General features: G+C 46.1%; 51 protein-coding genes and 1 other RNA gene. 13 read left to right on the top strand and 39 right to left on the bottom strand.

All coding sequences use genetic code 11. From position 1 onward, the window contains the following. Nucleotides 1-114: 114 nt before the first annotated feature. The 8 genes from DXC51_RS27170 to DXC51_RS27135 all read right to left on the bottom strand — a co-directional run bounded on the left by DXC51_RS27170 (nucleotide 115) and on the right by DXC51_RS27135 (nucleotide 7,631). Nucleotides 115-771 (bottom strand): GTP pyrophosphokinase, encoded by a 657-nt coding sequence (locus DXC51_RS27170; RefSeq protein ID WP_035321879.1) that lies wholly within the window; start codon nucleotides 769-771, stop codon nucleotides 115-117. A gap of 291 nt (nucleotides 772-1,062) precedes the next feature. After that, complete coding sequence (locus DXC51_RS27165; RefSeq protein ID WP_021636318.1) at nucleotides 1,063-2,634, bottom strand: sensor histidine kinase; 1,572 nt, start codon at nucleotides 2,632-2,634, stop codon at nucleotides 1,063-1,065. An 89-nt stretch (nucleotides 2,635-2,723) separates the two neighbouring features. Then, entirely contained in the window at nucleotides 2,724-3,401 is a 678-nt protein-coding gene (locus DXC51_RS27160; protein WP_035321894.1) for a response regulator transcription factor, read from the bottom strand. Between the two features lie 197 nt (nucleotides 3,402-3,598). After that, a complete protein-coding gene (locus DXC51_RS27155; RefSeq protein WP_021636316.1) occupies nucleotides 3,599-4,951 on the bottom strand; it encodes an MATE family efflux transporter in 1,353 nt (450 codons plus the stop codon). Between the two features lie 128 nt (nucleotides 4,952-5,079). Continuing rightward, nucleotides 5,080-5,604, bottom strand: coding sequence for a flavodoxin family protein BilS (gene bilS, locus DXC51_RS27150; RefSeq protein ID WP_021636315.1), 525 nt, complete (start codon nucleotides 5,602-5,604; stop codon nucleotides 5,080-5,082). Between the two features lie 43 nt (nucleotides 5,605-5,647). Further along, entirely contained in the window at nucleotides 5,648-6,391 is a 744-nt protein-coding gene (locus DXC51_RS27145) for a DnaJ domain-containing protein (protein WP_021636314.1), read from the bottom strand. Continuing rightward, a complete protein-coding gene (locus DXC51_RS27140; protein ID WP_021636313.1) occupies nucleotides 6,384-7,223 on the bottom strand; it encodes a DUF5685 family protein in 840 nt (279 codons plus the stop codon). Before DXC51_RS27140 ends, DXC51_RS27145 begins: the two co-directional genes overlap by 8 nt. 12 nt (nucleotides 7,224-7,235) lie before the next feature. Then, nucleotides 7,236-7,631 carry a hypothetical protein gene (locus tag DXC51_RS27135; protein ID WP_021636312.1) on the bottom strand — a complete coding sequence of 132 codons (396 nt, stop codon included), beginning with the start codon at nucleotides 7,629-7,631 and terminating at the stop codon, nucleotides 7,236-7,238. A 171-nt stretch (nucleotides 7,632-7,802) separates the two neighbouring features. Here DXC51_RS27135 and rbr point away from each other — a divergent pair, with 171 nt between their 5' ends. The 3 genes from rbr (at nucleotide 7,803) to DXC51_RS27120 (ending at nucleotide 9,962) form a co-directional block, all read left to right on the top strand. Then, a complete protein-coding gene (gene rbr, locus DXC51_RS27130; RefSeq protein WP_025490235.1) occupies nucleotides 7,803-8,399 on the top strand; it encodes a rubrerythrin in 597 nt (198 codons plus the stop codon). Nucleotides 8,400-8,553: 154 nt separating this feature from the next. Beyond that, on the top strand, nucleotides 8,554-9,714 hold the full coding sequence (locus DXC51_RS27125) for a ComEC/Rec2 family competence protein (RefSeq protein WP_117545809.1): 1,161 nt from the start codon (nucleotides 8,554-8,556) through the stop codon (nucleotides 9,712-9,714). 35 nt (nucleotides 9,715-9,749) lie between these two features. Then, complete coding sequence (locus DXC51_RS27120; protein ID WP_035321892.1) at nucleotides 9,750-9,962, top strand: DUF3006 domain-containing protein; 213 nt, start codon at nucleotides 9,750-9,752, stop codon at nucleotides 9,960-9,962. Nucleotides 9,963-10,091: 129 nt separating this feature from the next. Here DXC51_RS27120 and DXC51_RS27115 read toward each other — a convergent pair whose 3' ends face one another. The 9 genes from DXC51_RS27115 to DXC51_RS27080 form a co-directional block, all read right to left on the bottom strand. Next, nucleotides 10,092-10,910 carry an alpha/beta fold hydrolase gene (locus DXC51_RS27115; protein ID WP_021636307.1) on the bottom strand — a complete coding sequence of 273 codons (819 nt, stop codon included), beginning with the start codon at nucleotides 10,908-10,910 and terminating at the stop codon, nucleotides 10,092-10,094. A gap of 120 nt (nucleotides 10,911-11,030) precedes the next feature. Further along, a complete protein-coding gene (locus DXC51_RS27110; protein WP_021636306.1) occupies nucleotides 11,031-12,386 on the bottom strand; it encodes an MATE family efflux transporter in 1,356 nt (451 codons plus the stop codon). A gap of 32 nt (nucleotides 12,387-12,418) precedes the next feature. Continuing rightward, nucleotides 12,419-12,577: a hypothetical protein gene (locus DXC51_RS29750; protein ID WP_154466949.1), complete on the bottom strand. Its 159-nt coding sequence runs from the start codon at nucleotides 12,575-12,577 to the stop codon at nucleotides 12,419-12,421. A gap of 393 nt (nucleotides 12,578-12,970) precedes the next feature. Then, nucleotides 12,971-13,240, bottom strand: a complete 270-nt coding sequence (locus tag DXC51_RS27105; protein ID WP_117545807.1) for a hypothetical protein — start codon at nucleotides 13,238-13,240, stop codon at nucleotides 12,971-12,973. A 408-nt stretch (nucleotides 13,241-13,648) separates the two neighbouring features. After that, nucleotides 13,649-15,172, bottom strand: a complete 1,524-nt coding sequence (locus tag DXC51_RS27100) for a P-loop ATPase, Sll1717 family (protein ID WP_117545806.1) — start codon at nucleotides 15,170-15,172, stop codon at nucleotides 13,649-13,651. A gap of 136 nt (nucleotides 15,173-15,308) precedes the next feature. Continuing rightward, nucleotides 15,309-16,133, bottom strand: coding sequence for a GH25 family lysozyme (locus DXC51_RS27095; RefSeq protein ID WP_181970215.1), 825 nt, complete (start codon nucleotides 16,131-16,133; stop codon nucleotides 15,309-15,311). 49 nt (nucleotides 16,134-16,182) lie between these two features. Then, on the bottom strand, nucleotides 16,183-16,668 hold the full coding sequence (locus DXC51_RS27090) for a phage holin family protein (RefSeq protein ID WP_117545808.1): 486 nt from the start codon (nucleotides 16,666-16,668) through the stop codon (nucleotides 16,183-16,185). 33 nt (nucleotides 16,669-16,701) lie between these two features. Beyond that, nucleotides 16,702-17,121 carry a carbohydrate-binding protein gene (locus tag DXC51_RS27085; RefSeq protein WP_117545804.1) on the bottom strand — a complete coding sequence of 140 codons (420 nt, stop codon included), beginning with the start codon at nucleotides 17,119-17,121 and terminating at the stop codon, nucleotides 16,702-16,704. 1 nt (nucleotide 17,122) lies between these two features. After that, nucleotides 17,123-17,560, bottom strand: a complete 438-nt coding sequence (locus DXC51_RS27080; protein WP_117545803.1) for a hypothetical protein — start codon at nucleotides 17,558-17,560, stop codon at nucleotides 17,123-17,125. Between the two features lie 84 nt (nucleotides 17,561-17,644). On the opposite strand from DXC51_RS27080, the gene DXC51_RS29360 reads away from it, so the two are divergent. The 5 genes from DXC51_RS29360 to DXC51_RS27055 all read left to right on the top strand — a co-directional run bounded on the left by DXC51_RS29360 (nucleotide 17,645) and on the right by DXC51_RS27055 (nucleotide 21,780). Then, the gene (locus DXC51_RS29360; protein ID WP_147332415.1) at nucleotides 17,645-17,893 is read left to right on the top strand and encodes a hypothetical protein; all 249 of its coding nucleotides are present in this window, start codon (nucleotides 17,645-17,647) and stop codon (nucleotides 17,891-17,893) included. Nucleotides 17,894-18,125: 232 nt separating this feature from the next. Further along, entirely contained in the window at nucleotides 18,126-18,617 is a 492-nt protein-coding gene (locus DXC51_RS27075) for a helix-turn-helix transcriptional regulator (RefSeq protein ID WP_117545802.1), read from the top strand. 2 nt (nucleotides 18,618-18,619) lie between these two features. Then, complete coding sequence (locus DXC51_RS27070) at nucleotides 18,620-19,276, top strand: ImmA/IrrE family metallo-endopeptidase (RefSeq protein ID WP_117545801.1); 657 nt, start codon at nucleotides 18,620-18,622, stop codon at nucleotides 19,274-19,276. 127 nt (nucleotides 19,277-19,403) lie between these two features. Continuing rightward, a complete protein-coding gene (locus DXC51_RS27065; RefSeq protein WP_117545800.1) occupies nucleotides 19,404-19,886 on the top strand; it encodes a zinc-ribbon domain-containing protein in 483 nt (160 codons plus the stop codon). A 694-nt stretch (nucleotides 19,887-20,580) separates the two neighbouring features. Beyond that, nucleotides 20,581-21,780 (top strand): tyrosine-type recombinase/integrase, encoded by a 1,200-nt coding sequence (locus DXC51_RS27055; protein WP_117545798.1) that lies wholly within the window; start codon nucleotides 20,581-20,583, stop codon nucleotides 21,778-21,780. 65 nt (nucleotides 21,781-21,845) lie between these two features. On the opposite strand, the gene ssrA is transcribed toward DXC51_RS27055, so the two are convergent. The 14 genes from ssrA to gpmI all read right to left on the bottom strand — a co-directional run bounded on the left by ssrA (nucleotide 21,846) and on the right by gpmI (nucleotide 38,762). Continuing rightward, nucleotides 21,846-22,190, bottom strand: a transfer-messenger RNA (tmRNA) gene (gene ssrA / locus DXC51_RS27050). 74 nt (nucleotides 22,191-22,264) lie between these two features. Beyond that, on the bottom strand, nucleotides 22,265-22,732 hold the full coding sequence (smpB, locus tag DXC51_RS27045) for an SsrA-binding protein SmpB (RefSeq protein ID WP_021636304.1): 468 nt from the start codon (nucleotides 22,730-22,732) through the stop codon (nucleotides 22,265-22,267). Beyond that, on the bottom strand, nucleotides 22,698-24,875 hold the full coding sequence (gene rnr / locus DXC51_RS27040; protein ID WP_035321891.1) for a ribonuclease R: 2,178 nt from the start codon (nucleotides 24,873-24,875) through the stop codon (nucleotides 22,698-22,700). Before rnr ends, smpB begins: the two co-directional genes overlap by 35 nt. Nucleotides 24,876-24,977: 102 nt before the next feature. After that, nucleotides 24,978-25,217: a preprotein translocase subunit SecG gene (secG, locus tag DXC51_RS27035; RefSeq protein WP_021636302.1), complete on the bottom strand. Its 240-nt coding sequence runs from the start codon at nucleotides 25,215-25,217 to the stop codon at nucleotides 24,978-24,980. Nucleotides 25,218-25,461: 244 nt separating this feature from the next. Further along, a complete protein-coding gene (locus DXC51_RS27030) occupies nucleotides 25,462-27,267 on the bottom strand; it encodes a peptide ABC transporter substrate-binding protein (protein ID WP_025490241.1) in 1,806 nt (601 codons plus the stop codon). A gap of 212 nt (nucleotides 27,268-27,479) precedes the next feature. Continuing rightward, the gene (locus DXC51_RS27025) at nucleotides 27,480-28,466 is read right to left on the bottom strand and encodes an ABC transporter ATP-binding protein (protein ID WP_021636299.1); all 987 of its coding nucleotides are present in this window, start codon (nucleotides 28,464-28,466) and stop codon (nucleotides 27,480-27,482) included. Beyond that, on the bottom strand, nucleotides 28,459-29,466 hold the full coding sequence (locus DXC51_RS27020) for an ABC transporter ATP-binding protein (protein ID WP_021636298.1): 1,008 nt from the start codon (nucleotides 29,464-29,466) through the stop codon (nucleotides 28,459-28,461). The genes DXC51_RS27025 and DXC51_RS27020 overlap by 8 nt, the downstream gene beginning before the upstream one ends. 4 nt (nucleotides 29,467-29,470) lie before the next feature. Further along, on the bottom strand, nucleotides 29,471-30,550 hold the full coding sequence (locus DXC51_RS27015) for an ABC transporter permease (protein WP_021636297.1): 1,080 nt from the start codon (nucleotides 30,548-30,550) through the stop codon (nucleotides 29,471-29,473). 14 nt (nucleotides 30,551-30,564) lie between these two features. Further along, nucleotides 30,565-31,476, bottom strand: a complete 912-nt coding sequence (locus DXC51_RS27010) for an ABC transporter permease (RefSeq protein ID WP_025490243.1) — start codon at nucleotides 31,474-31,476, stop codon at nucleotides 30,565-30,567. A gap of 469 nt (nucleotides 31,477-31,945) precedes the next feature. Continuing rightward, entirely contained in the window at nucleotides 31,946-33,250 is a 1,305-nt protein-coding gene (gene eno, locus DXC51_RS27005) for a phosphopyruvate hydratase (protein WP_021636294.1), read from the bottom strand. 170 nt (nucleotides 33,251-33,420) lie between these two features. Beyond that, on the bottom strand, nucleotides 33,421-35,607 hold the full coding sequence (locus tag DXC51_RS27000; RefSeq protein WP_035321876.1) for a DUF6449 domain-containing protein: 2,187 nt from the start codon (nucleotides 35,605-35,607) through the stop codon (nucleotides 33,421-33,423). Next, nucleotides 35,579-36,484 (bottom strand): ABC transporter ATP-binding protein, encoded by a 906-nt coding sequence (locus tag DXC51_RS26995; protein ID WP_021636291.1) that lies wholly within the window; start codon nucleotides 36,482-36,484, stop codon nucleotides 35,579-35,581. The genes DXC51_RS27000 and DXC51_RS26995 overlap by 29 nt, the downstream gene beginning before the upstream one ends. Next, on the bottom strand, nucleotides 36,477-36,878 hold the full coding sequence (locus tag DXC51_RS26990) for a GntR family transcriptional regulator (protein WP_117545797.1): 402 nt from the start codon (nucleotides 36,876-36,878) through the stop codon (nucleotides 36,477-36,479). The genes DXC51_RS26995 and DXC51_RS26990 overlap by 8 nt, the downstream gene beginning before the upstream one ends. Before the next feature lie 342 nt (nucleotides 36,879-37,220). Beyond that, nucleotides 37,221-38,762 carry a 2,3-bisphosphoglycerate-independent phosphoglycerate mutase gene (gpmI, locus tag DXC51_RS26985; RefSeq protein ID WP_035321874.1) on the bottom strand — a complete coding sequence of 514 codons (1,542 nt, stop codon included), beginning with the start codon at nucleotides 38,760-38,762 and terminating at the stop codon, nucleotides 37,221-37,223. A 289-nt stretch (nucleotides 38,763-39,051) separates the two neighbouring features. Here gpmI and DXC51_RS26980 point away from each other — a divergent pair, with 289 nt between their 5' ends. The 4 genes from DXC51_RS26980 (at nucleotide 39,052) to DXC51_RS26960 (ending at nucleotide 45,633) form a co-directional block, all read left to right on the top strand. Continuing rightward, nucleotides 39,052-40,221: a cation diffusion facilitator family transporter gene (locus DXC51_RS26980; RefSeq protein WP_021636286.1), complete on the top strand. Its 1,170-nt coding sequence runs from the start codon at nucleotides 39,052-39,054 to the stop codon at nucleotides 40,219-40,221. Nucleotides 40,222-41,068: 847 nt separating this feature from the next. Then, entirely contained in the window at nucleotides 41,069-42,814 is a 1,746-nt protein-coding gene (locus DXC51_RS26970) for an ABC transporter ATP-binding protein (RefSeq protein ID WP_021636283.1), read from the top strand. Between the two features lie 3 nt (nucleotides 42,815-42,817). Next, entirely contained in the window at nucleotides 42,818-44,596 is a 1,779-nt protein-coding gene (locus tag DXC51_RS26965) for an ABC transporter ATP-binding protein (protein ID WP_021636282.1), read from the top strand. 236 nt (nucleotides 44,597-44,832) lie between these two features. Then, a complete protein-coding gene (locus DXC51_RS26960) occupies nucleotides 44,833-45,633 on the top strand; it encodes a helix-turn-helix domain-containing protein (protein ID WP_021636280.1) in 801 nt (266 codons plus the stop codon). 24 nt (nucleotides 45,634-45,657) lie between these two features. Here DXC51_RS26960 and DXC51_RS26955 read toward each other — a convergent pair whose 3' ends face one another. Further along, nucleotides 45,658-46,506, bottom strand: coding sequence for a MerR family transcriptional regulator (locus DXC51_RS26955; protein WP_021636279.1), 849 nt, complete (start codon nucleotides 46,504-46,506; stop codon nucleotides 45,658-45,660). A gap of 435 nt (nucleotides 46,507-46,941) precedes the next feature. Here DXC51_RS26955 and DXC51_RS26950 point away from each other — a divergent pair, with 435 nt between their 5' ends. Further along, a complete protein-coding gene (locus DXC51_RS26950; RefSeq protein ID WP_051358372.1) occupies nucleotides 46,942-47,640 on the top strand; it encodes a YitT family protein in 699 nt (232 codons plus the stop codon). A 206-nt stretch (nucleotides 47,641-47,846) separates the two neighbouring features. On the opposite strand, the gene DXC51_RS26945 is transcribed toward DXC51_RS26950, so the two are convergent. The 7 genes from DXC51_RS26945 to DXC51_RS26915 all read right to left on the bottom strand — a co-directional run bounded on the left by DXC51_RS26945 (nucleotide 47,847) and on the right by DXC51_RS26915 (nucleotide 54,398). After that, nucleotides 47,847-48,665: a hypothetical protein gene (locus DXC51_RS26945; protein WP_021636277.1), complete on the bottom strand. Its 819-nt coding sequence runs from the start codon at nucleotides 48,663-48,665 to the stop codon at nucleotides 47,847-47,849. Beyond that, a complete protein-coding gene (locus DXC51_RS26940) occupies nucleotides 48,662-49,774 on the bottom strand; it encodes a hypothetical protein (RefSeq protein ID WP_021636276.1) in 1,113 nt (370 codons plus the stop codon). The genes DXC51_RS26945 and DXC51_RS26940 overlap by 4 nt, the downstream gene beginning before the upstream one ends. Next, nucleotides 49,765-50,646 carry an ABC transporter ATP-binding protein gene (locus DXC51_RS26935; protein ID WP_021636275.1) on the bottom strand — a complete coding sequence of 294 codons (882 nt, stop codon included), beginning with the start codon at nucleotides 50,644-50,646 and terminating at the stop codon, nucleotides 49,765-49,767. Before DXC51_RS26935 ends, DXC51_RS26940 begins: the two co-directional genes overlap by 10 nt. Next, nucleotides 50,634-51,458 (bottom strand): hypothetical protein, encoded by an 825-nt coding sequence (locus DXC51_RS26930; protein WP_021636274.1) that lies wholly within the window; start codon nucleotides 51,456-51,458, stop codon nucleotides 50,634-50,636. Before DXC51_RS26930 ends, DXC51_RS26935 begins: the two co-directional genes overlap by 13 nt. Next, the gene (locus tag DXC51_RS26925; protein ID WP_035321872.1) at nucleotides 51,455-51,979 is read right to left on the bottom strand and encodes an RNA polymerase sigma factor; all 525 of its coding nucleotides are present in this window, start codon (nucleotides 51,977-51,979) and stop codon (nucleotides 51,455-51,457) included. The genes DXC51_RS26930 and DXC51_RS26925 overlap by 4 nt, the downstream gene beginning before the upstream one ends. Nucleotides 51,980-52,374: 395 nt before the next feature. After that, nucleotides 52,375-53,022, bottom strand: a complete 648-nt coding sequence (locus tag DXC51_RS26920; protein ID WP_021636272.1) for a thiamine diphosphokinase — start codon at nucleotides 53,020-53,022, stop codon at nucleotides 52,375-52,377. A gap of 17 nt (nucleotides 53,023-53,039) precedes the next feature. Further along, the gene (locus DXC51_RS26915; RefSeq protein ID WP_021636271.1) at nucleotides 53,040-54,398 is read right to left on the bottom strand and encodes an MATE family efflux transporter; all 1,359 of its coding nucleotides are present in this window, start codon (nucleotides 54,396-54,398) and stop codon (nucleotides 53,040-53,042) included. Between the last annotated feature and the right edge of the window lie 189 nt (nucleotides 54,399-54,587).

Genomic DNA, 54,587 nt, shown 5'->3' with positions numbered 1-54,587 from the left:
GACTGTCAAGCACTTTTTTCAACTTTTTTTGTTTCTTTCAAGTTGTTGTTGCAGCGGTTCAACCGGCAACGAAATTGATTCTATCATCCTGATTCGACTTTGTCAACTACAATTTTACATTTTTTTCAAATTCTTTTTACTTTCCCATGAGACCTGTGATTCTTCCAGTATTCCTGCGGTTTCATTATATATCTCAAACTGCTTCTCCAATTCCTCCAGGAGTCCGGCATATTCGGTAAAAGCCTTGCGGCGTCTCTGTTTTTCCGCTTCCTCCATTTCTTTTTTATAGCAGACACGGTGTTCCATGCTGGCCCACAAATCCATAGCCATGGTTCTCATCTGGATTTCAACAGGAAAATACTCCATGGTATCCCGGTAATAAACAGGCACCCCGACTACTAAATGGAAGCTTCTGTAACCGTTTACTTTCGGGCAGCTGATGTAATCCCTTTCTTTTATAATTACAAGGTCCGTCTGGCGTTTCACCGCTTTTGCCAGATTGTAAATATCCTCTACAAAAAAACAGATAATGCGGATGCCCGCCACGTCCTGAAGGTAGTCTCTGGCATTGGCAATACTGGAGGTCAGCTTCAGCCGGAGCAATTTTTCCTCGATGCTCTTTTTTTCCTTCATCCGGTGCTGGATATTATGGATGGGACATACTGTGGTTTTTTCATAAAGAGTATGATTGAGCACCTCCAGCCGGGTCAGCATCATCTGGCATGCATTATGATACGGTTCCATCAGCGCATAATATTGTTCATTCGTCATAGTGGCCCCCATCTGCCTGAGCGCAGGCATTTTATAAATTCGTTCTGAAATGAAGCCAAAGCCGCCGCACTATGCAGGACAACCCACCTTCAACAAAAAGGGCCCTGTTTTCCAATCCGAAAAACAAAGCCCCCTCTGCTTTGAATGCTGTTATTTTACAAAAAAAATGTGTGCATTCTGTGTTTCTTCTTTGAGAGTTTTCTTAAATTATTATAAATATCGCAGACTTCACATGAGTGTAATGCTCTTTTGGCCGCTGTTAAGAGGGGGCCCCGGCAACGGAAAGGATTTTCACCTGTCCGTCACCTTCTCCAGCTCAAACCAGAACTCTACCCCGTTTTCATAGTTAACCACTCCATACTTCTGATTCATAGATTCCTGGATTGCTTTTACAATAGAAAGGCCCACTCCGCTGCCACCGTATTCTCTTGTCCTGGCTTTATCCACTTTATAAAATTTTTCCCATAAATGAGGAAGTGAATCCTCCGGGACGGGAATTCCGGTATTAAATACGGAAACCCTTACCGTTTTGCTTTCCTGGGTCAGTTTGATATCCACGATCCGTTCGCCGTCCAGATGGTTCAGGGCATTGCTGAAATAATTCATAAAGACTTCTTCCGTCTTGAATTCATCTCCCCATACATAAACAGGTGTATCCTGTTCAAAGCGGACAGTGGCATCATTTTGCCTGATGAGGATCTCCGCAGACTGGATGTAATTGTGGATCAGCATCACTATATCAAAGCGTTCCATTGTTATTACTTCATTGCCGAATTCCAGCTGATTCAACGTGAGAAGCTTTTTCACCATATTATTCATTTTCCCGGATTCATCTATGATAACGTCGCAGTAAAAATTCCTGCTTTCCTCGTCGTCGTCATTGATCCCTTCCTTTAACCCCTCTGCATAGCCCTGAATCAGGGCTATGGGAGTCTTCAGTTCATGAGAAACATTGGAAAGGAATTCCTTACGCATCTCATCAACTTCATTCTTTCTTTCAATATCCTTCTGCAGTTCATTATTGGCCGTCTTCAATTCTGAAATCGTAACTTCCAGAGTATCCGCCATCTGATTAATATGATTTCCCAGAATGGCAATTTCATTAAAACTCCGCCCTTTATATCTGGCATCGAAATCCAGGTGGGTCATCCGTTCTGAAATATGGGCAAGCTCCAGTATGGGATCTGTTATTTTTTTAGAAACGATCCAGATAATAATACCGCTGGCTACCGTAGCCGCAATCCCCACATAGGCCAGGAAACGGTTGGCAATATCAACGCTGTCCCTGATTCCCTCCAGTGCCGTCCTTATAAAAAAAAGATTGCCATTATCAAGGAAGCCCCACATATCCAAATATTCCATGCTGACCCGGTTGCTTGTTACAAGCTGGACAATATAAAAGGGACTGTCATTGCGTACCAGGGTTTTATTGGTGATTATGTTTTCTTCATATTTAGAAGCCTTGCCTCCGCCCGGGCCGCTTTTAGGTTCCGGCGTATCAGGATACAGCTTCTCAGAGCCTTCCGCGCTGTCAAAAAGTACATGATTCCACAGCTCTATTTTCAATATGGCAGGATCGCCTCCGCTGACTCTGATGGTTTCGGAGTCTTCGTCCAGTACAAGAATGGAAATATTGTATCTCGCACTGAGCTGCTGCAGATGAATGTCAAAATCATCCGAACTGATACTCCCCTTCTGGGCTGCAGCATTCATCTGATTATATGCATCCATAACTACCGTCTGTTTGTTATGGAAATAATATCTTTCCAGAAAGGTATTATTAATAAACCAGCACAATAAAATTGTGCCGGCCATTAATCCGATAAATATATAAGCAAACTGTTTTCTGATAGAATATTTCATAATCCGCTCCGTTCATGCTGTCGGGGAATGTAATTTATACTTATTCAACCTCGAATTTATAGCCCATTCCAGGGGAATGCAATCCACACTTATTCAACCTCAAATTTATAACCCATTCCCCAGATTGTTTTTATCATGTCGCCTTTGGGGCCCAGCTTGCTGCGGAGTTTTTTTACGTGGGTGTCTATGGTTCTTGCGTCACCGAAGTAGTCGTAATTCCAGACGTTGTTGAGAATTTTCTCCCGTGACAGCGCAATTCCTCTGTTTTCCATAAAATAAGTAAGAAGCTCAAATTCCTTGTAGCTTAAATCCACGTTCTCACCGTCTATGGTTACCATATGCGCGGCTTTATCCAGGTGGATTCCTCCCGCTTCCATGACGTCGCCGGAAGCCGTTTTGCCGGATCTGCGCAGAATCGCCTCCACGCGGGCTACCAGTATCTTGGGACTGAAGGGTTTGGAAATATACTCGTCCACCCCCAGATCGAAGCCCTGAAGCTCATCCTTTTCATCTCCTTTGGCCGTGAGCATGATGATGGGGACCTTGGAATAATTCCTGACTTCCCTGCATACCTGCCAGCCGTCCATCTTCGGCATCATAACGTCCAGAATGATCAATGCAATGTCATTTTGTTCAAAAAAAATATCCAGCGCCTCGCTTCCGTCTCCTGCCTCCACCACATCGTAATTGTTTTTCTGGAGGAAGTCCTTTACCAGCTTGCGCATTCTGCTTTCGTCATCCACAACCAGTATTTTTGTCCGATCCATACCAACCTCGATTCCGCCGTTCCTGATAACCGGCCTTCTCTCTAATATTATAACCGGCACTGCCTCCATCCGGTCCTTTATTCTGTATGTAATAACAGTGTAACAGATATTTATGAAAAACATGTGAACTTTTCAGAGTTTTTCCAACTTTTCAGCCGGCGCCGCACAGCTTTTATTACAGTATACCGAATACTGCATCATGCCTGGTTTTTATCTGTGAACAGCCGTTCCGTTTTCTTCATGACCTTAAAATAGGCCACGATTAAAAATATATCGGCCAGCACCCAGGCCAGCGGGCTCGCAAACCCTGCTGCCACAAAGCCGAACACGGGAACGAGCAGGAAGCCGGCAAGCGCCCTTGCTATCATCTCACTCACCCCGGACAATATGGCAAGCATACTGTAGCCCATTCCCTGAATCAGAAAACGGATATTATTTACAAGGGCCAGCGGGAAATAGAACAATGCGTTGCATAGCAGAAACAGCCTTACATTGGAAAGTATCTCCGTTTCCGTCCTATCCACAAACAGCAGCGCAAGGCTTCCTCCGGCAAAAAACATCACGGTTAATGCCACTGCCGCATAGGCTGCGCCGATAATATTGGCTGTTTTGATGCCCCTGCGGATACGCTCCGGCTTCCCCGCCCCGATATTCTGCCCCGCATAGGTCGCCATAGTAGCCCCCAGCGCATCAAAGGGACAGGCAAAAAAGCCGCCGATTCTGCTTGCCGCCGTCATGGAGGCTACTGCCACCGAACCCAGGGAATTCACCGCGCTCTGGAGAATAACGCTGCCGATTGCAGTTACGGAATACTGCAGTCCCATGGGGATTCCCATGCCGCACAGGTTCTTTACATATTGTGCCTCCAGCTTCCATTCATCCTTTCTCACATGAAGGATATCGAATTTTTTGCGCATATAAGTCAGACAGCTCACTCCTGAAACAGCTTGGGATACAACCGTGGCCAGGGCAGCTCCCGACACACCCATGTGCAGCACTACAATGCAGAGCAGATCCAGCAGGATATTCAGGAATGCCGACAATATCAGGAAATACAAAGGCGTTTTGCTGTCACCCATGGCCCGCAGGATACCGGAAACCATATTATAAAGAATTGTCGCCGGTATCCCTGCAAAAATGATTACAATATAGGTATAGGCGCCACCGATAATATCCTCCGGTGTCCGCATGAGCCGGAGAATGGGCCTGCACAAAAGCACTGTGGCAATAGTCATCACCACGGCAAAAAACAGCGCAAGCCAGGTGCTGTTCGCCACATATTTTCTAAGCGTCTTTTCATTTTTTGCCCCAAAGCTCTGCGCTATTGGAATTGCAAAGCCGTTGCAGATGCCCATGCAGAAACCGATAATCAGAAAATTTATGGAGCCTGTGCTTCCCACTGCAGCCAATGATTTCACTCCCAGAAATTTCCCCACAATTATGGTATCCACAAGATTATAGAACTGCTGGAACAGATTTCCGAATAAAAGAGGCACCGCAAACCCCAGTATGAGCTTTAACGGCCTGCCTTCTGTCATATCCCTTGTCATAATTTCTCCCCGCTTCCGCTTATTATTTCTATATGTGGTATATCATATACGAAAAGAGATTACAAACATTTTTGTAAAAAAAAAGCAAAAACTGCGTAAGGCCGTCTGTTGGCCCTACGCAGCTTTTCTCAGCATTCATCATTTTTTATCCGTTCCACAATATCCGCGGCAAAGGCTGCGGCTGCCTTCAAATCCTCACTGTCGGGATGCAGGAGCGCTTCGTCAAAATTGCGGAGCAGCGGTTTGATTTTTTCCTCACCCATCCCGTTTTTCTCCATCATCTCATATTTCTGACGGACCTGCATGGGCATTTTCCCCTGGCACATATATGCACCAAAATATCTGCAGGTTTCCGGAAGCCAGACCTTTACCTTCTGTTCGATACTTTTGTAATATTCCGTATTGGCGCCCATGCCGCAGGTGCCAAACAGCGCCACATTTTTACCTTCCAGCTCGGACAGCAAATCCACCACCCGCATATCACAGGTTCCCTGATCCGTCCAGAAGCCTATAAAATAGGTTTCCGCATCCTTACCGTTATATTCTTCTATCGGCTGCATATCCTTGGACTCTCCTGGGATCGCCGCAAATATACTGGTCGCCACTTTTTTTGTATTCCCGGTACGGCTTGAATATATAACCATTACGTCCATATTCCGTACTCCTTTCTTTTCCTGCCGCAAAAAGGCAGGCGCATCAGAACCTTCCTATTGGAATGCCGCCTCCGCAACACAGACCGCCGCCCCCGCAGCACATGTTGCAGATCAGGTTCGCAATGCAGAGCTTCAGGCACCAGTTGCTTCCGTCCATAGCCGGCATTCCGTAAGGGGACTGCTGGGTCTGATACCAGCTTCCGCCGGATTCCATCTGCTGCTGCCATACTCGATACTGCTGGTTTCCCGGTTCCATCGCCGCTGCTTTCTTTGCATGCTCCAGGGCTATCACATTATTTCCAAGCCCTGAATTGGCAATGGAGCTGTAATAATACCATTTTGCAGTTCTCTCACTGATTCCGGAGAGGACGTTAAGGGCTTCCCTGAAATGTCTGCTCTGGATATAGTTAAAGGCCGCGTTCATGTGAACTGTATACTCGTCACCGCCCGCAGCGCTCTGCTGTCTCCGGTAGCTCTGGCCGCCAAAGCCGAAGCTGCCGAATAAATCTTCAAAATCACCGAAACCGCCGTAATCCTGGTAACCGCCTCCATAGCTTCCGGAGCCGGAGCTTCCTGAATAGCTGCTGGAGGTTCCATGCTGTCTTTCATCCATAATCCGCTGGTAAGCCTGCTGGATCTCCTTGAACTTTTCTTCCGCCTGTTCCTTATTCGGATTGTTGACATTGGCATCGGGGTGATATTTTCTGCTCAGTGCTCGATACGCTTTTTTAATTTCTTCGTCAGATGCATCACGGGATACACCCAGTACCTGATACGGGTCACGCATTTTCCTGCTGTTCCTTTCTTCTGCCTCTTACCATCTCGTACCGGCACCAGACGCCGGAGTAAAGAATATTCCGGAGAATATCCGTATTCTCAAGAATGGGGAGTTTTTCAAACGCTCTGGAGCACTCTGCCATCATCATTCTTAAAATCTGATAAACCTTATCATCAAAACCGCTCTCGCCGCGCATGGAAAGGAAGGGATTGAAGTTTCCGTTTTTTTCATCCTTTTCCATATCTTCATAAGCGTCCATCAAATAAATATACTTTCCCAGGAAAAAGCCCATCCTGCGAAGGTCTTCCTCCCACTCGTCTTTTCTGAAGGCAAAAATCTCCGACATTATATTACCAAAACACCCTGCTACAATGTCAAGATTTTTTTCTCCTTTTTTTTCATATTCATGGAGCGCATTCAGTTGGGCTGAAATCACCTCGGCCTTTTCCGGGTGCCTTGCCGATGTGTCCCGGAAGGCTTTTTTCAGGATGCCTGCATAACCTCTCTTCCATACCTTTTTCTCATCCTCCCAGTCGTCCATACATTGATAATAGGTAAGGAGGATGTTCATATCCGCCGCATATTCCGTAAAGGAATTCCTTCTTGTGGGATGTTTGTCAAAGGGATGGGCAATGCACTTGCACTCGCTTACTTTGTCCTCGGTTTCATAAAGGCCTGTCAGAAGCAGAATCAGAAACGTCATGTCATAGGTTACCGTAATCTGGCCCTTTACACCGTATCTCTCCTTAAGCTCCCGGCAGAAGCCGCAGTAATAGGACTGATATAAATCAAAATCCCTGAATTTCAATTCCTGTTTGTTAACAATTACGTACCCGAACATATTTTTCTCCCGTCAGCTCTTCTTGATAAATTCTGTTTGACACTTCGGGCAGCGGATTGCGATTTTCCCTTTTCCCTTCGGAACCCTGATTTTCTGTTTGCAGCCAGGACATCTGTAAATGTGATGGGTCTTTCTGTCCTTCATATCCCTCTGGAAGGATGCCCATTTTTTTCTGATTCCGGCAGTCATCTGCAGATATTTCTGATTTTCCGCATAGCGCTTCTGGATATTTTTGGAGAACATACGGAAATAGCTGTAAACCAGAACTAATAAGATCAGAAACGACCAGACGGCATTTCTGGTAAAAAGAGAAATGATCATGCACGCCAGCGCCACTCCCATCAGGAATCTGGTAAACTGGTCCACCCCATACCTGCCCTGCATAAACCGTATCAGTTTTTCTTTCATTTTACATGTCTCCCATTCATACAGACTCTTGTGTCTGCTACTCTGTTCTTCATTTTACCCTTATGTACACAAATTGCAATTAACTGGCTGAAAACTTACTATAAAAAAAGTATAAACCTTTTCCCGCTGCCCATACTAGAAATAACCATATCAGAAAAGGAGTGGATGAAAATGCCCATTGATTTCAGGAACAGTGAAACAAAGGATAACCTGATGCGTGCCTTTGCAGGTGAAAGTCAGGCAAGAAACCGTTATACATTTGCAGCCTCCCAGGCTAAAAAGGATGGCCTTCATGTTATTGAAGCCGTTTTTACATTTACGGCCAACCAGGAAAAGGAGCATGCAGAAATTTTTTATAATCACTTAAAGGAGCTTGCGGGAGAAACCATCGTTGTGGACGGCGGCTACCCTGTGGATATTTATCCTGATATAAAGCAGCTTCTTCTGTCCGCACAGCACAATGAATATGAAGAATATGATCCGATTTATAAGGCTTTTGGGGACAAAGCCGCGGAGGAAGGCTTCTCCAGGGTTGCCGCATCCTTCCATATGATCTCCGCAATTGAAAAAACACACGGAGACCGCTTCGGGAAGTTTGCCCAGCTTATGGAACAGAACAGGCTTTTTGTTTCCGATGTGGAAACCGGCTGGATCTGCTTAAACTGCGGCTATGTATACACCGGTACAAATGCGCCGGAAAAATGCCCGGTCTGCGATCACGACAAAGGCTATTTTATCCGCGTTTCCATGGCTCCCTTCAGCGAATAGGAAGGCCCTGAAAAGGCATGTGCCAACCGCCAGTCCCGTAACAGGACGGAAAATGGCGGTTGGCACATGCCTTATTTTTTTCTTTTCTTCCGCGGGAATCTGTTATATCATAAAGTGTCAGGAGGATTAGAACATGAAAGCGAATTTAAAACATATGTATGCAGTACGCAGAAACGGATACGGTCCTTTCCGAAGGTTCCTGTTTTCCGCTTCTCTGGCGTTGTGCGCTTCCCTCATTTTTACAGGATGCGCTCCCGCAGTATCCGGCCCGGGTGAAATGAGCAGGTCTGAGGAAACGGCAGCCCAGCCGGTTCCGGCGCCGGATGCTGCCGGGGTACTAAAAGTACATTTCATTGACGTGGGACAGGGAGATTCCATACTCATCCAGTCAGGAACGGAAAATATGCTGGTGGACGCCGGCACCAATGAAAGCGGTCCCACCGTCACCGCATATTTACAATCTCTGGGAGTTACAAAGCTATCCTATCTGATAGGAACACATCCCCATGAGGATCATATCGGCGGGATGGACGACGTTATCCGTGCATTTGACATCGGCACGGTCATCATGCCGGACGTATCCCATACAACGCGGACCTATGAGGATGTGCTGGATGCGCTTCTGGAAAAGGAGCTTCGGGTCACCAGACCAGAGCCGGGCGATACCTATTCTCTTGGGGAGGCTGATTTTACCATTCTCTCCCCTGCCGCAGACATTGCCGAACAGGCGGCAAAGGACGGTGATCTGAACAACCTGTCCGTTGGAATCCGGCTGGCCTTTGGCTCCAATGCCTTCGTTATGTGCGGCGATGCGGAGGCGCCTTCGGAAAAAGCCATGACGGAAAGCGGCCTTTCCCTGAAGGCCGACGTCCTGAAGCTGGGCCATCATGGCAGTTCCACTTCCACCTGCGATGAATTCCTCCAGGCGGTCAGCCCCTCCTGTGCAGTGATTTCCTGCGGAACAGACAACAGCTACGGCCATCCTCACAGGGAAACCATGGAAAAGCTGTCCGCCTCCGGCATCAGGGTATACCGTACGGATGAACAGGGAACGCTGATAGCCACTTCAGACGGGAGCCAAATCACATGGGAAACCGCCGCTTCCCCAGGCTCCGGGGAAGCTTTGCCGGGAACTATGCAGGAAGATGCTCCTAAGACGGCTACCTATGTACTGAATAAAAACAGCATGAAGTTCCACTACCCGGACTGCACCTCTGTTTTCCAGATGAAGGAAGCCAATAAAATTTACTATGAAGGAAGCAGGGAGGAAATAACCGGCATGGGCTATTCGCCCTGCAGTCAGTGCAATCCCTGATGTCCGCCCGGGTTACAGGGCTGAAAGGAGAATTTATGAGCTATATCATTGATCGTTTTGAAGGTGATAACGCAGTCTGTGAAAAGGAAGACCGCACCACCCTTCTTGTCCCCCGCAGCGAATTGCCGCCACAGTCCATGGAGGGCGACGTATTGGTGTATGAGGATGGCGTTTACCGAATAGACAGCGACGCAACACAGGAGCGGCGCAGAAGGATTGAAGAAAAAAGGAAAAGGCTGTTTGGCTGAAGCATGATAAAAAAGAAAAGGTTGTTTGGCTGAAGCATGACAGAGAAGGCAGGTATCCCGGAAAAGGATATCTGCCTTTTTTGCTTTCTCTATATATTTCATAAAACCTTGAAGTAAAAACGGTTGGTATCAGCACTTTCCTTCCACCGCCATCAAAAACAAATCGTTAAAACGTTCCAACTCATCATAAACGATACCGTGCCCGCTGTTTTCCAGCTCATACAGCTTAGAGCCCTGGATTGCCATGTGCTGATACTCCGCCAGCTGACTGGATACCACCACATCCTTTTTCCCATGGATGATCACAGTGGGGACCTCAACAGCCTTCAGATCATTTCTTCCATCCTCATCCCGCAGCGCAATGGCCGCCTGCACCGTACCGATCCCTGAAGCGGAAAGGGCTATATCCTCAAACCAGTTTTTCAAAGGCTCGGACTGGCAGCTTGCAAAAAGCTGTTCATGGCTGAATTTACAGGCCAGCCTGGGACGATCCGTACAGGCTTCCCTGATGAGCCCGTTCACATATTCCCTGGTCAGCCCGTAAGGAAATCCCTCTCTCCTGGTCCAGCTGGGCGCTGCGGCGGCAAGCAGAATCAGCCGCTCCACGCCGTATCCCTGGAATTCTCTCATATATCGGAGCACGATAGCCCCGCCCATGGAAAATCCGGCCAGCGTAAACCGGTTCAGTCGCAGCGCACACACCACTTTATAAATATCCTCCGCCATCTGGTCATAACAGTAGCCGCCTGCAGGCACATCGGAATTTCCAAAGCCTCTCAAATCCATGGTGATTACCCTGTAACCGCAGGAAATCAGCATCTCCAGCTGGTATTCATACATCAGATGGGACAGCGGCCAGCCATGAATCAGAAGCACCGTTTTCTTTCCCTTGGGGTTATAATCATAGACAGCAAGATTTATATCATCGGATGTCTTTACAAAATACATATTCCACCCATTTCCTGTTTTTGATATTATATGCGGTCTGTACTTATCCAGTGCTTTACCTGCGGCTGAAAAATCCGTTACGGCCGTTTGCCGCCGATTTTACAGAACGGCATTCTCCCATTATCCGGCCACCCTGTACTTCTCCAGATTGGTATGCCTGAAATAAAGAACAAGGCACAGGCTGCACAGAATCCAGCCAAAGGGATACCCCAGCGCTACCCAGATGATTGACTCGGTAATATGAGAAACGGAAAACAGATACACCTGCCGGAAAACAATGAAGCAGGACATCATGATCACCATGGGCGCCTTTGTATTTCCCACGCCTCTGAGCGTCCCCGCGTATATCTGATTGATACACAGCGCAAAATAGAACGGCATTTCAAGGCGGACAAACAACGTGCCATAGGACAGGACGTCCGGGCTCTGGTTAAATAGCCTCACAAGCGAGCCGGCGGCAAGCCACACCGGAATAATGATAACAAGGGCTATACCAAAACAAATCATAAGCCCCACCCTGGTACTCCGCTTCACTCTGTCAAGCTTTCTGGCGCCCAGATTCTGGCCTACAAAGGTGGTTACCCCCATCGAAATACTCTGAATGGGAAGCAGGCAGAATTTATCTATTTTCCCATAGGAGGACCAGCCTGCCATGGCAGCAGAACCAAAATGATTGATATAGGACTGGACAAATACATTGGAAAACGAAGTAACCGCCATCTGCAGCGCAGAAGGCAGACCGATTTGAAATATTTTACGAGTCATCACCGGATTGATTCTTACCTTCCGCCATATGACGCGGTAGCTTTCCGTTTCCCTGGACAGCGCGGCCATAATGAGTATGGCTGACGCGCCCTGAGAAATAATCGTTGCCCAGGCGACTCCGGCTACTCCAAGGCCAAGGTAGGCTACAAAGAAAAGATCCAGCCCGATATTAAGCAGGGCTGAAAAAATAAGGAAATAGAGTGGCCGCCTGGAATCGCCCACCGCACGCAGAATCCCAGCCCCCATATTATAAAAAAGCAGTCCCATGCTTCCGGCAAAATAAATCTTGAGATAAACCGCCGACTGATCAAACACATCCTTCGGAGTCCCCATCATATGAAGAAACGCCGGCACAAGAAGAATAGCGCAAACTGTGCAGATCAGACTCATCAGAAAGGTGAGCGCTATTGTTGTATGTACGGCGTCATGCACGCCCTTTTCATTTTTCTCGCCAAAATACTGGGATATAATAATCCCCGAACCGGTCGCCAGTCCGGAAAAAAATCCGATAAAGGTATTTATGATGCTGTCCGTTGTACCTACCGCCGCAAGTGCTTCTTTTCCCACAAAATTGCCGACCACAATACTGTCTACCGTATTGTAAAGCTGCTGAAAAATATTCCCCAGCATCAGGGGAAGTGCAAACAGAAGAATGTTTTTCCAGATAGCGCCCTCTGTCATAAGCGTATCTTTTTTTCTTGTTGCTGCCATAAAGCTTCTGTGAGCCTCCTGTCATGTCTTCCTTAGAGATTGAGCTCCTCCAGATGATATGTCCCGTCAATTATTATATTTTCTTTATTTTGCTCTATAAAAAGCTCCATCTCATCGAAGGATTCAAAGAATTCATTTTCGTCTTCCATTTTTGTCATGTCAAAGCAGCTGAGTAAGTATTCCTTGTGCATATTGTTCCCTCCCCATGAAGCCTGTTGCTTCATTTATGTACGTTTTCCGTTCTGTTATACTATAAAATAGAGTAGAAAACCTAAGTCTTCTACTCCATAGCCCCAAAATAATAATAAATTGAATTTGCAGGAAAGCCTGGACAATTCCAGGTATTACCTTTGGTATTACCTTTTTAAAATCGCATCCAAAAAAAGCCCCATTTTATCAGTGTTTTTAATGGAGTAGACGGGAGTCGAACCCATTATAATAGGAAGAAACACCTCCGCGCATTTGCGCTATTCCTTGTAAATGCGCGGATTTACCAGTTTCAAGGCTAATATTATTTTCCTTAGTTGTAAACAGTTTTCTATAAAATAATACTACTATGCAACACGAAATGCAACACGCAAAATTCAATTATCATACTTATTTATTGCGTAATTTAGTCCATTGTTTTCCGGTTTATTCAACTGCCTAACCTCCACACAATCAATGGTTTGCAAGGTGTTCACATCTGTATAAAGCCATGCATACCAAACATATCCAAATTGCCTGAAGCAATAAATATAACCTATACATTGTATCCCGTCCTTCTGGTACACAACACGGTCATCTATCTTCAGGCCGCCGATGCTGCCCGGTATATCAATTCCGAATTTGTGCCGATGCTCATAAGCTGTCATAAATATTCTCCATATACTATAGAAAAAGATGGAGAATACTTATGACAGCTTATTGAAATTAATACAAAAATATAAATATCATTAAAATTACATATTTTAAGAAGTCATCAAATAATTCTTATTATTTGACTGTATAATGCTGAGTATCTCTTAAATTTAATGGATTTCATACAATTGTACATGTATTTGGTCAAATTTACCTATTTTCGCCAAATTATACTAGAATTTTTTCTAATTATTTTTCTTAAAACACTTGACTTTTTATAATTTTACTCTTGTTTTTTTTTCAAGTGTAACATATAATAAGGATAAGCAATATATTAGCTTATAAAGGGATGCAGAAGCCCTTAAATATCTGGTTGCAAAATACCAACAGAACCCCTCCACTCAAAAGTAGAGGGGTTCTTGTTATACTAACTCTTTTCTAAGTGCAAAATGAATAGTAAATTTTTCATGCAAATTAACCATATCATTCCCATCTTCTCTGTATCCAAATGAATACTTAAATTCTTTTTTTTTCTGATTAGTATCTACTTTTCTAACATTACCGATTACACCAAACTTATATAATATTTCTAACATTTTACTTACGTCTGTTATGGATGGAATCCTATTCTGCGAACTTTCAATAACTTTTCCAACATCAAAAGGCCAAAAATTATTCCTATGTATTAGGCTTATCGCATGAAAACAATCATCAATATAATTTGAGTCATAGTATAAAGACATCTCGTTTTTTAACTCATTGCAAAAGGCTCTTGAATATTCGGCCTCAGTTTCTAAAAACATAATATTCTTAAACATTCTCTCGTTAGGATATTTCTGTATTATAATATTTAACATATTTACAATATCTCGAGGTCTTCCATGACTATAGTTTAGCAAATATTTAAGAGTATCAATACCTTTGATCTGTGGAGGAAACATCCTTGCAAAAAGTTCCCGGTTATCAAGTCCTTTAAACTCAGGACAAGACACCCTTATCTTATTTAATAGCATATCCATAAGACTATTGCTATAAGCCTCTCCTGCATAAGGCTTTTCTAACCAATTTAAATTAATTACGGAATTTACTGTAAATTTATTTAAATTAGTAGATACACTATGTAAAAGTTTTAAAAGATCCGATCTAAACAACAATACCACTTTGCTTTTAGGAGAAACTGATACGATCTCAACATTAATTTTATATGTTACTTCAATAAATTTTGATAAAAATTTCGCGAAATCAGAATTCTCAGTAATTTTTTCATCGTACTCATCCAAATCATCAATAATAATTGCAATTGGAAAAATAGCTAATAGCTGGATAATCAAATTTTGCATATCATCCAAATACTGATAATACGGAGCTTTTTCATATTTTTTGGTATTATCCTGTTGTCTTTTAGCATTTATCTTAGAATTATTTCGAGAATATTCTCCTGCTAACGCTGAAGAGTTACTTAAAGAAACTTCTTTCAAATTAAATCCATAAAGAGTTTGCTGCTTCAATAATTTTCCAAGTTTATGAATTTTTTTATAAATAAAATATTTACTTATAAAAGGGCTTTTTTTCAATATTTTGATTTGATTGTCTAATAATATTTTTCCCATCTGACTTAATATTGCATATTGAGAAAATGCCGCTCTCTCATTTTGAGGGATATTACCATTCCCAATGGACTGTAATTGCATAAATAAAACATCATCTTTATCAATATATTTTGAGAATACATTCTCCTCATTTTGCCTTTTTTCATAATATTTACCTAATAATGTTTTACCAGTTCCCTTTCTACCCGTGATAATAAACTTTGAAGGGTCTGATTGAAGCAATTGATATTTATTGTTTTTATTATAGAATAGAGTATCAAATTTTTTATTTCTTGCTTCAGACAATCCATCGGGATTTCCAATAAATATATCTGATAAAATAATATTATCTTCCATTATAAATTTCCTTTTGTCCTATATATTATAAAATAAATAATACCATATTTTGACAAAAAGTTCAAATATATAATAAAATAATACAATATATTGTATTTCAAAATAATATAGCGTATATTTAGTGGTCCATTTATTATCATGTCTTTAATAGTTGACCCGTCCGCAGCAGGTTAAGCATATGTGTATTCTGCTCCGCCGAACCTACATAGCCCGTAATGCCGTTGGCAGTCGCAATCTGCACCCGATGCTGATAGCTTCCATCCTCCCCGATGCTCTCCAGAGCGCGCGTAATGCTTGTCCCGTGCCAGACATCCTGCAGGTAATACTCCGGGCTCTGCGTCTCCCAAAACGGGATATAGCAGACATTAAGGTCCACTGGCCCTGTTATACCGTCCACGCGTCCCTTGCTGGTGTATTGCCAAGCTACCAACGGCTGAGACGGAGCGGGCTTGTACTTGTCCGCGGGCGGATTATCAGCCAGAGCATAGTATCCGCTGCTGGGATATCGTGCCATCCAAAACGGACAATCAAAAGCCGTGGTATCAAAAACTTTTTCATTATAAAATGACTTGCCCGTATAGATACCGAATTCCAGTCCAGCGCCGATAATAACATCCGCTGCAGACTGTATCAAGCCTGTCAGCACGCCCTGATTAAGAGCGCGCAGGGAATTGTCCTCTACGTCCCACCAAACACGGCAGGTGAGGCCGTAAGAGCGTAGCAAGGACGCTACCTGCTGAGCCTCATCTACTACCTGTGTAGGAGTGAGAGCATAAGTGTACTTGTAGACTTCCATAGGGATTCCCTGCGCCCGGCATCCAGCCACGTTAGCGGCAAACTGCTTATCTGCGTTGCCAGATTTAACCGTGCTCCTGAGGATTGCAAAATCGCATCCTGCGGCTTTTACCCTTTTCCAGTCTATTGTTCCCTGGTTACTGCTTACATCTATTCCTTTATACATAATATGCCTCCTAAAAGATAAGGGCGGTTGTAGCCGCCCCATATCAATGCTACTCAAGCCCTTTTCCATTCCCCTGCGTATCAATTTTATTTTTCAGCACAGCAACGTATCTGGAAAGCCATGTAGGCACATTTGCTCCCATCCTGCCAGCATTCTCTATGATGGATAATAGTTCATTCAGGACGTACCAAATTGCCACAAGAAGACCAAAAAACGCTTTCAGCCCAATTTCAATTCCTGCCTGTGATGCCACATTAAGAATGATCCAATCAACTACCATTGCCACGGCAATAATGCAGAGATATCCAACTTTCTTAATAATCCCGGCGGTTCCCCGCCTAGAATTCCATCCATAAGACGGATCCTCTGGATGCTCCAGCGCTTCCGTCTTACTTGCCAGCATCCCCGTTATATAGTCCAATACCATCATCCCTGCCAGAATAATAAGTACAGGTAAAAGCAGCCCCAGTCTTGCAGACAACCAGGCCAGAAGCGCAGCAGCACCTGCCTGTACCGTAAAATATACCTGTTTCATAATATTTCCTCCCTTTCCCTCCATCAATGCGGATTAAATTTCCTTCCATAAAGATTCCGAACCTGCTACTCCAGGCTCCCATACATTGTTATCAACCAGGGATTCCCACGTCTTGTCGCCATGCGTCACCCTGTCACCCACGCCGTACCCGTTAGTGCTACCCGGCTGCTCCCATTCCGGCGTAGACGAATCCGGAATTAGGACTTTGGCAAACAGGGACGGCGTAACATCCGGCGCCCACCCAGACTGTTTGTTGTGCCCCTGCAGGATTTTATACAGCGTGCCTTTGTGCCGCACACGGCTGCCCGCCTCCAGCGCCTCCCCTTCCGCCAGGCTTGTCCAGTCTGGGTACAGGGCGGCTACTTCTAACGCCTGCATATCCGTGTTTCCGGCACAGTTTATCTCTGCCTGCTTCCGCATAGCTTCAAGTTTCTGTAACGCTTCTTTCCTCATATTATTCTCCTCCTAATATAGTTTTTTCCAATGCACCCATATCTGTTTTGAGCACGGAGATTTCATTTTCATGATTCGCCAGCTGCGCGGTAATAGCGTCAATGCCCTCCTGTGTCTTCTGCATAGTGACCGTCACGGTGTCCACCCGCGTTTCCTGGAACCCGCTTGCCGTGGCTGGATCCACAATTGCATAATTGATATCCCTGAGTACATCAGGCACAAACTGAATACCTGCCAGCTTTGCATAGCCAGCATATCCGCGCAGCAAGTCGGTGCCGACATAATATCTCATTACAGAAGTGGCTGCGGAATTGTCGCGGAACTTGGAAATAACCGAATTCACATCAGCTGTGTCCACCTCAATATGCAGTGTATCACCGGACTGGGTAACACCATATACCTCCATTTCAATGTCATTTGCGAATCTTATTTTACTCATAGATTTCCTTTCTCTACGGTTTTCCGTAGGTAAAAATTATTTTGTTTAACTTCAATAAATCAGAATTTAGCAGGTCTGCCCACCGTGAAAGCAGGTATTACAGAGCTGACCTTCTCAGGAGGTAATACTACACTTACCCATAATGCTGGTTTCCCAGACACCAATTATGCTGTTATGTTTATTTGTGATAATGTACGTATGTTTCCGCGAATGAGCACAAATCTTGATGGTAATAAAACAACGCTTTCTGCAAGCGCCATAAATGGTTCCGGCGCAATTTCGCACCTTGAGGGCAAATACCGGGTCATGTGGATAGTTGCCCGGAGTACATAATCCAACAAATGAGGGAGACCATATTTTTCCAGTTAAAGCCCGCTTTAAGATTGTCTCTTATGTCCTTCTTCAATCTGACCACCTCCTTTTATAAACTCATTTTTTGAGTATATTGCAATATTATCACTCAATATTTTAGTTGTCAATACATAAATACTAAATTTTTGAGTTTCTATATTGATTTCCGAAAATTCTTATGATAATATTGAATTAATATAGATGGAGGTACGCTATGACAAAGGTTGAAATAGGTTTGATTTTAAAAGAATTAAGAATTGCTTCGGGTAAAACACAAAAAGAAGTTGCTGAAATTCTCGGTAGAAAACAACAAATAATTGGTCACTGGGAAACAGGTTATTCACAACCTGATGCAAACACACTCTTTACATTGTGTGATATATATGGAACTACTGTCGATGATGCTTTTGGTTTTAATAAGAAAACTGATACATTATCACCGGATGATTTTATTCTATTAAAAAAGTATCATTCTCTTGATGAGCATGGGAAAAAAATAATTGACTTTACTTTAACAGAAGAATTCAACCGTTGTGAAACTACAAAGGATATCATCGATGACGATAATATAGTACCTTATCCTGAATATCCCACAGTAACTAAAAAAGATATTAAGTCCTTTGTCGCAAGAAATAAGAAAAAAAATTTCACAGAAAAAGATATAGCTGAATTGATTTATACTTTATTCCCTAATGGAGACGAATAATATTGGACAAAAATATAATGTACAAACGCATATATGAAGTCTACAATAAATGTAATATAACCTCGCTGCCAATAAACTGTTTTAAAATATTGGATGCATATAATATAAAATATATGTCTTTTTCATCCGCAACTGAAAAACAGAAGTGTCATCACGCTACAAGTGATGCCTTTACCGTTAAAAATACTGTCTTTTATAATGATACTGTTTTTGAAAGACGCACCGCTTTCAATATAATGCATGAGTTTGGTCATTATATTATGGAAATTCCTGACGGAACTGAAAAAGATGAAGATGATGCTGACTATTTTGCAAGCTGTATCTTAGCACCGCGCATTTTAATACATCATCTTACATCCAAAAAGAATGCTGATGAAATACATGATTTGTTTGGTTTATCTTACGCTGCTTCCAATATGGCAGTATCAGACTATAAAAAATGGATTTTAAATATCCAGACTAAGCCCAACAGAGCGCCCAGTGATTCCGAAAAAAAACTTTATTTATTGTTTAAGCCTGAAAAAGTTACTCCGCAGCCATGTCCTGTAATACAGGAAAAGATTGCCGCAAAACAAGAAATATCTCATTCTGACATTACAAATGAACAATGTAAACGCTGGATTGCATATCTCCAAAAGAGAGAGAAGAAAAAGGGCTAGGGAAATAGCCGAGAATGAAAAAAGAATTCAAATATTGCAGAAGTATGGTTATAATTTTTATCAGGCAGCTGAAAACGATAATCTGTACGGTCATGAATTGTGTTAAAAAGGAGGGGTAAATAAAATTATGCCACTCATTAAATGTCCTAGATGTGGAAGCCCAATTTCAAACAAAGCTGTTCAATGCCCAAACTGTGGATTGCAGTTTTCACCAAATACAGGAACCTTTTCCAAAGACGCATTAACACATAAAGTAATCCCTATTTGTCCAGAATGTGGCTCTCATGATATTTTCTATACAACTGCAAAAGAACCAATACCATTGGATATGGGTACTGTTATTTTATATATTGTGTTAGCATTAACCTGTTGTGGGCTTTTTGTCCTAATTCCTATTATGCTTTCTCCAAAAGAACGGACTGTTACTTATGCTACATGCAAGACTTGTGGTTATCATTGGAATACCGCTGAACACAATATGGTAACGAATAAAAAAATTATTCTAAGCAAAGAAAATAAGAAAAAGGAACTTATAATAGGAGTACTCAGTATTGCAATCTCTCTAGCAATAATTATCGTATGCATATTGGTATATAACAACTACTCTTAATTATGGAATATTTATGGATGCGAATTAAATTAATTAGAGAAGGATAAATAAAATTATGCCGTTTATTAATTGTCCGAGATGTGGAAAACCAATTTCAAATAGAGCTGTTCAATGTCCAAACTGTGGTTTTCAATTTGGGCCAACTGGCGGGATATATTCCAAAGACGCATTGCAAGGTAAAATAGTACATCCTTGCCCTGAATGTGGTTCGATAAATATCACATACCAAACCATAAATGAGCCTATAAAGACAAGTTGGTTAATGATAATTGGTTACATTATTCTTGCTCTTACATGTTGTGGCCTTCTTGTCCTTATCCCAATATTGCTTCAACAGAAAAATCGCTTAGTAACTTACGCCACGTGTAATGAATGCGGCTGTCATTGGGACGTAAATAATCCTTGTACAAATACTAATCAGTTGGCTAACAACAATATAAAAAAAGAAGGCTCTCTTTCCGATTATATTATGATAATTTTGGCTGGACTAATTATCCTGCTCTTCATCATTATTAGTGTTATCCTGTTAAAGAAATAAAAAAAACCGCCCCAGTGCTACCAACACCAGAGCGGAAAATTGAATACTGTACGGGCCAGAGGGCCGGTAAAGCATTCCGTAGCAAGATTATTTTACCACAAACCTCCGGCACCTGTACAGGTGTTATTTTTATACAAATTTTTAGGAGGTAAAATTATGCCAACAGCAAAAAAACTACCATCTGGCTCTTGGAGATGCCAAGCATTCAGCCATTATGAAATGGTGATCGATCCCAAAACTGGAGTTCAAAAGAAGAAACGCATTTATGAATCCTTTACCTGCGACGATCCATCTCGCGCTGGAAAACTAGAAGCTGAAAAAGCTGCTCTTGAATTTCTGGAAACAAAAAAGAATCACGCATATTCCAAAATGACCCTCCGTCAGGCCATCGATAAATATATCACAGATTCTGACGCTGTCTTATCGCCAACTACAATAAATGGTTATAAAATAATCCGCGACAATGGATTTCAAGATTTAATGGATCTGCGGCTTAGGGATATAACCAATGATAAACTGAGGGAAGCTGTTAACAAGGAATCTAAGCGCCCATCTACGAGTAAAAGAAGCAAAGGGCAGCCAATATCACCTAAAACTGTTTCGAACGAATTTGGGCTGCTTACGGCAGTTTTAAAGCTATATCATCCTAAGCTTAATACAGATGTAAAATTACCTGCCAAAATTAATAACATGAAGGAACTGCTTCCTCCTGAAGTTATTTTTAATGTGGTATGCGGTACAAAGATTGAGCTGCCCGTCTTATTGGCAATGTGGTTGAGTTTCACCATATCGGAAATAAAAGGGCTGACAAAGTCAAAGTCTATCCAGGGAAATTATATCACCATCGTAGAAGTCGTTGTACATGTAGCAGGTGAAGATATAGCAAAAAAACAGGCTAAAGAATTTACTCGGACCCGTCGTCACAGAATTCCACCATATATAAAGAAATTGATAGATAACGTGCAAACGGATCAGCTTGTTACGATGAGTGGTAAAGCCGTCTCAAATAAGTTTAGCCGTCTGCTTGAGAAAAATAATCTTCCTCACATATCTTTTCATGACCTCCGCCACGTTAATGCTTCTGTAATGGCAATGCTCAAAATACCTGATAAGTATGCACAGGAGCGCGGCGGATGGAAAACCGATGCAGTTATGAAGAAAACATACATGCAAACCTTTTCTGACGAAAGGCGGCGTGTAGACAATATTATTGATGATTATTTTGAAAGGCAAATTGGTTTGGAAGAAAATTCAGATTCCTTACCCGGTTATATGGAATGGCTAAATGCTATGGGCTATAAAGACACACCCGCCCTCCGTGAAAAATATAAAAATTTCACGCAAAATATAACCTAAATGCTTGAGAATGCAACACGAAATGCAACACATTAAAAAAAAGTACCGCAAATACGGTACTTTTCTCATGGAGTAGACGGGAGTCGAACCCGTGTCCAAAAGCCCATTCCCTGTCCTTCTACTATCATAGTCAATTCTTAGACATTCCCTCCATTAACCGGAAATTGACATCCGGTTAACTTCAGTAGCTTCATAATACGTCCACAGGCTCAAAGCTTTGCCTGTGCCGTTTCCTACAAAGTCGATGCCTGAGTCTTAAAGTGTAGGTGCTCTAAGTCAGACAACACAGCATTAAGCTGCTGCGTAAGCTAAAGTATTGTCTTCAGCGTTTGTATTTAGGTTTGGATTTAACGCATTCCTGCGGATAGCTTCTCCAGCTGCAAGACCCCTGTCGAAACCTTGACTACCCCTTATTCAATTAAAAACTTTTGGTACCGTTAGTATACACACCTTTTCTGCTCTTGTCAAGGCGCACCGGCGGGAATCAATAAAGATTCTTCACCTTGAATTCCCTCTCCGTATCCCTTCTGGCATCCTTTTTAGCAATATCCTGCCGCTTATCATACATTTTCTTGCCTCGGCAAAGGCCTATTTCAATTTTAGCCCTTCCGTCCCTGAAATATACCTGGAGCGGCATTAAAGTGTAACCTTTTTCCGCCACCTTTCCAGTCAGCTTCATAATTTCCGCCTTATGCATGAGCAGCTTTCTCACCCGGAGCGGATCCTTATTAAAAATATTTCCTTTTTCATACGGGCTGACATGCATTCCATTTATGAATACTTCGCCCTTATCTACGGTGATAAATGCCTCCTTGATGCTGCATTTACCCATACGGAGTGATTTTACCTCCGTTCCGTGCAGCACCAGGCCAGCTTCATATTTCTCTTCCACGAAATAATCATGAAAAACTTTTTTATTATTGGCAACCAGTTTCTGTGCTTCCTTCGCCATCGTCAATCCCCTCTTCTTCATGCGGCAGGACAAAATCTATAGTCCGTGTAAACCTGTCCGCAAATTTCACTTTTACTTTCAGCTTTTCTCCCAGCTTATATGCTTTCCCGGTCTGGGTTCCCCGCATCTCGCAGGCGGCTTCATCATAATAGTAATAATCCCCGGGCAGCATGGATACATGAACCAGGCCCTCCACGGTATTAGGCAGCTCCACATAGAGTCCCCAGGCCGTCACACCTGAAATCACGCCTTCATAAATCTCTCCCACATGCTGTTCCATATATTCTGTTTTCTTCAGTTTGTCAGTTTCACGTTCGGCTTCATCCGCCCTCCGTTCCAGCTGGCTTGACTGCTTTGCCACCTGGGGAAGAATCTGCTGATAGTGTGCCGTTCTGTCCTCATCCAGCCTCCCGCGAAGCTGTTCCTTAATGATGCGGTGAATCTGCAAATCGGGATAGCGCCGTATGGGAGATGTAAAATGACAGTAATACTGGCTCGCCAGTCCAAAATGGCCCGTGCATTCCGTTGTATACTTCGCCTGCTTCATGCTGCGCAGCGTCAGCCTGCTGATCAGCGCCTCCTCCGGTGTCCCTTCCACCTTATCCAGGAGCTTCTGCAGTTCCTTCGGGTGTATCTCTTCCTGCCCCGTCTTCATGGTATAACCGAAATTATTGATAAAAAGGCTGAGACGGTGCACCTTTTCCGGATCCGGATTATCATGGGTCCGGTAAACAAACGGCGTCTGAAGCCAGTAAAAGTGCTGTGCTACCGTCTCATTGGCCAGCAGCATAAAATCTTCAATCAGCTTAGTAGCCGTATTCCGTTCATAAGGCTTTATCTCCAGCGGATGTCCGGATTGATCCAGGATTATTTTACTTTCGGGGAACTCAAAATCAATTGCTCCTCTGCGGCGGCGCCTCTCTCTGATTACAGAAGACAAATAAGCCATATCCCGGAACATAGGGACAAATTCTTCATAAGCGGCACATTCCTCCGGGTCTTCCTTTTCAAGAATTTTTGCAACACTTGTGTAGGTCATCCGGCGGTCCACACGGATAACGCTTTCAGCTATACGGTAATCCACCACTTCCCCTTTATGGTTTACCGTCATAAGGCAGCTCAAAGCAAGGCGGTCCTCTCCTTCATTCAGCGAACAGATACCATTGGACAGTGCATGCGGGAGCATGGGGATTACCCTGTCCACAAGATACACGCTGGTGCCTCTTTTTAAGGCTTCTCTGTCCAATGCGGAATTTTCCTGCACATAGTTGGAAACATCTGCGATGTGGACGCCCAGGCAATAATTCTCTCCATCCCTCTCCAGGCTTACTGCATCATCCAGATCCTTGGCATCTTCACCATCAATGGTTACCATAGTCAACTCCCGCAGATCAAGCCTTCCGGCCCGGTCTGCTTCCGTAACCTCAGTACCGCTGCGCTGCGCCTGGTTCATCACCTTCTCCGGAAAACCTTCCGGAAGATCAAAGCTTCTTACAATGGACATAATATCCACGCCGGGATCATTGATGTGGCCAAGTATTTCAACCACTTTTCCCTCCGGGCTTTTCCGGCGGCTTCCGCCATAATCAGTGATTTCCACAACGACTTTCGAACCGCTCACAGCCCCTTTGGAACGTTCCTGGGATACAAAGATGTCCGAAGGCAGCTTACTGTTATCAGGAATGACGAATCCAAAGCTGCGGCTCTTCTGATAGGTTCCAACAACATGGGACATGCCCCTTGCTATAATGCGGCATACTTCCGCTTCCTGTCTCTGTCCATGCTGTCCGGGAAGCAGGCGTACTTCTACCGTATCCAAATGATACGCACCGTTAACACAATCCTCAGGGACATAAAGGTCTTCTTCCCGTCCGTCTATCTGCACAAACCCGAATCCCTTCTGATGACTGGTAAAAACCCCCGTCAAAAGCTGCTGTTCAGGTTTAGAATATCTTCCTCTTTTATTAATTTGAATTTTCCCTTCTGAAAGGAGCTCCTGCAGGATCCTTTTGAATTCGGGACGATCCTCCGGCTCTACCAGCATGATGCAGGCAAGTTCCTTTTCACGCATAGGGACATAGCTGGGGTCTTCCATCAGGCCCAGCACCTTAAGTTTTCTGGCTTCTGTTTTATTTTCTGTCATAACTCCTCTGTTTCTGTAATGCAGCGCAGTTTTCCCCTGGAAAGCCTGCGCAGACCGGAAAAAAATAAGCACCCCTGTTTGCATACAAGAGTGCTTTGGTAGTTAAAATTTGGATATATTCAGAATTGCTGCAATAACAATAAAGGAGATTGCAAGGTACTTGGTAATCTTTACTAAAGTTCCTTCCATGGAACGTCCCTTGTTCTTTCCCCAATATGTCTCTGCCGCACCGCTGATAGCTCCCAGACCGGCCGCTTTGCCTTCCTGCATCAGTACCAAAACTGTCAATGCAATACAAATTATTATAAAAAGCACTGTTAATATTATTCTCAGAACTGCCATTTCTACACCTCCTAATGCCAAGCAATTGTTAGTTTACCACATCAGACGGATATTTACAATATATAAAATAAAATAATTCAAAAATGCTGTACATGCCGTAACAGGCCAGACAGGTCTGAACTGTTACTACACGCCGGTTACTGTGAAGGAACTGAACAGTTAAAAAAAGAACCTGTACGCCGCACACAGCGCACAGGCCCTTTAATTATTCAATCACATATCCAGAAAGTGGTAATCTATATGATTATCTACCAAACTGCATATCGTTGTTACCGGAATCGGTTTCCCACATTTCCAGCATGTTGATCGGGTCATTGTAGTCTGCCAGCCAGCCTTCACGACAGAAGTCGAACTGTCCCTGCTTTCTTTCATCAAGGAATACGGACCACTCACGAGTCTCAACAGTCACATTAACACCGATAGCTGCAAGATCCTGCTGAATAGCTTCACCAATCTTTACGTTACCTTCGGAATCGTTGGTAAGGTATGTCATGTTGATAGGAGTTTCAGGGGACAGCATGCCGTTTTCATCAAATACATATCCAGCGCTTTCAAGAAGAGCCTGAGCTTCTTCAATATTAGCGTCTGTCAGTTCAGGGTCATAATAACCAACTTTATCTTCTACAGGATAGGTATAAGCATCATCATTCATTCTGAATTCACCACCGTTACCATTAGACATTCCGGTAGGGATGAAGGTATTGGCGATTTCCTGATCAGCCTGGGCAATTGTATCAACAATATACTGACGGTCGATTAACAGGCTCAGAGCTTTTCTCATATCAGCTGCCTGCTGAATGGTCTTGCCCTTGAACAGATCACTGTTAACATTGAATCCGCAGTAGTAGGTTCCCAGAGTAGGAATCTTGTGGAATTCAGGTGTATCCTTTACAGTTGCCATCATATCTGTTGCGATAGTATCTGAGAACTGCAGGGAACCATCCTTGAATGCATTGTAAATAGCTGTATCATCGCTGCTGAGCATGAATTCAACTTTTTCAAGAGAAACCTTGTCAGCTGCATAGTAGTTAGGGTTCTTCTCATAAGTCATGGATTCATTGTGCTTCCATCCTGTACAAACCATCGGGCCAGAGGATACGAAGCCAGCTTCTGTACACCATGCTCCCGGGTTCTCAGCATATCCTTCAGCGCTTTCGATGTTAGCCTGAGGAACAGGATAGAATGCAGGGAATGCACACAGGTCAAGGAAATATGCACAAGGAGCTACAAGGTTAACGGTAAAGGTCTTGCCGTCTTCAGAAGCAGCAACATCCAGAGTTCCGTCATCTTTGGTCTTAATAACGGTGGTCAGGTATGCATAGTCAGCTCCCGTATCAGGATTAGCAAGTCTCTGCCAGCTGTATTCAACATCTTTGGCAGTCAGCTCTGTGCCATCGGACCATTTCAGACCGTCCTTCATAGTGAAGGTATAGGTCAGGCCATCTTCAGACATCTCATATGTATCTACAAGATCGGGTGTAAGCTGTCCATTCTCATCATACATGAACAATCCGGAGAAAGCCAGGATTGCAAGACATGCACCGTCTACTGTGGAGTTCAGAGCCGGATCCAGTTTGTTGGGTTCAGATGCAATCTGAAGTGCCAGCGTATTGGTAGGTGTGGTTGCAAATCCAAAATACTTGAAACCAAACAGGTTAGCATAGATACCTTCTACATCAGTCTTCTGAAGATAAACATCATTATAATAGTAAAGCGGAATAACAGCCCATGTGCTCATCAGCTCGTCTTCTGCTTCATGCATAAGCGCTTCACGCTTCTCCAGATCTGTTTCCAGTCTGATTGCAGCGATTCTTTCATCATACTGCTCCCAAGCAGGTGCTGCTTCGCTGGACGGGCCATGTGCGGTCGTTCCTGCTTCTTCTGCTACGGTGGATTCTTCTGCTGCTGTTGTTTCAGCTGAAGATTCTGCGGTGGTTTCTGCTGTAGTTGCAGGGGTATCACCGGTAGATGCGTTATTGGAACCACATCCGGCCAGGGTACTTACAACCATGGAAGCAGCCAGCGCTAATGCCAGATACTTTTTCTTCATAATCATTTCCTCCCATGAATAATAATAGATACGATTTATTATACAACGTCCTTTTCAAAAAAGAAAGAACAAATTGTATCAAAATTTGAAAAACAGGATAAATATTGCAGAAAAAAGGCGGTTTAGGCCAAAAAAATGCGGTTATCAGCCCTTCTTACAATATTTATGCTTACAGCGGGATACGGCAAAGCAGCCGTTCCCGCTGTTATTGCTTATTTATTCCAGCACGCAACCTGATGTCCGTCGCCTCTGTCTGTCAGGGGAGGACATTCCTTTGCACACTGCTCTGTTGCGTACTTACAGCGAGTGCGGAATGCACATCCGCTGGGCATATGCAGCGGGCTTGGCACATCTCCCTCCAGCACGATACGATGCCTTTCCCTTGCCATTTTCGGATCAGGATAAGGCACTGCGCTTAAAAGCGACTGGGTATAAGGATGGATCGGATTCTCGTTGAGTTCGTTGGAATCCGCAATCTCCACGATTCTTCCCAGATACATAACTGCAATTCTGTCTGAAATATGATGCACTACCAACAGGTCGTGGGCGATAAACAGATATGCAACGCCCAGCTTCTCCTGCAGTTCTTCAAACATATTAATAACCTGCGCCTGAATGGAAACGTCAAGCGCACTGACCGCTTCATCACAGACAATGAATTTGGGATCCGTTGCCAGCGCCCTTGCAATACCGATACGCTGGCGCTGTCCGCCCGAGAACTCATGGGCATAACGGGTAGCATGCTCCGCATTCAGTCCGACCAGTTCCATCAGGTTGATGATTTTGTCACGGCGTTCTCCCCGGGAGGTATAGAGCTTGTGTACATCCAGAGGCTCTCCGATAATATCCTCTACCGTCATACGGGGATTCAGGGATGAGTAGGGATCCTGGAATACCATCTGCATTTCTTTTCTCATATGCCTGACGGTGGAACCATCCACTTTTTCCCCGTTATAAAATACTTCTCCGCCGGTGGGCGTATACAGTCTTAAAAGAGAACGTCCTACCGTCGTCTTGCCGCAGCCGGATTCACCTACCATTCCCAGTGTTTCACCGGGTTTGATGGCAAAGGATACGCCATCCACCGCTTTTAAGGGAATAGTTTTCATGAAACCGACTTTTATGGGAAAATACTGTTTGAGATCCTTGACCTCAACCAGATATTCGCTTTTATTCGTTGTTTTTGCTTCTTTACTCATGTTTTCTGCCTCCTTGCTCCGCCTCCATTGCGGCCTTTACATTCAGCCAGCAGGATGCGTAATGTCCGTCAGGCATCTGCATTTCCTGGGGAACCTCCTCAATACAGATCTTCATGGCATTTTCACAGCGGGGGCAGAAAGCACAGCCCTTGGGCATATTCAGCAGGTTAATGGGAGTACCCGGAATCGGGATCAGCTTTTCACCGATTCTGTCCACGTTCGGGATGGAACGCAGAAGCCCCTTCGTATATTCATGACAAGGGCGATAGAAAATATCTTCTGCCGTACCTCTTTCACACACACGTCCGCCGTACAAAACGATAATTTCATCGCACATATCTGCAATAACACCCAGATCATGGGTTACCATGATAATCGCCATTCCCAGCTTCTTCTGCAGTTCCTGCATCAGTTCCAGTATCTGCGCCTGAATGGTAACATCCAGAGCAGTAGTCGGTTCATCAGCGATCAGGATATCCGGTTCACATGCCAGCGCCATGGCGATCATGACACGCTGACGCATACCGCCGGAAAGTTCGTAAGGATACTGCTTTACACGCTTTTCAGGTTCATTCACGCCCACAAGGGTGAGCATTTCCACGGCACGCGCTTCCGCCTCTTTGCCTTTTCTGTCCGTATGAAGCTCAATCGCTTCCCGAAGCTGGTTGCCCACGGTGAATACGGGATTCAGGCTGGTCATGGGATCCTGGAAAATAATGGAGCAACATTTTCCGCGGAACTCCCTCATCTTCTTTTCTGAAAATTTAGTTACATCTTCTCCTTTATAGAGCACCTGGCCGCCCTTAATGCTGCCGTTGCTCTCAAGGATGCGCATAATTGAATATGCCGTAACGGATTTCCCGGATCCGGATTCTCCTACAATACCCAGGATTTTCCCTTTGTCAAGATTAAAAGAAATACCGTTTACAGCCATTACCTCCCCATTATCAGTTGTAAAGGAGGTACGAAGATCTTTTACCGAAAGTATATTATCACTCATTTTATTATCTCCTTAATCTCGGGTCAAATGCATCACGCAGACCATCACCCAGCAGGTTGAAAGCCAGGGTAATCAGACAGATAAGCAAGGACGGGAAAATCAGCTTGTAAGGATATACGCTGATACCCGCTCTAGCCGCATTGGCCAGGGAACCAAGAGAAGGCATGGGAGCCTGAACGCCCAGACCGATAAAGCTCAGGAAGGACTCCGTAAAAATTGCGGACGGAATCTGCAGGGCTGCGGAAATAATGATAACACTGATGCAGTTGGGCAGGATATGCTTGCGGATAATTCTGCCTGATTTTGCTCCGCTGACCTTGGCTGCCAGAACATATTCATTCTGTTTGATTGTCAGGATCTGCCCGCGTACAAGTCTTGCCATACCTGTCCAGTACAGAAGTCCGAATACAATAAACAAGGAAATCATATTCGTACCTATCTTCTGCAGCGCCGGGAACTGATCCACATTCAGCACCTCACGGAGTACGACTGAAAGCAATACTACCATCAGCATATCCGGAAGGGAATATATAATATCTACAATACGCATCATAATAAGGTCGGTCTTGCCGCCGAAATAACCGGAAATACTTCCGTACAACACGCCTATTATCAGAACAATAATCGCGGCAAACACACCTACCGTCAGTGAAACCCTGGTACCATAAACAACACGTACAAAGTAGTCACGGCCCATTTCATCGGTACCCATAATATGAGGGAACACCTTTCCGCCTTCTGCGATATAGGCCTGTTCCTTATCAGAATACTGGAAAGGCGCCATATTGGAAGCGGTCTTGTCACGTTTGCCATTTACGGAAATGATCTGGGAATAAGAATACGGCACTACATGTGGTACAATCAGAATCATTGCAACGATAAGCAAAAGGACGATAATACTGCCTACCGCAAGGGGATTCCTCATCAATTTACGCATGCCGTCACGGAAGAAGGAAACGGATTCGCTCATGACATCCTGCTGCTTCTTCTCTTCCTCTGTAGCTTTCTCAAATTTCTTTAAATCTATCTGTAAGCTCAAAGGAGACTTTTTCGGCATTTCATCTATATTTTTTACTTTATCCATTACTGGCCTCCTCCTTAATCAAGTTTAATACGGGGGTCTACAAGCTTGTAGACAATATCCGTCACTAAATTCATGGTTACCATCAGTACCGCCAGGAAAATGGTCGTACCCATAATCATGGGATAATCACGGTTAGTGATGCCGTCTACGAATTTCGCGCCGAGTCCGCCGATGGTGAAGATTTTCTCCACAACAAGGGAACCTGTCAGAATGGATGCCGTCATCGGTCCCACATAAGTGATAACGGGAATCAGGGCATTTCTTAATGTATGCTTAAAGATAACCTTCCAGCGGGCAACGCCTTTCGCTCTCGCCGTACGGACATAATCCTGTCCCATAACGTCAAGCATGCTGGTCTTGGTAAGACGCGTAATATAAGCCATTGGATATGCTGCCAGCGCAATGACCGGAAGGATATAATTCTGATGATTGGCATCCCATACCGGTATCCACTTCAGCTGGACACAGAACACCAGCAACAGCAGCGTGGCAAACACGAAGCTGGGCAGGGACGTAAACAGGGTTGAAAAAAAGATAATCAAACGGTCAGGAAGCTTATTTCTCGTCAAAGCCGCAAGGCTGCCGAAAACAAGACCTAACGCAAGAGCGACCAGAATCGCCATTCCTCCAAGCTTTGCAGAAACCCGGAAGGATTCGAAGATCAGAGTCTTAATATCACGGCCTGTCTTGGTGGAAATTCCAAAGTCTCCGTGAAGCAGGTTGTTCATATAGATCACAAATTGTTCAGGTATGGGCTTATCCAGATTGTACCTTTTTTCCAGAGCTGCTTTAACCTCCGGGGATACTGCCTTCTCACCATCGAAAGGTCCTCCGGGGATCGCATTCATGGCAAAGAATGTGATACCGCAGACAATCAGTATGGTTACTATTGCGAGAAGGATTCTCTTTACAACGTATTTTGTCAACTGAAACACTCCTTTTCTGTTTGTACTGGCCATTGTTCCTTCTGAGTAATACAGTCCAGCGACAGCAATGGCTGTTTTTTTTAAAAACTGACCTTCTTGCCTGTTGTGTCTTCCACAGAAACACATGTATTATTCTCGTGCGGACACTCAGGCACTAAACAATGACGCCTGGGAAACCAGCCGTCCTGCAATTTAAAATCCTGCGGACCCCACAGAATTTTCTGCTGCTGTCGTAACATCATCTGTCTAATATTACACAGATCTATATCATACCAGCTTTTCAAATATACCACAATACTAACTTCGATGCAAGAATTTTCCCTGGCAAAACGTGAATTTCCAAAAATTTATTACACAATCGTACAAATTAAGGCAATTTTTTATTTTTTTGCCAAATAAAAAACGGAGCGCATCCACCTGGGATACAGCCCCGTTTCTCCTGTTTCTTCTATTAATATAGCAATTCTAATCAGATTTTATTAAAAGGTTCTTTATAACAAGCGGCGCAGCCCAGTTCTTCTTCAATGCGAAGCAGCTGATTATATTTTGCCACCCGGTCCGTCCTGCAGGGCGCGCCTGTCTTAATCTGCCCTGCATTCACCGCAACAGCGATGTCTGCAATGGTGGTGTCCTCCGTTTCGCCCGATCTGTGGGATATAATCGTTTTGTAGCCGTTTTTCTGGGCCATGCTGATGGCTTCAAAGGCTTCGGACAGCGTGCCTATCTGATTCACCTTTATCAGTATCGCATTGGCAACGCCCAGTTTGATCCCCGCATCCAGCCGTTTGGTATTCGTAACAAAAAGATCATCTCCAACCAGCTGAACCTGCTCTCCCAGTCTTTCAGTGAGCATTTTCCAGCCATCCCAGTCATCCTCAAACAGCCCGTCCTCTATGGACAAAATCGGGAATTCACGGATGAGTTGCTCATAATAATCTACCATGGCTTCCGAATCCCTGTAGACCTCGCTTCCGCTCATCCTGCTTTCTCCCGGGAAATAATAGCGTTTTGTTTTCTCATCATACAGCTCGCTTGCCGCCGCATCGATTGCAATTTTGATATCCTGGCCGGGAGCATAGCCGCTTGCTTCTATGGATTCCACAATCAAACGAAGAACGTCGGATGAGCTTCCCAAATCGGGGGCAAAGCCGCCTTCATCTCCTACTGCCGTGGATAGGCCTCTCTCTTTACATATTTTTTTCAGGTTATGGTAAATTTCCGCACAAACACGAAGACCATCGGCAAAGGTATCGGCCTGAACCGGCATTATCATGAATTCCTGCAGATCCACCGTATTGTCTGCATGCTTGCCTCCATTGAGGATATTCATCATGGGAACCGGCAGCTGTCTTGCATGTATCCCGCCCAGATACTGATACAGCGGAAGCTCAAGTGTTTTTGCCGCGGCTTTCGCCACTGCCATGGAAACTCCCAATGTTGCGTTTGCACCCAGGTTTCCTTTATTATCCGTACCATCGGCATCCATGAGGATACGATCTATCTCAAGCTGGCAGAGGGCATTCTTTCCAAGCAGAGCTTCTCTCAGCTTTGTATTCACATTCTTCACCGCTTTCTGCACGCCCAGGCCGAAATACCGGGTCTCCCCGTCACGCAGCTCCACCGCTTCAAACTGTCCAGTGGACGCGCCGGAAGGAACCGCCGCCCTGCCGGTAACCGAATTTTCCAAAGTCACCTCCGCCTCAACCGTCGGATTTCCCCTGGAATCCAGAATTTCTCTCGCACGTACATCAGTAATCTCCAAAAACAAATGCATACCTTCCTCACTTTCTGCTGCCGCAGGGCAGCTTTAAAATCAGTGGAAAAATCCCTTTTCCGGCAAACCATGCGGACAGATTTTTCTATCCTACATAGTATTTTCCGAAAAAGGGATTTTTAACCTTACGGTATGCAATTTATAAGAAAAATTTTGCTTTCGGCAGCGCCTTATTGTGCGGGCGATGTCTTTTCGATAACGAAATCAGGAAATTTCTCCGGCACAGGGATGAATCTGATATTCGGTGTATTGTATTTCACGCCGGGTTTAAATACCACGCTGATATCATAATTTTCATCCTGGAGACGCCCTGTGATATATCCGCCTGAAATATCCATAAGCATGGCGGGATACAGCGCGGGGGCTATCATCCTGATATCCTGCGGATCTGTAAAGGTTTCCGTAACAGCCTGTTCATTGGAATAGCTGACAGAACGGCTTCCGTCCGCCGAATAGGAGATATCGCTGTCCTTCAGATTATAGCAGGTAACAGTAATGCTGACTACCTTGTCCGGATCGATGAAGATGCCGTCTTCACTAACTTCCACATAAGCTCCCTGTTCCTTTAAAAGCGCAAGCATATCATCAAATTCCCGGTAGATCGGATAGCTCCAGGAATAATACATTTCTTCCGGCGCTCCCGGCAGCTGATATTTAATCCGCAGGCTGCCCAGCGGCAGTTCGTTCATCATCATGGTACAGCTGTATTTATTCAGCTCATCACTGAGGACCCTGAGCAGCTGGCCCATATCCCCCAGATAATTTACCTCTTCCAGACCGTTGCTGTAAACAGCCGACAGCTGATCCGAATTTTCCATCATGAGGGGATCATTGATCTGGTAGCGGGCGAGCTGATAGGCTCTGTCCGCAAAAACAGCATCCATTTCCGGAAGAACTTCCCGCAGGTTTACCGCGGCAGTCCTGCAGACAGATTTACCGTTTGTCAGATTATAGCGGATATATACAAGCGTATAATCTTTATGGTATACGCTCATATCCAGATTGGCTTCATGATCCTTCCGGACGATAGTCCTTACCGCCTCTATGGTATCCGTATCCTCCGAAGCCATATGTTCCAGCATATATTCCCCATGATTCACATAGTAGATATCCTTCTGGAATAATCTGTCATAATTAACAAAGCCATAAATATCATTCTGGAGGGTAAAAGCCACGCTGGCAATATCCTCGGTCTCAGGAATATATGTATCATAACCTGAAAAATCAAAATAAAAGAAGCAGAAAATAAATGCTGCCGCGCCGCCTGCCACAAACAGATGCCACTTTTTCATCAGCACGGAACGGATGTCGAACTCATAAATAATCTGTATCAGCCCATGACAAAGCAGCAGTCCGATAAGCATTCCCAGAACAGTGAAAAAAATACTTCCGCCGGAAAGCCCTCTGAACCACAGTCCAGCCATAAGGGTAACCGGAATCATCAACAGCAGTTTCACCACACTTTTGCTTCTGGTAAAGGCCATGGACTTCCCTGCAGCCTCCGCTTTCCTGTTCCGGTATAAAATATAGGCAAGTACGCCGTATACAACTGCCTGTACGGCAACCAGGGCCAGATCTTCCATAAAAAGCCGCAGATATCTGCTGCCCCCTCCGGTGCAATAGCTGTTTGCAGAGAATTGTCCCAGGGAATAGGTCAATATCGGCGATGTCCATGACTTATCCATAACATCCGCAAAGGAACAGTAGGTTCTGAAAAAAGCGGAACGCATCCCGTCCAACAGGAAACGGAGCATATACTCATACATGAAAAAGGAGCCGCAGGCAAGCAGTGTAACAAGCACATTTCCTGTCATCATTACAGCGATTACAGAAAGGTTATAGACCGCTGCAAAAAAAATCATATTGCATAAAAAGGCACCCAGGGCAACCAGTATAGTTTTTCCCGACAGGACCCCCAGCGCCGCGCCCACTGCAAGCACCATAAGAAGCGTGCAGAAATAGCAGCCTGCAAAAATACCGATTCCATTCAGGTAAATAGTAAAGTATCTCTTTCCGGAGGATACAGGCACACTCATGTACATGTCCGTCTTCTTGCGGCTGTACAGCCAGGAAAAGCCCTGAATCGCAAACAGCACCGCAAAGGCTGCGAAAACGGCAACCAGGCGTATGTCAAAGCTTATGGCATTCATGAAGGTCTCTGCCACCCACTCCCGGCCGTTGCTGCCGGCCATATAGTAGCTGCCTCCCGCCTCCACCTTCTGGCGGTTGACGGAAACAGCCATGGCCTGGCTCACGGGCAGCACCAGAAACATAACAAGCATACACAAAAGGACCGTCCAGCCCCGCCTTTTCAGATTCTCCCTCATACTAGCCCAAAAGGAGCTTTTTGATATCATACCCGGTCACCTCCGTTTCACTGATGAAAATTTCTTCCAGAGATAAAGGCAGCACCTCATAAAAATAGGTTTCCGCCGCCGTAAACTGCGCAATGATCTCGTCTCTGCCTCCTCTTACCGTCAGCGTAAACAGAGAGCCTCTTTTTTCCTTTTTTACAATATCAAACTTTTCCAGTACCCTGTTCGCTTCTTCCTCGGAAGAAAAGACGCATTGTATTTTCTGAATATTGCATTTCATCTCTTCCAGTTCCTTGGACAGGAGCACGCCGCCGTGGTGGAGAAGCCCCACATGATCGCAGATATCCTCCAGCTCCCTCAGATTATGGGAGGCAATCACGGGAGTCAGCCCCCTGCGTTCCATTTCCTGGGCAAAAATACTTTTTATACCCTGGCGCATTACCGGGTCAAGTCCGTCAAAGGTTTCATCGCAGAACAGATATTTCGTGCCGGAGCAGACGCCGCAGATCAGGGCAAGCTGCTTTTTCATGCCTTTGGAAAAGGTATTGATTTTCCGCCTGCTGTCCAGGCCGAAGTTGGCAAGGTACAGATAATAGGATTCCCTGCTGAAGGAGGGGAATACGCTGCTGTAATACTTCTCCATATCCCGGGGGGTGGCAGTGGAAAAGAAATAAGGCTCGTCCCCGATAAAAAAGAAGCATTTCTTTGCGTTTACATTATCATAGACCTGCATGCCGTCCACAAGCACCATACCGCCGTCCGGCTTCAGAACGCCCGCCAGCATACGCAGCATCGTGCTTTTCCCTGCGCCATTGGTTCCAATCAGCCCAAACACATTTTCTTCCCTGATGGAAAAACTTACATGATCCACCGCTTTGATTTTGTCAAAACGCTTGGTCACATCTTTAATTTCAATCATAACCAAAGCCCTCCCCGGTTGCCCCCTGCAGCACTGCTTCATGCCCTTCCTTCACATAGTCGGACATCTCGCTTCTGCTGATGCCGATTTCACCGGCTTCCCTGATAAGCTCGTCCAGCTTACTGTATATTTCCTTCTTCCGGTAACTTAACAGGCCTTCGTCGTAGGCGACAAAATTCCCCCGGCCCTTTACCGTGTAAATAAATCCTTCCCTTTCAAGCTCGGCATAGGCCCGCTGGATGGTATTGGGATTGATTGACAGTTCCACCGCCAGGCTCCGTACCGACGGCATTTTCGTATTCGGCTCCAACGCTCCTATCAGAATGAGCTTCTGAAACTTGTCCACAACCTGCTCGTAAATCGGCCTGGCATCTTTATAGTCAAGTATAATCATAGGACTCCTTTCTGCAGTCAAATACTCCGCTGCGGGATATTTGACCCTCGCAGCAGCAGCCGGAAAGCAATTTTCAAGCATGCGCTAATGCGCAGGCGCATCCGTCTGTGCTGCTGCTGTCGGGATTGAATGCTGTATCAAGTGTACTAATCATTCTGATACACTTAATATACCATAGTTTGACATATTATGCAATTATTTGTTACATAAATGTTACAGAAAAAGAGCTCTGCTTAATATCTAAGCAAAGCTCCATTTCTTTCACAGATCTGCCGGCAGGAAATTATGGTTTTCCCGCTTCTTATCTTATAAACTTTATAAAATTCCTGCTTCCTTTGGTTCTTATTTCTTAATGAGCAAGGACTTTCCGGTCATTTCCGCAGGCTGTTCCTTCCCCATAATCTGAATCAGCGTAGGAACGATATCCGCCAGGCAGCCGCCCTCCTTCAGGGTGTAGGCAGGATCATAGTTCACAAGAATAAAGGGAACCTGGTTCGTTGTATGGGCGGTAAAAGGCGCGCCGGTCTGATAATCCACCAGCTGCTCCGCATTGCCGTGATCCGCGCAGATGAACATTACGCCGTCCACGCTCTTAAGCGCATCCACCGCTTTGCCGACACATTCATCCACTGCTTCCACCGCTTTGATGGCTGCTGCTTCCACACCTGTGTGTCCCACCATATCCGGATTGGCAAAATTAATTACAATAACGTCGTATTTATCGGACTTAATAGCCTCAACCAGCTTGTCACACACTTCATAAGCGCTCATTTCCGGCTTGAGATCATAGGTGGCAACCTTGGGGGAATTCACAAGGATTCTTTCCTCCCCTTTGTTGGGAACTTCCACGCCGCCGTTGAAGAAGAAGGTAACATGGGCATATTTCTCCGTTTCAGCGATTCTGGCCTGGGTCATATTGTTGTCTGCCAGCCACTCGCCGAAGGTATTTGTAATATCCACCTTATGGAAAGCCACTTCCTTATTCGGGATTGTGGGGTCATATTCTGAAAAGCATACATAGGTAACGTCCGGTCTGTGCGGTCTGTCAAAGCCCTTGAATTCATCGTCACAGAAAACATGGGTGATTTCTCTTGCACGGTCGGGACGGAAATTGAAGAATATAACAGAGTCCTTATCCTGAATGGTTGCCAGCGGCGCGCCGTCCTTTACAACCACGGTAGGCTTCACGAATTCATCCGTCTCATTTCTGTCATAGGAAGCCTGGATGCCTGCGGGGCCGCTTTCAGCGGTAAGGCCTTCCCCTTTGGTCAGCGCATCGTAAGCCAGCTTCACACGGTCATAGTTATTATCCCTGTCCATTGCGTAGTAGCGGCCCATCACGGAAGCCACCTGGCCCACGCCGATTTCCTTCATCTTTGCTTCCAGCTGCTCCACATAGCCCTTTCCGCTTGAAGGGGGCGTGTCACGTCCGTCAAGGAAGCAGTGCACATAAACCTTGGAAAGATTATTCCTCTTCGCCAGTTCCAGCAGCCCGTAAATATGAGTGATATGGCTGTGGACGCCGCCGTCGGACACGAGGCCGTACAGATGCAGCGCGGAATCATTCTTTTTGCAGTTTTCCACAGCATCCAGCAGGGCAGGATTTTCAAAAAAGGTTCCGTCCTGGATTTCCTTGGTAATTCTGGTCAGTTCCTGATATACAATACGGCCTGCGCCCATGTTCAGATGGCCTACCTCAGAATTGCCCATCTGTCCGTCAGGAAGTCCGACTGCCATGCCGCTGGCATTTCCCCTGACAAAGGGGCATTCCGCCATCAGCTTGTCCATTACAGGAGTTTTGGCTTCTGCCACGGCATTGCCGTCCTTCTTTTCATTCAGCCCATAGCCGTCAAGAATCATTAATACTACCGGTTTCTTGCTCATATTCTTCTCCTCTTTCTTCATTATAACTATATATGTCACTTCCGGATAACATAACTGTTCCAGCAAGGCGGCCGCGCCGGATGACGCGCCGGCCTATTCCTTAGCAATTATACACGCTTTCCCTGAAGGGCGCAATACGTTTTTTCCGGTGAAACCAGCCTTGATGCGTTTATCCCGGCTCCTGCCAGAAAAGCAAAAGCAGGGATTGTTTTTTTTGCAGAAGCTGTTAAAATAGGGGAATACTGCATAATATTTTCAGTCTTTATTTTAATTCCAAGGAGGTTGCATCATGGTACAGCTGCTGGCCAGATATTTTATTAAAAACTATGAACAGACGGAAAGCCCTTCTGTCAGGCAGTCCTATGGAGTGCTTTGCGGAAGCGTGGGAATCGGTTTTAATATCCTTCTTTTTATCGGTAAGTTTCTGGCCGGCCTTATCAGCAATTCCATCGCTATCACTGCGGATGCTTTCAACAATCTTTCCGATGCAGGTTCTTCGCTGATTACCCTGATCGGGTTCAAAATGGCCGGGCAGAAGCCGGACACGGAGCATCCCTTCGGCCACGGCAGAATCGAATATCTGACCGGGCTGCTCGTTTCCCTGCTGATATTGCTGATGGGTGTGGAGCTGATCAAATCCTCCGTGTCCAAGATACTGCATCCCGAAGCCACGGAATGTACGCCAGTGGTGGCAGGTATTCTGATTGTCTCCATCCTGGTCAAGCTTTACATGTATCTGTACAACCGCTCCACCGGCCGCAAAATCGACAGCGCCGCCATGATGGCTACCGCTGCCGACAGCCTGAGCGATATGCTCTCCACCTCCGTTGTCCTTATTGCAACCCTCATCGGTAAATTTACAGGGCTTCAAATTGATGGCTGGTGTGGTCTTCTGGTGGGCATTTTCATCCTTTACGCAGGCTTCAGCGCAGCAAAGGATACCATCAGCCCCCTGCTCGGCCAGCCTCCTCAGAAGGAATTTGTGGAAAAGATAGAATCCATTGTGCAAAGCTATCCTCAGGTGCTGGGCATCCATGATCTCATCGTGCATGATTACGGCCCGGGCCGGGTCATGATTTCCCTGCATGCGGAAGTGCCCGCCTCCGGAGACATGCTCCACCTGCACGATACCATCGACAATATTGAACGTCAGCTGCACCGTGAGCTGCACTGTGACGCGGTAATACATATGGATCCTGTTATGAATGACGATGAAGAGACCCAGGAACTGAAAAAGCAGGTCACCTGCTGCCTCCATGAACTGGACAAGTCTCTGAATCTCCATGATTTCAGGATTGTAAAGGGCCCTACCCATACCAATATTATATTTGACATCCTGGTTCCCTTTAAATTTCAGCTCAGCGACGCGGAAATCAGCCGTTTTATGGAAGAAAAAATCCACAGCATATCCGCCTCCTACTATGCTGTCATTAATATTGACAAAGATTATACGATCTGACCGATACCGGCCCGGCCAGCTGGCATCCGGCCTTATATAATCGCTGCGCCACGGACCACTGCGCCGCAGGCCGGCTGCCTGCTATGCTGCGTATCCGTACGGCCCAAGCTGCTGCGCCGCAGGCCTGGCCGAACCGTTATACGGTTCAGATAACAGAATTATTGCAAACCGTTAGTTACTGTTCACTCCGTGACCAGTAACTGCATAAATCCATTAAAAATCGCCTGCGGCGATGGGATGTATGCACTCTTGAATCACTTTCTTACGTACTGTGCAGTAAATGCACAGTACTGAGTGAACAGTAACAACCGTTACATTTCTTTTCTTCATTTTGAAAAAGACGATTGACAAAACACACGGCCCGGTGGTAAGGTATATTTAGTCTGTAACCGGTTAAAAATTTGAGAGAAAAGGAGGTAAAACTTATGTCTAACGGAAACAGAAGATTACGTAATTCAATCAGTGCGACGTTGCTTGATGACGAGAAAAGACTTGGAATTGCCTCCTGGTATAATAATGCTACAATCACTTCTTAAGTTTCCGGATTCTGTATATAACTGACAGTATTCCCATACATAAGGAGCCAAAGCGGCATTAGCCACGACAGGTAATTCTGGCGTGGTTTTTTTTATGGAAAAAATGTCCGGTCAGCCCGGCCGGCAATTCTTCCGGAGGCCGCTTTACCGCCTTAAACCACGCCAGGAAAGCGGTGAAACCGCTTTCCTCTTTCTTTTCTCTGATTATTTTGCATCATCCGCCAAAAAACAGGGGGGGGCGCATGACAGCTCCTGCCTGTGGCGGATGCGCGGAAAGCTCTAAAATTACATAAGGGGGACTTAACACAATCATGAAAAAACTATCTACCTACTTACTGGAACACAAATTCGGCTATCTGCTGGGTTTCCTGTCCATGGTAATTGCCGTATCACTGGATATGGTATCGCCTCAGCTTACCAGGCACATCATTGATGATGTCATTGTGGGCGGGGACTTAAGCCGGCTGAAATATCTGCTGGGAGGCATCCTTCTGGTGGGCGCGGGCCGATGCGTATTCGGCTATACCAAAGAATTTACCTTCGACCGGATCGGCTCTTTCATCGCCACAGATATGAGAAAGGATCTCTTTGCCCATATCCAGTCTCTGAGCGCAGACTATTTTGACAGAACCAATACCGGAGAGCTGATGAGCCGCGTCAAGGATGATATCGACCGGATCTGGAATGCGGTCAGCTACGTGAGCATGCTGATTCTGGAGGTTATTTTCCATACCGCCATCGTTCTTTTCTGCATGTACAGCCTGAACTGGAAGCTGGCGCTGATTCCTACCCTGGCCATGCTCATTACCGGTTCCATCGCCATTTTGGAGGAACGCCGGCTGGGCGATATCTACGAAGATATCAGTGAGGAGAACGCGGCCCTGAATACGGTGGCCGAAGAGAACCTGGCCGGCGTACGGACAGTAAAGGCCTTTGCCCGGGAAAAATACGAAATCGGCAAATTCCTTTCACACAACAACCGCTATTACGAGCTGAATATGCGTCAGTCCAAGGTTTTCGTAAAATACTATCCGTATTTTTCACTGATCACCAAGCTGCTGCCGCTCATTGTGCTGCTCTTCGGCGGAAGCCTTGTTATCAACGGCAGGCTCACCATCGGCAGTCTGAGCGCCTTCGTGGAATATTCCATGAATATCGTATGGCCCATGGAAATGCTGGGCTGGCTCTCCAACGACTTTTCCTCTGCCGTGGGCAGCTACCGGAAAATCCGTAAGATTTATGCTGAAAAGCCTACCATCACTGAGCCGGAAGTTCCCAAAATGCTTCCCGGCGTTCAGGGAAAAGTGGAGTTTAAAAACGTCTCTTTTCATAAGGAGGACGGACATGAAATCCTTCATGACATTTCCTTCCATGTAAAACCCGGCGGAACCATAGGAATTATGGGCGCTACCGGCGCGGGAAAAACCTCCATCATCCAGCTTCTGCAGCGTCTTTACGATGCCACGGACGGTTCTATCTATGTGGACGATGTGAACATAAGGGATATGTCCTTAAAGCAGCTTCGAAGCAATATCTCCATTGTCATGCAGGATGTATTTCTTTTTTCGGATACCATCAGTGAAAATGTAAAGCTCGGGAAAAGGAACCTGGTGGATTTATCGACGATACGCGGCGCTTCCTCCTGTGCCCAGGCCAGTGATTTTATTGAAAAACTGGATGAACAGTATGATACGGTTATCGGTGAACGCGGCGTAGGGCTTTCCGGCGGGCAGAAGCAGCGTATCAGCATTGCGCGCGCCATCGCCAAGAAAAATCCCATTCTGGTGCTGGACGATTCCACAAGCGCACTGGATATGGAAACCGAATATGCCATTCAGCAGGCTCTGCTGGAGCTTACCGATACCACCAAGCTGATTATCGCACACCGTATCAGCGCAGTCCGCAATGCGGATGAAATTATTGTTCTGGAAAACGGTTCCATCAAGGAGAGGGGCACGCATGAAAGCCTGCTCGCACAGAAGGGACTTTATTATGAAACATGGCAGGCACAGTACGGCGCCCTGGGCACCGACGGCCACGAAAGAAAGGAGGCGTAAAAAATGCCCTTCAATTCATTTAAAGATGATGAAAAAACAATAGAAGTAGGGAAAATGGCCACGCTCATGCGTCTCTTCAAGTACCTGCTTGCATATAAAAAACAGATTATCGGAGTCCTTTTTATCATGGGCTTCTGCGTGGTTGTAAACCTGTTGAACCCGCTTATCATGGAATCAGCGGTGGATGACTATATTTCCAAAGGGAATTTCAGAGGGCTGGGACGGCTTATCGTTTTTGCAGTCGTTCTGAATATCCTGATGGTTCTGGGCATAAAGCTTCGTATGTATGTTATGGCAAAGGTATGCAACAGCATTCTGGTAACCATCCGTCAGGAATTATATACCCATATCCAGACGCTTGACTTCCAGTTTTTTGACAGCCGCCCTACAGGAAAAATCCTGGCGCGTATTATCGGGGATATCAATTCTCTGAAGGATGTACTCTCCAACTGCGTTACCACCCTGATTCCGGATTTCATTACCATCTGTGCGGTGGTGGCTATTATGTTTATTAAAAATGCGGGACTTGCGGCGGCTTCCTTAATCAGCCTTCCGCTGATGGCGGCCTGTATCTGGTATATCCAGACGCGTTCCCACAAAAGATGGCAGATCCACAGGAAAAAATCCTCCAACCTTAACGCTTTTGTCCATGAGGATTTGTCCGGTATCCGGATTATCCAGAGCTTTGGTGCGGAAGAGGAAACTATGGATACCTTCCGTGGCCTGACAAAGGAGCATCGGGATTCCTTTATCCATGCGGTGCGTTTAAATGATGCCATCGGTTCCGTAATTGATTTTTGCTGGGGACTTGGCACCGTATCGCTGTATTTTGCAGGAATTCTGATCATCGGCGTGGATAAGGTATCCATCGGTACCTTTATTGCCTTCGGCTCCTACATTTCCATGTTCTGGCATCCGATTATGAATCTGAGTAATTTCTACAATCAGATGATTACAAACATTGCCGGCGCGGAACGTGTCTTTGAAATCATGGATACCCCTTCCGCCATTACGGACAGGGAGGGCGTAAAGGAGCTGCCTCCCATTCAGGGGAAAGTGGATTTTGATAAGGTATCCTTCTCCTATGACGGCACGGTAAAGGTGCTGAACGAAGTCAGCTTCCATATCAAACCGGGAGAAACCATTGCCCTGGTAGGCCCTACCGGCGCCGGTAAAACAACAATAGTCAACCTGATCAGCCGATTTTATGACATCCAGGACGGGCATGTATACATTGACGGCTATGATGTCCGGGATGTTTCCATTGAAAGCCTGCGGCACCAAATGGGTATTATGACCCAGGATAATTTCCTGTTCTCCGGAACGATTAAGGATAACATACGATACGGAAAACTGGACGCCACGGACGAGGAAATCATAGCTGCGGCCAAGGCGGTAAATGCACACGATTTTATCATGCGTCTGGATAATGGCTACGATACCGTTCTCAGTGAACGCGGCGGCGGGCTGTCCATCGGCCAGAAACAGCTGCTGGCCTTCGCCCGCACCATGGTATCCGATCCCAGGATACTGATACTGGATGAAGCCACCTCCAGCATTGACACAAAAACAGAGCTGCTGGTTCAGTCCGGCATCGAAAGCCTGTTAAAGGGCCGCACCTCCTTTGTTATCGCCCACCGTCTTTCCACGATCCAGAAGGCGGACCGGATCTTTGTCATCGACAACGGAACAATCGTTGAAGAGGGTAACGCCGCGCAGCTTATGGCGATGAAGGGAGCTTATTACCAGCTGTATATGAGCCAGTTTAAGAATGTCGTTTAACAGATATTAAAAAACCCTGTTTTATTGAAGCAGCCGCAATGCCTTCCGTGATATGATACATAAGACGGAGGGTTTGTGGCTGTTATTTTTTGCCGCAAAGTGAAGAAACGGCATAAGATATCCAAAATATCAAGCTTTTTGGGCATAAAGATGCTATTCTTTGATTAAGGCAGAACAATCCCGATGAATCCGGACTGTTGCTTACGGTACCGTAATCCAGAAATCAGGAGGCCTCTATGAACAATTTGGAACTGCTTGCAGATGCATTGGCTTATATGGAAGAAAATCTCTGTGAAACAATAACTGCGGAGGCTGCGGCAAGAAACTGCTTCTGTTCAAAATCATGCCTGGAAAAGCTGTTCCGCAGCGTCTATGGCTGCAGTGTTAAGGAATATGTAATTAAAAGGCGGATGACCAAAGCTGCCAAAGAGCTGATACAGAATCCTGAAAAATCCGTACTGGATATTGCCCTGAGCTATGGCTATCAGTCTCATGAAGCATTCACCAGAGCCTTTGAACAAAGCCGTGGATGTTCACCTACCGCCTTTCGCAGCCGAAACCGTTTCACCGATATCTTCCCGCGTCTGCAAAAGCCGTTTGAAAAAGGAGATGCGTATATGAAACAAAGAAAACCTGTAGACATATCTGAACTTTATGATTTATTCCTTGAACGGAGGGACTGCTATTTTATCTGCTGTGATATAAAGGGGCTGGTGCCCATAAATGAAATTTCTGTCAAAGCCGGGGATCTGGCCATTCTGGAAGCTGTACGGAGGATGGAAAGCTTCGCTGCCGAAGATGATATTGTTTTCCGCATTGGCGGGGATGAATTTGCGCTTCTGACAAACAGCAGGGATATTTCTTATGCACGAAGGCTGGCTGAACTAATTACCGGAAGGAATGGTGAAACGATTTGCTTTGAAGGGAGGGAAATTCCGCTTTCCCTGTATGCCACGGTAACCAGGTTTGAGGGAAAGCACCTGAAATATGATGAGCTGTTCGTGCAGCTTCATCAATCCATTCTGGAGAGCAAATAAATCAGCCTGGCCTGTATGAGTTTTTTATTGTTTTTCGACACGGATCTGTATTTCCGTTACGAATTCTTCCGCCTGCGTTGTGTAGCGGTTGTCAATCGGGTACAGCTCCAGGATATCCCCGGTTATCTTAAACCTTCTCGACTCGGCTTCCTCCATAAGCGCTTTAATTTTCTGCGGCGATTGTGTGTAGGGGCCGCGGTAGAAGGTGGTCAGATAGCTGCCGGCCGGCAGAAGAATATCGCTGTTTTCCCGTAAATCTTCAGCGTTTTGCGTTCTTGTGCTATCCGGTTCGGCATCCTCCAGGATGAAAAATACGGAATGGAACAGATTATAGATTCCGTTTTTGATATCCGCCGGCGACAGGCTGGCTCCGAAGCTTTGGTCGCCCAGGCTCCTTATTTTATCTTCATGGCGCTTCTGCAGCCTTTTAATTGCAAAATCCACCTCTTCATCCCGGGTAAAATCCTCATTGAGCTGCAGACAGTATCTGTCCGGAAATTTTTTCAACAGGTACTCTCCTTCTTTTGCTTCCCGGTATCTGTTTATATGCTCCATACGCTTCCGTATGGATTCCTCCGCCAGCTTCAGGCGTTCTTCCTGTTCCCGTATTTTCTTTTTTTCATCCTCCAGCATAATCAGTGTATGCTCCAGATTCTGGCAGTCCAGATAGGTCTTCACCTGTTTCATGGAAAAGCCCAGCTGCAGTAAGTCTCTGATAATGTTCAGGCGGTAGACATCCTTCAGGCGGTAAAGGCGGTAATTATTTTTACCTCTTTTAGGCTCCAGCGCGCCGGCTTCCTCATAGTAGCGGAGGGAATCCGTGCCGATCCCATATAATTTGGAAATTTCGCTTATGGTATAATAATCCTTCATGGTTCTGCATTTTCTCCTGTTTTTTATCCGTGCGGCGCAGGTTCAGCCCGGATATCTGCCGCGGCAAGGACAAATCGAACGTATACTATACGCTTCACGCAATGAATGTGCAGTTCTGTCTTGTCAAACCCACGATAAAATATTTTATATCTAAAAGACTCTGGAGCCTTAGGATGATTTGGTCTTGAAATATTCTGAGTGTCACGGCATTTGCCATACGATTAATACTTTTCTGATTTGTTGTTGACCTTAGTATTATACCAGAGTTTATAATCATTTTACATGCGGTTGTAAAAAAATTAATAAAAGTTTAATTCCGGGCGCTTTCTCAGCGTCAGGTATGGCGTTGTGTATACCTGGCGCTGAGAAAGAAACCCGGCACTACAGAAATGAGGTTTTATTTTGCGTACAATGTTACTAAAGAAGTTAAAAGCTATGAATTGGAATGATTTTAAGAGACAGGGAAAAGAGATTTTTCCTCCGAAGACGATACTGTCCATCCTGGCCGGTACTGCAATTCTGGCCTTCGGTATGGTGAATATTCATAAAAGGGTCCATATTACGGAGGGCGGCGTCCTTGGTATGATTTTGCTGCTTAATTACTGGTTTGCCATTCCCACCTCCCTTTTATCCCCCATTCTGGATGCCCTGTGTTATCTCGTCGGCTTCCGGTATCTGGGGAAAGAATTTCTTATCCGTTCCATCGCCGCCACCTTCTGTCTTGCAGTTTTTCTGAAGGTATGGGAAAGCCTTCCCTTCCTTCTTCCGGATCTGACGGATAAACCGCTGCTGGCTGCCATTGCCGGCGCCTGCTTTGTGGGAATCGGCGTGGGACTCGTGGTGCGGCAGGAAGCGTCCAGCGGCGGCGATGATGCGCTGGCTCTCGTGATTTCCAAGCTGACGCACTGTAAAATATCACGGGCCTATCTGGCGACGGATCTGACTGTGCTTATACTTTCCCTGACCTATATTCCGGTGGGACGCATCGCCTATTCCCTGATTACTGTTACTATTTCTTCCCTGCTGATTGATTTCGTGCAGACCTTCAGCCTGGCAGACTGGAAAAAAAGACTTGCTGCCTTGCGAGGGGCAAAAACGGCAATCGGCGAAGCTGAAGACTCTGCAAATTCTTAATTTGCCCGGAAACCGATACCCTGAAATCTATGCCGTTTTTCTAAAATAAGATCAGTTCCCTGAAAATCAGCTCAATTCCTGGATATCAGATTGATTTCCGGAGAATCAGGTCAGGCTCTCGGAAAATAAAACCAGCTTCCGGAGAATCAGTGCAACTATCCCAAAACCAAACCGGCCTCCGGAGAATCAGAGTAGCTATCCTAAAATCACCCCGGCTTCCTGAGAAACCTCCGGCGGCCTGAAAGAAAAAATACGGCGCACAACACGATTGTTATCACAGGCACAAGCCAAAGGTAAAAACCGCCGAACCATTTTCCCTCCCACGGTTTCCTGAACAGCTGAAATCTTGCCAGTACCACAGGGCTGAAGGAAAACAGGTAAGCCGCAGGCAAAAATCCCGCGCGGATCCCCCAGTTATACAGGAGCTGACAGGCGAAATAACCGATACCCGCGCCTGCGGCGGACTGGAAGGGTGTATGTGAAAAAGCGGACAGACAGTACACCGCTCCCGCAAGCAGAATTACGGCGCAGATCCCCAGGAAAAATGAGGCAGTAAAGGCCCGGCCGCAGCTGACAGCCAGAACAGTATCCAGTTCTTCGGCCGCAGGCCGCATCATACCGGCTCTCCAGATTTCTTTTCCCCAGACACAGCGGATGAATAAATAATCCGAACCCAGAAGAATCCCAAAAATGGACAATGAAAGGGTGAGTACGGCAGCGGCTTTTCCACAGGCCGTTTTTTCCATCCCATTCGCAGCGGTCTGCAGCAGTTCCTCCATCTTCAGGCTATATTCCCCGGCAAATACAGGCGCGGTAAAAATGATGATAAGCATTGCGGCAAACAGGCCGTGCAGCTCCATCAGCATAAGCATCACAGCCTGTGCTTCTCCCGCATGAAAATCCGCCTGCTCCGCATATACCCGCCAGCCTATGACGGTAAATAAAAAGCTTCCCGCGGCTGCCGTCAGATAAAATGGTTTTCTTATCAGTTTTTCCAGTTCAAAAAGATACAGCCGCATTCTCATCCCTTCTTTCCATTCCGGCACCAGCCGTGCCAAAGCATCCAAAGCCCTGCCAGACACAAAGCAGCTCCGGCAATGCCCGGAAAAATCCGGCCGCCACCTGCTCCTCCATCAAAGGAAGGAATCATCAGATTCAGCGGCAGCCCTTCATTCGGTAAAGTCAGAAGACGGGCAAACAAACGGCTGAAGCTGATAATACCCAGCTTAAATACCAGCATCCGGCTGATAAGGGGATAGACAAAAAGGATGGCTGAAACACAAAGAGACGTCAGCGGCCAGCTGCATAACGCCGATACTCCGGCTGTCAGACAGACAAGAACCGTTACTCCCAGCACTGTGCGCGGAAGATATACCGACACCCAGAACTGTCCTGTAGTTATGGAGTCCGGACACAAATATGGCGCAGCTCCCGCACAAAGCACATTTGCCCGCAGGCCTTCAAAACCATAGACGATGCCATTCACAAGAAACAGAAAACCTCCAAGCAGCAAAAAGCCTCCCAAAGCAACGATCCAGCCCGCCAACAGCCGCATAAAGGGCATTTTTCTTCTTCCTTCAGCACTGGAGCGGATCACGGATGCTGTTTTCAGGCTTCTGTCGGAGGAATATACATTAGACAATACCACCACCATGGTAATCCCCCACAGGATGGCCGTTCCCATCAATACCTCCATTAACCCTTCCCACCCTTCGGCATAGGAAAAATAAAGCCGGTCTGCGTAGGAGGCTCTGCCAAAACCGCCGTTTTCATCCTGCAGGGAATAGAGTACTGTGCTTTTCCTGTTCTCACTGTATCTGTAGTCCGTCATATTTTCCGTAATAAAACGGTTCAGATAATTTCCGTAGACGCAGCCGCCATCGTCATTATATTTCGCGAAACCATAACGGGCGATGATTTCTTCCGCCTTCCTGTCCGTCAAATAGCCTTCATATTCTGCAGTAATGCTGCGGTTATAGCGTACGGCGGCCATACCCTGCAGTTCCTCCTCTCCGGTATAAACCACGGGCATCATAATCCTAATGAGATACAGCCCCGCCAATAAGGAGAGGAGAAAGCCTGTCCAGAGCGCAGGTTTCCTGCAAAGCTTTTCCAGTTCAATTTTCAGCAGCATTTGTCCGCCTCCTCCCTGAAGTAATAAAGGTATACATCCTCCAGCGTCGGCGGTACACTGACCGCCTCCGGGGCAGGGCAGTCTTCCGAAATAATGCGCAGGGCTGTTTTATCCCCCTGGTTTTTCAGGCTGCTCACCGCATAGCGGCGGTTCAGCGCTTCCGCCTCTTCCCTGTCTGCGGCCAGCTCCCATACCCAGCCCTGCACCTGCCTGGCAACATTCTCCACACTGCCCTGCTGCAGAAGCTTTCCGCCCTTCATAAGAAGGATTTCATCCGCGATATATTCCACATCGGACACGATATGGGTGGAAAGGATAACGATCCTGTCCCGGGAAAAAGCGCTGATAATGTTCCTGAAACGGATACGTTCTTTCGGGTCCAGCCCTGACGTAGGCTCATCCAGAATCAGGATTTCCGGATCATTGAGCATGGCCTGGGCAATTCCCAGCCGCCGCACCATGCCTCCGGACAACGTTTTAATCTTTTTTTTGCTGTTCTCTTCCAGACCTACCATGGCGAGCAGCTCCTGCGTTTTCCTTTTTGCTTCCGACACAGGCAGCGCTTTGAGGGCCGCCATATACATAAGAAACCGCTCCGCCGTAAAGTCCGGATAAAAGCCAAAATCCTGGGGAAGGTAGCCCATATAACGCCGGTAGCCGGCGCCCAGCTTATCTATCGGTCTGCCATTGCATAAAATTTTTCCCTCATCCGGCCTTAATATATCGCACAGCAGTCTGAGGAGCGTGGTTTTTCCCGCGCCGTTAGCCCCCAAAAGGCCGTATACCCCGTGGGTAAACGCAGCGCTGATATGATTTACCGCTATGTTATCCTTATATTTTTTTGTCACCTCGTCCAGCTTTAATTCCAGCATAACTCTTCTCCTCTTTCTAATTTCCCGGCCAGGCAATACAGCTCTGCCACCACAAGGCTTCCTGCTGCGGCAAGTGCGGCAACCCACAGCCAAAGCATGGTTTTTTCATACAGATGCGGAATGCAGGCAGGAAGGAAGGAAATACAGCAGGCCGCCGCAAGCACGCAGGCCTGTAGGAAACGGTTATTCCCTCTGGTGAAGGTGAATACCGTCAGGTACAGCAGCGTATTGTACACAAAAGGCGTCAGTAGATAGATTCCCGTCTGCCAAAATCCTGTCTGCAGCCTTCCCCGGGAAACAGCTGTGAAGCAGACAAGCAGAAGAAGATCCACCAGCCCCGTAATCGCCATGCGTACCGCCAGAAGCTGTCTTAAATCCAGACAGCAGCTGTGTTCCAGCTCCCACATATGGCAGGAAAAGCATTTCCCCAGCTCTGCAAAACCGGCTGCCCCTGCCAATGCCATAATTGCGGAAAGAACCGGCAGAAGCACCACATAGGAAACACTGCCCTGTTCCACCAGGCCGCCCGGAACCGATGGCGTAAAAAACGGGCTGTTTAACCCATAAGCAGTCAGATCTCCCAGCCACAGGACGGCAGATGCGCCAAGAAGCAGCCAAAAGGCCTGGAAACACCAGTAACCGCGTGAAAAAAGGGTAAGCTGCGTACAAAAAATCTGCTGCCAGGTTGGTATGAATACCGGCCTTTTGCTCCGTATGCTTTTTTCAACCGCTTCCAGCGCCCTTTTTTTGCCCTGCACATCCACAGGAAGCTCCTGCCGGAACAGTCTTGTTAATTCCCGGTCCCTTTTCATTGGCTTTCCTCCTCCAATATTTTTTTCAGCTTTTGTTTGCCCTGATGCAGCCTGGACTTTACCGTAGCTGTATTTGTCCCCGTTATCCGGGCGATTTCCCTGATTTTCAGTTCATCAAAATAATACAGGGTCAGCGCCTCCCTTTGTACGCCGGGCAGGCGGGAAAGCGCCTGAAGCAGGCTGCTTTGCCCGCAGTTTTCCGTAAAATCCCGTTCCTGTCCGGCCGGCCGGGCCAGCTGCGCCTGTTCCAGTTCCCTGTCCCGGTACAGCTTTTTAAAATAATCCCGGCACACATTGGCGGCGATAGTCAAAAGATAGCCCTTCAGATTCCGCTCCCGGTAACTGTCCACGTAACGGATGAACCTGATAAACGTTTCCTGGGCGCAGTCGCAGGCATCCGCCGGATTTCCTGTCTGATAGCAGCAGAAACGGTAGATATCGTCATAGTATTTTTCCGCAATCTGTCCAAGCGGCTCATTATTTCCCTGATGTATTTCCCTGATCCATTTTTTGTCGTCCACGAAGAGGCCCCTTTGTGAATTCAAATATCCCGCAGCAGGCAACGGGCAGCAGCGAAAATCAAAGACCTCGCTGCAAAAAGCGGGGTATTTGACCCTCGCGGCAGTCGCCAAATATCCATGCAAGCATGGATACTTGGCTCGTTGCTCGCGGGAATAAATGCAGCATTTAAAGTGTCTGTACAGGCGCTGCACAGACTGCATGAATATGTAACGGCGGCAGGCATCCGTCCCGCCGCATAGCTTTTTAATGGCCGGATGCAGTTACAGTCAGGCCGGCGGCCAAACTGTAACCACCATAAAAATGGCTACACTGATATAACCTGATTTTGCTGAAAAAGGTTTTAAAAAAGCAGAAGAAATTTCTCCTGCTTTTTTAATCATCTTTTTTTATTTTTTTAAATCCAGGTAATCATGATGAGCAGGGTTCCGTTTTCTACGGTAATGCTGCTCTCCTTGCCGATAAATTCATTGCTTACGCCGATCGGGAAATCATTGGTGACCGTGGCATTATCCAGCAGGTATTTCATATTCCGGATGGTGACCCCTTCCGCCTTATCTCCCAGGGAAAACAGGGACAGAAGGCCTTCCAGGTTCTTTTTGAAGCTGACCGTTTCATTCTTCGCCACAAGGATCATGCCGTCGCCGTCCATCAGATAGCCTCTGGCTCCTTTTTCCTTCAGATAATTCAGGCACTGGATATTTGCCATGGTATGCGCCAGCCTTCCGCCCTGGCCGCCATAGATGACGAATTCCTTATATCCCAGCTTCAGGCCCTCCTTGATGGCCGCCAGCATGTCCGTATCGTCCTTCTTCACCGGAAGCACCCTGACCTTTTCCGGTTCTCTGGAGCGCATCTCCATAATGGCTTCCATATTATTTTCATCGAGGGAATCAAAATCCCCCAGAACCAGATCCGGTTCTATTTCCAGATACCTGCAGTAGGCGAAACCCCCGTCCGCCGCAATCACATAATCCCCTTCACGCAGAGGTATTTCGGATACGGTTAAATCTCCCGCCCCGATAATTACACATCTTTCTGCCATAACTCTTCTCCTTTTCTCTATACAATCAAATTCTTTTTACTCCATTTTCCTGTCAGATATCTGCACAGGGAAATCAGGTAATTTACCGTCCAGCCCGCGGGGATGGCATACCATACGGCTGCCACGCCAAGCACGGGAGACAGCAGGAAGGCGCCGGATACCCGGATGCCAAGATTCACCAGGTTGGCAAGGGTGAACACCACCACATCCCCCGCTCCCCTGAGCACGCCGTCGGTAACAGCCTTCAGTCCGATACAGATGAAGAAAAACTTGATAAAGGACAGATACCCCGTACCTGTGGCATATGCCACCGCTCCGCTTGAGGTATCCATAAAGGTGCCAATTATCTGTCTGTCAAAGAACAGCAGGATAAGGCATATCAGCAGGGCAAAACCGCCTGCTATGGCGCAGGCCGCCCGGTAGCCTTTGCGTACCCTCTCCGGTTTTCCCGCGCCCATGTTCTGCGCGGTAAAAGTGGATACGGCATTTCCAGTGGATATCATGGGCACAATACAGATGGATTCGATTCTTGTCGCCGCCGCATAGCCGGCCAGAACGGAGGAGCCAAAGCCATTCACCACGGACTGCACCAGCAGCATGCCGATGGATACAATGGACTGCTGCAAAATGGAGGGGATGGCTATTTTCACCATAGCTCCCAGAATGGCCGTGTCGTACTTTCGCACCTTTCCTTCCACGGCAAAGCCATGCAGCCTGCGCATCAGCAGACAGAAGGAAATGACAGCGGCCGTACCCTGAGCGATTACCGTGGCAACAGCGACGCCCGCCACACCTGCCCCGAACCCGATGACAAACCATAAATCCAGAAACACATTCAGCACGGAGGAAAAAATCAGCAGGCAAAGCGGCGTCCTGGAATCTCCCAGCGCATTGAACATGGAAGACAGTATATTATACATAAACAAAAAAGGCATGCCCAGAAAATAAATTCCCAGATAGGTTCCTGCCGCCGCCAGAATATTTTCCGGCGTATTCAGCCATATGAGGATCTGCCGGTTCATCAGGAAGCCGAATACCCCCAACACAATTCCCATGGCCAGAAAGGTAAGCAGCGCCGTATACACGGAGGTTTTCATCTTCCTGTCTTCTCCGGCCCCCAGATACTGGGAGGTGATAACGGAGGCTCCGATTCCCCCGCCGATTGCAATCATGACGAATACATTGGTGAGCGCATAGGAAGCTCCAACCGCCGCCAGTGCATCCTCTCCTACAAATTGTCCTACAATCATGGAGTCCACCATGTTGTAAAACTGCTGGAACAGGTTGCCTAAAATCATGGGAAGCGCAAACAGGAACAGCGTTATTCCCGGCGAATCCTCAAGCATGTTCCATTTCCTTTTTACTCTTTTTTCCATATTACCTTTGCGGTCTCAAAGCCGGAGGCCGTTTCCTTTCCCTGTCATTTTTTTTACTGCACAATATATACACCACTCTATTGTAACAACTTTTTGTCCCCTTGAAAAGAATTTATGCAAAATCTTGTGGGAGGACGGTTCTGCCGCCGGATGTTCGTGTGTTCCGCCTGGGCGCCATGCCGGTTTGGG

The organism is Eisenbergiella massiliensis (genome assembly GCF_003435485.1).
The sequence above is the reverse complement of the archived record's forward strand: the minus strand, read 5'-3'. Positions and strand labels throughout refer to the sequence as shown.

What these genes read in the sequence shown, in the direction of transcription:
- DXC51_RS27170 (WP_035321879.1), bottom strand. Translation starts at nt 771, where the DNA reads ATGACGAATGAACAATATTATGCGCTGATGGAACCGTATCATAATGCA.
- DXC51_RS27165 (WP_021636318.1), bottom strand. Translation starts at nt 2,634, where the DNA reads ATGAAATATTCTATCAGAAAACAGTTTGCTTATATATTTATCGGATTA.
- DXC51_RS27160 (WP_035321894.1), bottom strand. Translation starts at nt 3,401, where the DNA reads ATGGATCGGACAAAAATACTGGTTGTGGATGACGAAAGCAGAATGCGC.
- DXC51_RS27155 (WP_021636316.1), bottom strand. Translation starts at nt 4,951, where the DNA reads ATGACAAGGGATATGACAGAAGGCAGGCCGTTAAAGCTCATACTGGGG.
- bilS (WP_021636315.1), bottom strand. Translation starts at nt 5,604, where the DNA reads ATGGACGTAATGGTTATATATTCAAGCCGTACCGGGAATACAAAAAAA.
- DXC51_RS27145 (WP_021636314.1), bottom strand. Translation starts at nt 6,391, where the DNA reads ATGCGTGACCCGTATCAGGTACTGGGTGTATCCCGTGATGCATCTGAC.
- DXC51_RS27140 (WP_021636313.1), bottom strand. Translation starts at nt 7,223, where the DNA reads ATGTTCGGGTACGTAATTGTTAACAAACAGGAATTGAAATTCAGGGAT.
- DXC51_RS27135 (WP_021636312.1), bottom strand. Translation starts at nt 7,631, where the DNA reads ATGAAAGAAAAACTGATACGGTTTATGCAGGGCAGGTATGGGGTGGAC.
- rbr (WP_025490235.1), top strand. Translation starts at nt 7,803, where the DNA reads ATGCCCATTGATTTCAGGAACAGTGAAACAAAGGATAACCTGATGCGT.
- DXC51_RS27125 (WP_117545809.1), top strand. Translation starts at nt 8,554, where the DNA reads ATGTATGCAGTACGCAGAAACGGATACGGTCCTTTCCGAAGGTTCCTG.
- DXC51_RS27120 (WP_035321892.1), top strand. Translation starts at nt 9,750, where the DNA reads ATGAGCTATATCATTGATCGTTTTGAAGGTGATAACGCAGTCTGTGAA.
- DXC51_RS27115 (WP_021636307.1), bottom strand. Translation starts at nt 10,910, where the DNA reads ATGTATTTTGTAAAGACATCCGATGATATAAATCTTGCTGTCTATGAT.
- DXC51_RS27110 (WP_021636306.1), bottom strand. Translation starts at nt 12,386, where the DNA reads ATGGCAGCAACAAGAAAAAAAGATACGCTTATGACAGAGGGCGCTATC.
- DXC51_RS29750 (WP_154466949.1), bottom strand. Translation starts at nt 12,577, where the DNA reads ATGCACAAGGAATACTTACTCAGCTGCTTTGACATGACAAAAATGGAA.
- DXC51_RS27105 (WP_117545807.1), bottom strand. Translation starts at nt 13,240, where the DNA reads ATGACAGCTTATGAGCATCGGCACAAATTCGGAATTGATATACCGGGC.
- DXC51_RS27100 (WP_117545806.1), bottom strand. Translation starts at nt 15,172, where the DNA reads ATGGAAGATAATATTATTTTATCAGATATATTTATTGGAAATCCCGAT.
- DXC51_RS27095 (WP_181970215.1), bottom strand. Translation starts at nt 16,133, where the DNA reads ATGTATAAAGGAATAGATGTAAGCAGTAACCAGGGAACAATAGACTGG.
- DXC51_RS27090 (WP_117545808.1), bottom strand. Translation starts at nt 16,668, where the DNA reads ATGAAACAGGTATATTTTACGGTACAGGCAGGTGCTGCTGCGCTTCTG.
- DXC51_RS27085 (WP_117545804.1), bottom strand. Translation starts at nt 17,121, where the DNA reads ATGAGGAAAGAAGCGTTACAGAAACTTGAAGCTATGCGGAAGCAGGCA.
- DXC51_RS27080 (WP_117545803.1), bottom strand. Translation starts at nt 17,560, where the DNA reads ATGAGTAAAATAAGATTCGCAAATGACATTGAAATGGAGGTATATGGT.
- DXC51_RS27075 (WP_117545802.1), top strand. Translation starts at nt 18,126, where the DNA reads ATGACAAAGGTTGAAATAGGTTTGATTTTAAAAGAATTAAGAATTGCT.
- DXC51_RS27065 (WP_117545800.1), top strand. Translation starts at nt 19,404, where the DNA reads ATGCCACTCATTAAATGTCCTAGATGTGGAAGCCCAATTTCAAACAAA.
- DXC51_RS27055 (WP_117545798.1), top strand. Translation starts at nt 20,581, where the DNA reads ATGCCAACAGCAAAAAAACTACCATCTGGCTCTTGGAGATGCCAAGCA.
- smpB (WP_021636304.1), bottom strand. Translation starts at nt 22,732, where the DNA reads ATGGCGAAGGAAGCACAGAAACTGGTTGCCAATAATAAAAAAGTTTTT.
- rnr (WP_035321891.1), bottom strand. Translation starts at nt 24,875, where the DNA reads ATGACAGAAAATAAAACAGAAGCCAGAAAACTTAAGGTGCTGGGCCTG.
- secG (WP_021636302.1), bottom strand. Translation starts at nt 25,217, where the DNA reads ATGGCAGTTCTGAGAATAATATTAACAGTGCTTTTTATAATAATTTGT.
- DXC51_RS27030 (WP_025490241.1), bottom strand. Translation starts at nt 27,267, where the DNA reads ATGAAGAAAAAGTATCTGGCATTAGCGCTGGCTGCTTCCATGGTTGTA.
- DXC51_RS27025 (WP_021636299.1), bottom strand. Translation starts at nt 28,466, where the DNA reads ATGAGTAAAGAAGCAAAAACAACGAATAAAAGCGAATATCTGGTTGAG.
- DXC51_RS27020 (WP_021636298.1), bottom strand. Translation starts at nt 29,466, where the DNA reads ATGAGTGATAATATACTTTCGGTAAAAGATCTTCGTACCTCCTTTACA.
- DXC51_RS27015 (WP_021636297.1), bottom strand. Translation starts at nt 30,550, where the DNA reads ATGGATAAAGTAAAAAATATAGATGAAATGCCGAAAAAGTCTCCTTTG.
- eno (WP_021636294.1), bottom strand. Translation starts at nt 33,250, where the DNA reads ATGCATTTGTTTTTGGAGATTACTGATGTACGTGCGAGAGAAATTCTG.
- DXC51_RS27000 (WP_035321876.1), bottom strand. Translation starts at nt 35,607, where the DNA reads ATGATATCAAAAAGCTCCTTTTGGGCTAGTATGAGGGAGAATCTGAAA.
- DXC51_RS26995 (WP_021636291.1), bottom strand. Translation starts at nt 36,484, where the DNA reads ATGATTGAAATTAAAGATGTGACCAAGCGTTTTGACAAAATCAAAGCG.
- DXC51_RS26990 (WP_117545797.1), bottom strand. Translation starts at nt 36,878, where the DNA reads ATGATTATACTTGACTATAAAGATGCCAGGCCGATTTACGAGCAGGTT.
- gpmI (WP_035321874.1), bottom strand. Translation starts at nt 38,762, where the DNA reads ATGAGCAAGAAACCGGTAGTATTAATGATTCTTGACGGCTATGGGCTG.
- DXC51_RS26980 (WP_021636286.1), top strand. Translation starts at nt 39,052, where the DNA reads ATGGTACAGCTGCTGGCCAGATATTTTATTAAAAACTATGAACAGACG.
- DXC51_RS26970 (WP_021636283.1), top strand. Translation starts at nt 41,069, where the DNA reads ATGAAAAAACTATCTACCTACTTACTGGAACACAAATTCGGCTATCTG.
- DXC51_RS26965 (WP_021636282.1), top strand. Translation starts at nt 42,818, where the DNA reads ATGCCCTTCAATTCATTTAAAGATGATGAAAAAACAATAGAAGTAGGG.
- DXC51_RS26960 (WP_021636280.1), top strand. Translation starts at nt 44,833, where the DNA reads ATGAACAATTTGGAACTGCTTGCAGATGCATTGGCTTATATGGAAGAA.
- DXC51_RS26955 (WP_021636279.1), bottom strand. Translation starts at nt 46,506, where the DNA reads ATGAAGGATTATTATACCATAAGCGAAATTTCCAAATTATATGGGATC.
- DXC51_RS26950 (WP_051358372.1), top strand. Translation starts at nt 46,942, where the DNA reads ATGAATTGGAATGATTTTAAGAGACAGGGAAAAGAGATTTTTCCTCCG.
- DXC51_RS26945 (WP_021636277.1), bottom strand. Translation starts at nt 48,665, where the DNA reads ATGAGAATGCGGCTGTATCTTTTTGAACTGGAAAAACTGATAAGAAAA.
- DXC51_RS26940 (WP_021636276.1), bottom strand. Translation starts at nt 49,774, where the DNA reads ATGCTGCTGAAAATTGAACTGGAAAAGCTTTGCAGGAAACCTGCGCTC.
- DXC51_RS26935 (WP_021636275.1), bottom strand. Translation starts at nt 50,646, where the DNA reads ATGCTGGAATTAAAGCTGGACGAGGTGACAAAAAAATATAAGGATAAC.
- DXC51_RS26930 (WP_021636274.1), bottom strand. Translation starts at nt 51,458, where the DNA reads ATGAAAAGGGACCGGGAATTAACAAGACTGTTCCGGCAGGAGCTTCCT.
- DXC51_RS26920 (WP_021636272.1), bottom strand. Translation starts at nt 53,022, where the DNA reads ATGGCAGAAAGATGTGTAATTATCGGGGCGGGAGATTTAACCGTATCC.
- DXC51_RS26915 (WP_021636271.1), bottom strand. Translation starts at nt 54,398, where the DNA reads ATGGAAAAAAGAGTAAAAAGGAAATGGAACATGCTTGAGGATTCGCCG.